A 57,671-nucleotide genomic window follows, 5' to 3' on the forward strand; every position below is an offset into this window, starting at 1 on the left:
TGCCGGGTCAATATTACCTGAACGAGTACCCATTGTTACCCCTGCAAGTGGTGTAAAGCCCATGGATGTATCAATGGATTTTCCGCCTTGAATCGCAGCAATACTTGCCCCGTTCCCAAGGTGACAAGAGATGAGTCTTAATTGGTCCAATGGACGGCCTAACATCTCAGCAGCACGTTGTGAAACATATTTATGACTTGTTCCATGAAATCCATATTTACGAATACCGTATTTTTGATAGTACTCATATGGAAGGCTATATAAAAATGAGCTTTCCGGCATCGTTTGATGGAATGCTGTATCAAAAACAGCAATGGCCGGCACATTCGGAAGAGCCTGTTTAAATGCTTTAATACCAGTAATATTCGCCGGATTATGCAATGGTGCAAGATCAGATAATTCTTCGATTTCCTTAAGGACTTCTTCCGTGATTAAAACGGAATCATTAAACTTCTCTCCGCCATGTACGACCCTGTGCCCTACTCCTTCAATTTCATCTAAAGAGTGGATAATTCCTAATGTTGTTAATTTATCCAAAAGCATTTTAACAGCCACTTCATGATCTGGTATATCAAGAGTTTCCTTAAGTTTTTCACCATTTGCTGTAATGTTAAAAATAGAATCCTTTAAGCCTATTCTCTCGATCAGCCCTTTTGTGATGACTTCCTCACTTGGCATTTCAAATAATTGAAATTTTAATGAGGAACTTCCTGCATTGATTGCAATAATTTTCGCCACTTCTAAACGCTCCTTTTATATAACACAATAATTTCAGAATCCTTTTAATTTGTACAGTTTTAGTTTGTACAAACCATCTTATGAATATTTCCCCAATTGTTCATTTAATCACTATGTATTTAGTTTTTCAAGACGAAAAATCACTGGCAGCGATTACATCATAAAATAATAAAATTCTGAAAAAGGATGATAAATAAAAAAAGGGGGCATCCGACTGGATGTCATCCTTTATTTTCCTGAAACCATTTTTCAATTTGTAAGAGGATTTTGTCCATCTCATTCCGGTTTGACAAACTTGGTAAGTTAACCAATAATGCCTGTTTTGGTGGCTGAACCTTTTCACCTTTTTTCTGCAGTACAAGTATGCTCTTTGCGGAATTTTTATTTTTAAACATATTAATGGGGAATTGCAGCAGACCTTGAATCACAACATGTTCTTTTAAGTATTCATGCAGCTTTCCCGCTTGGTCACTTTCAAAAAGTCCATTTGGAATAATGAAAAATAAGTAGCCCCCTGGCTTTGTGTATCTAACGCCCTGTTCAATAAATAAATGATGGGAGTAAGCGTGTCCTGTATCTGCGTTTAATTCAAATTCACTAGCTCTGACGTCATTTGGGTAATAGCCAACCGGCAAATCGGCAATAACAGCATCTACTTGTTCAATAAATAAAGGTTCCAAACTGTCTTGATTAAAAAATTGAATGGGCTGTTCTTGTAAATTGGCATTAATATAGGCAAGCTTTATTAATAAGTCATCAATATCAATTCCAATTGCCTCGATGTTTCGTTGTTGCAGATGATTTAATACCGTTAATAATAAATTTCCTGTTCCGACAGCAGGGTCAAGCAAGTGGAATGATGGTTCTTTAACAAATCTTTCAACCAGGTAGGAAAGCAACATGCCAACCGAATCAGGGGTCATTTGATGATTAGGCTGAATATTTTCTTTCATTCCTTTAAGAATCACAAGTTGAAACGCCTTTCGGATATCCTCTTTTGTGAACCTTTCAAGTTGGAGACTTTCATATTGTTTTTTGAGCCTTTTCACGGTTAATTCGCTTAGTTCTTCTTGTAGAATAGACCCATGGAATATATTTTCTCCGGTTTCGGCTAAAGCCTCTAAGTAAGAATACCCTACCTCTTCCTGCAAAGAAAGAGCGGTTTCATTAAATATGGTAAATAACTGTTCAATTGGAGTAATCGTCATTACTTCTCCTCCATATGTATGATTTTTTATTCATGAAGTAAACACAGCAAAGGCCCCGCCATGGACGAGGCCTTTAGAAATGATCTTATTTTGCATTTCTGGCAGCTTCAATTGCTGCTTCGTAGTTAGGGTGATTAGTTGCTTCACTCACATACTCAGCATACGTAACTGTATCGCTGGAATCCACTACAAACACAGCACGGGCTAGTAATCTTAGTTCTTTAATAGCAACGCCATAAGCCTCACCAAATGAAAGATCACGGTGGTCTGATAATGTTTGAACATTTTCAATACCAGCTGCGGCACACCAACGCTTTTGCGCAAACGGCAAATCCACACTTACAGTAAGTACTTTAACATTGTCTAGCTTGCTTGCCTCTTCGTTAAATCTACGAGTTTCGGCATCACAAACTCCCGTATCAAGAGAAGGAACGGAAGCAATTAAGCGTACCTGCCCCTTTGTATGATCTAACGTTACCTCTGATAAATCATTTGCAAGGACTGTGAAATTAGGAGCCTTATCTCCAACCTTTACCTCATTCCCAAGTAAAGTCACAGGACCTCCCTTAAACGTAACACTTGCCATTCTAACATCCTCCTTTGTCGGTATTATCAAAGTCGGCACAGATTCCATCAAATGAACCGGATAACTTTGAATATGTACAGTGTAAATATATCCTGTCAGAATTAGTTTTGCAATTATTAAGCCCTGTACAATGCTCATTCTTTTCGTTAATTCCCCCCATAAAGAAAACTCGCCTTATGGCGAGCCTGAGGCCTATATAAGCTCTTTGTGCAAAATATGGTTATTCTTTCACATCGATATTTAAATCATCCTTGGACTTATGGGAATCAGAACCATTTTGTTGTTTAGCTTCATCTCTTCTGGAGAACATTTGCTGAATTTTATCTACAGCCTGTGGTGCAAGCTCCAAAATTTTCTCATATAAATGGGTGCTTTCATCCAGGTGAAGCATCTTAACTCCTTGTGAGTTGACAATTAAGAAGGCAATTGGAGTAATGGAAACCCCGGCACCGCTACCACCGCCAAACGGCAGTTTCGATTCGCCCTGATTTTGACCTTGGCCCTGTCCTTGTCCATGGCTTTGGCTCTGTGACTCTCCCATTTTAAACTCACTGCCACCTGCAGCAAATCCAAATCCCACCTTTGAAACTGTCAAGATAACACTTCCATCGGGGGTTTCAACAGGATCTCCAATGATTGTATTGACATCAATCATTTCCTTTAAACTTTCCATTGCAGTTGTCATTAATCCTTGAATTGGGTGATCAGACATAGCAGAATCCTCCTCTATGAAATGGATTTGATTTTTTCATTTGATAAATTTGCATTGTTCTTGGAGCGCTTTTTTTCGCCTCTCCAAAATTTAATTAGTTTTAATCCTGCTAAAATAGCATGCCCGATTCGAAATTGAAACATACATTTTAACTGAGTCTGAATCACCGCTGCTTGAAAATGCGGTGTAATAGATAATTGTGGCATCACAGTTAGATTTAAAAATTTACTGAGAAGCCCGACAATACCTCCTTTTGCTGCCCATAATGCTCCAACTGCAATCCCTGTGTGAGCAGCATCCCCCACTCCAATGAACGTTTCCCATTCTAGCTGTTTAATCATAACTTTCTTAAGAAGTTTTTTAATAATTAAATTTAAATTAAAAATGCGATCAAGCAACTCATGAGTTCGTTGCCAATAACCCGTAACTTCCTTATTTGAAATTTGCTGTACCTTTTCATCGTCCTTATTCAAATTGGAATCACTTTTGACAACGATACTGGGGGAATCATCATCAATTTTTATTAATGGTATGTTCTTTTTGTACTTAATTAACCCAAACCAAATGCGAAATTCAATCGTTAAATTGTCGTTATCATTATAATGCTGGTAATGAATGAGTACCGTTAATTTAGTAAGGACCATCACTAAAACTAGTAAGACAAATGCAAGCAGGGTAATAAGCAGCCAAACCAACTCGTTCACAACCTTTCAACGTGCTAGTATTTCCCCAACAAAAAAAAAATAAACCTATCAACAATGTTGATAGGCGAAAAATTATCGTTCGATATGAACCACAGTTGTATCAGTAAACAAATCATGCAGCCCTTGCTTTTTAGGTAAGAATGCCACGATCAAATACCCTAAGATGATGGTGGCAGAAATGAATCTGCCAATCCATTCCCGAAAAATAATGGTTCCCCAAGATAATGTATCTTGGTTGACTCCAATAACTTTTAAACCAAAGACCATTTTTCCAAGGGTTTGTCGGAAGAACTTAGTCATTAAAACAAAATACAAATAAAAAATTACGGCTGATACGATGGTAACTGGTGCAAATAGGCTGTGTTCCGATAAAGACAGACCTAGTCCTCTAAAGATTGGATTCATCACAATTCTTTCCATACTGCCCACCACGACCAGATCTAACAGATACGCCCAAAAACGCATCCAAAAGCCAGCATAGTGTACAGGTAGTTTAGCATCGACACCGTTATGAACAGGAATCTCTTCCTGTTCCACATCATTCTTCAACAATGGTTCGTTGACATAATCTTGGTAATCATTCGAATTCAATGAGAAACACCTCTATTCAGCATAAAGATACATGAGGCGCGGAGAATTGGGCTTCGATAAAATTTTCATCAATCCTGCGGTTTCCGCTTGATCTCCCAACCACTGTTTTGCCTGATTTTTGAATAGAGATCCCAAGCCAAGATTATCTGTATACCGAATCACTTTTGCACCCTTTAATTTTTCATTTTTTTTCATTTCATTTATAACATCATCCAAATATCCAAAACCATCAATCAGTTTTAATTCAAGTGCCTGCCTACCATCATATATTCTTCCATCAGCAATTTTTTTCACATCAGCGGTAGACATATGGCGCCCATCGGAAATTACTTTGACAAATCCCTCATACGAATTATCAATCATTCGTTGCAGAATTTGCCTTTCTTCATCCGTCATCTCACGCGTCGGACTCATAATATCTTTATATTTGCCACTTTTGATCGTAACAAAATTGACTCCATACTTATCTGCCAATCCTTTATAATTAATCCCTTCCATAATGACCCCAAGACTCCCAGTTAACGTTTCCGGGCTGGCATAAATCTTCTTGGCGGCTGTCGAAATATAATAGCCTCCTGATGCGGCCATCGAACCCATAGAAATATAAACCGGCTTTTTCGTATCCTTTTGAATCTTAGCTAATTTAGCATGGATCTCTGCACTTTCTACTACACCTCCGCCAGGGGAATTGACTCTAATAATGATCCCCTTTATCGTGTCATCTTCTTTAATATGATTCAGCTTTTTTAGAAAATCCTGATGATTGTAGCCTGTAGCCTGTAAAAGGGATCCCGCCGAATCTCCAGTATCCTGAATCACTCCATCCACATCAAGAAGAGCAATTTTCTTAAAATCATTTCCTTCTTTGACGACCTCTTCTGTAAAAGAATCATCATCCATAAAACGGCTGAAATTTGTTTCTACTCCTTTATAGGCCGATGCTGATAAAACATTGATCAACACCGAAGCAACAAATAATACTGATGCAATCCCTAAAGCAGCCCATCTTTTTCCACTCATATGTATTCCCCCCAATAAACTTTGTCAGAAAGTCATGCTCCCTCCTATCATATTCTTTCAAAAAAATGCTAAACTAATTTGAGACTATGTTCATTTTATCAAGTTTTATTTACTTATGGTAATAATTGATATATTTTACATAAAATATCAGGAGGACCGATGAATGAGCGAGAGAAAAAACATTTTTTATTATCACAAGCGTAACGAAGAGGTTCTTGCCAAAGCAGCGCCGCTTTTTGAGGCAACAGAGAGATTTGGGTTTACGATCGTCGATGACTACAAAAATGCCAATATTATCGCAAGCATTGGTGATGATGGTACGTTCCTTCAAGCTGTACGTGCAACCGGCTTTCGTGAAGATTGTCTCTATATGGGCATATCAACAAAAGATAATTTAAATATGTACTGTGATTTCAGAATCGGTGAAACCTCTAGAATGATTGATGCTATGCTTACAGATCAATTGAAGGTACGACGTTATCCGTTGCTTGAAGTTTTTGTAAGTGGGCAAGGAACATATAATTGTTTAAACGAATTTAGCATCCGTTCCTCGATTATTAAAACACTGGTTATTGATGTTTTCCTTGATCAATTGCATTTTGAAACTTTCCGTGGAGATGGTTTAATTGTAGCAACGCCAACCGGTAGTACCGCCTATAACAAATCAGTTAATGGTGCCATTGTCGACCCACTGATTTCTTGTATGCAAGTAAGTGAAGTTGCCTCCATTAATAATAATCGCTATCGTACACTCGGGTCCTCTTTTATTGTTGGAAAAGAAAGAGCGTTAACGTTAAAAATCTTAACAGAAGAAAATGATTATCCAACAATGGGAATGGATAATGAGGCATTAAGCATCCGCCATGTTGATAAAATCCAAATTAAAATAAGCGATAAAAAATTAAAGACACTGAAATTAAAGGACAACTCCTTCTGGGAAAAGGTTAAGCGAACGTTTCTATAAAAAAGGGCTGGCGAGAATGCCTCGTCAGCCTTGAATTGATTTTTCCTTTATTCTTTTGCTAGAGAGTAAATTTGTTTTGGATAAAGAATAAATCGTTAATGCAGTCCAGATAAAAATAAATGATAAAAGCTGCACTTTTGAAAAATGCTCTTTATACATAAATATTCCTAATATTAAGGTTAAGGTTGGTGCAATGTATTGGAGAAACCCTAACAATGATAGAGGAATCTTTTGTGCTCCCTTTGCAAAATATAGAAGAGGCACTGCTGTTGCAACTCCGGCCCCGATTAATAAAAGATTAGTTCCGGCACTGGCAGTTAAAAATGAGCTATTCCCTTTGAACAATAGAATGATCAAATAAATGGCAGCAATGGGTGTCACCGTTAGCGTTTCTAATGTAAGCCCTACTGAAGAATCGACATTAATCATTTTCTTGGCTAAACCGTAAAGTCCAAAGGAAAGAGCCAAAATAATCGCCACCCAAGGGAATTGTCCATGGGAGAAGGTAATAATGAGTACACCTGTAGCAGCTAAACCAAAGGAAATATATTGATAGAAGGATAACTTCTCCTTTAAAACAATCATGCCCAATAAAATGCTGACCAGCGGATTAATATAATAGCCCAAACTTGTTTCGATCATATGACCGTTATTGACAGCCCAAATATAGGTGTACCAATTGATACTGATCAGGAAGGACGCACTAATAAGTGCATACATCTGTTTTTTATTTTGTGCAAAGCCTTTCCATGTCTTTATAAACAGTCCCCATTTTTTGGTGAACAACAGAATGATAAGCATGAAAATAAAGGACCATAAGACTCGATTCGCGAGAATTTCCTTTGCGTTTACCCCATGTAGAAGCTTCCAATAAATAGGCAGAAGCCCCCATAGAAAATAAGAAAATCCAGCGTAAATAACCCCCTGTTTTGTATTACTATTCATTATATTTCTATCCCCTATTCTTTCTAGTATCGAAATAATATTATAACGTGATTTTCGAAAAATAGGGTAATTATTTTAAAAATAAAACAGGCAATCAATTTTTCAATCGATTGCCTGTTTGTCCTATTATGACTTTTTTATCGATTCAAATTCTTTTTGTCTCAGTTCTATTCTGCGGATTTTACCTGATGTGGTTTTTGGCAGTTCCTCAACATATTCGATCTTTCTTGGATATTTGTATGGGGCAGTTAGTTCTTTTACATGCTCCTGTAATGTTTTCGTTATTTCCGCCGTATCACTTGGAGATACTCCCTCTCTTAAAACAACAAATGCCTTTACTATATATCCGCGAATTTCATCAGGGCTTGCTACTACCGCGCATTCTTTTACAAATGGGTGTTTCACCAAAGCATCTTCGACTTCAAAAGGCCCAATTGTATAACCGGAACTGATAATAATATCATCACCGCGCCCTTCAAACCAGAAATAGCCATCTTCATCCATTTTAGCTTTATCTCCCGTTACATAATAATCGCCGCGGAATTGCATAGCTGTTCTTTCCGGGTCTTTATAATAATTTTTGAATAATGCCGGTGTCTCGACATGAACCGCAATATCTCCTACCTCGCCAACAGCACATACCTGACCCATATCATTAATAATTTCGACTCGATTGCCAGGTGTTGGTTTCCCCATTGATCCCGGTTTTAATTCCATTCCTTTCGTAACTCCTACTAACAATGTGTTCTCTGTTTGTCCATAGCCATCACGAACATCTATTTGAAAATGTTTTCTAAATGTATCGATAACTTCACGATTTAATGGTTCTCCTGCCGACACCGCACTATGAAGTTTTGGCAAATGGTATTCCTCCAAATTGTTAACTTTTGCCATTAATCGATACTCTGTCGGTGTGCAGCATAGCACATTGACCTGGTATTTCTCTAGGAGGGACAAATATTTTTGCGGATCGAATTTTCCATTATAGACCAAACCTGTTGCACCAGAGCCAAGCACTGATAAAAATGGGCTCCAAATCCATTTTTGCCAGCCAGGGGCTGCCGTGGCCCAAACTGTATCTCTCTCCTCAATACAAAGCCACTTTGCAGCAGCAGTGCGCAGATGAGCAAAAGCCCAGCCATGTGTATGGACTACACCTTTTGGATTCCCTGTTGTCCCGGAAGTATAGGATAAAAAGGCCATATCATCACGAAGTGTGTCAGCAAGTGTCAGATTTTCTGAAGCGCTCTGCATTTCAGCATCCAACTGAACCCAACCTTCCTTTTCAGCTCCGACGACAAATTTCACTAATGGTTGCGTTTCCTTTAAATTCGTGAATTGCCCCGTAAATGGATGATAACTGACAACTGCTTTCACATCACCATGAGAGATTCTGTACTGCAGATCTTTTTCCCGTAACATTTCCGAACTTGGAATGACTACCATGCCTGCTTTTAAAGCTGCTAAATAGACGACGTAGGCTTCAATTAAACGCGGAATAATGACAAGAACGACATCACCTTTAGATAGACCATTTTGTGCAAAGACATTGCCAGCTTTGTTCACTTGCTTTAACAGCTCTTCGTATGTAATTTCCTCTGTGTCGCCAGACTCATTTTCCCATTTTAATGCCACTTTCCCCTGAACTTTAGCAAATTTCTCTACCTCGGAAACTAAATTATAATGTTCCGGTGCAATCAAATCTTCCCGTTTCATCCTAATCCCCCTCATTAAAAAATTTTCATCCCATGATTATTATACAAAATTATTTAAAAATTTTAAATTATTATTCAAGTGAAAATTTATTCCTATACAAAAAGAGAGTGGGAAGATCCCACTCTCTGTAGCCATCGTATTGATTTTTAATTATCGAGCGAACCCGCCTAATTGTGATTCAGCCATTGATACTAGGCGCTTAGTGATTTCTCCACCAACAGATCCGTTAGCGCGAGAAGTAGTATCAGCACCAAGATTTACACCAAATTCTTGAGCAATTTCATACTTCATTTGGTTAAGAGCTTCTTGAACTCCTGGTACTAAAAGTTGATTAGAGTTGTTGTTTCTAGCCATCTATACTCACCTCCTTGTGAGTATAGATTGTGTAGAACCAGCAAACTTCATTCTATTTAAAAATTGGTAATTATTCACATAAAATTCAAAAATAACAATTAAAATAATTCTTGAAATTCTTCAATTTTCTCTTTATATGGTTTGATGAAGACCGTTTCTGTTTCCTGAACTGCTTCTCGAATCAACGGTTCGAAATCATAATAGCTTTCATACTGATTTACTTTTTCCCGTTTTGGTTTTGTTTTAGGTGAAGCTGGTACAAACACTGTACAACAATCTTCAAATGGGCGATTTGAAATTTCTAAGGTATCTATTTCACTCGCGATTTTAATAATATCGGTTTTGTCCATCGAAATCAAGGGGCGCAAAATGGGTGTGTTAGTTACTTCATTAATGGCAAACATACTTTCAAGAGTTTGGCTGGCAACCTGCCCCAAACTTTCCCCGGTAATAATGGCTAGCCCTTCATTAATATTTCTGATTTCATCCGTGATTCTTAGCATCATTCTTCTAGTAGAAGTCATCGTATAATTTTCCGGTACTTGTTCACGTATTGCTTGCTGCACATCAGTGAAAGGCACAATATGCAGCTTAATGGAACTTCCATAAATTTCTGCCAGCTTTCCTGCAAGGTCAATAACTTTCTCTTTTGACCGTTCACTTGTAAATGGTGGACTGAAAAAGTGGACTGCCTCTATTTCCAATCCGCGCTTCATAGATAGGTATCCAGCAACAGGACTATCAATACCACCAGAAAGCATCAGCATTGCTTTTCCACTTGATCCAAGTGGTAAGCCTCCTGCTCCTTTAATCGTCTCACAAGATAAATAGACAGCTTCTTTTCTAACTTCAGCCCGAAGATTAATATCTGGATTTCTGACATCCACCTTTAATCCAGGAATATTAAATAATAAATGTCCGCCAATAGCATGATTGAGCTCATTTGTATCTAATTCAAAGGTTTTATCTGATCTCTTGGCCGTCACTTTAAAGGTTTTCCCCTCCTCGAAGAGAGCTTTAACAAGATCAAGTGAAGCCTGTTTAATGACATCCATATCTTTTTTTATCTTTACTGCCGGACTGAACGATTGAATACCAAAAATATGTTTTAATTTCTCAATGATTTCTATCCCATTTTCACCGTTTAAAATTACATACATCCGATCATGGCTTGCCTCAATTTTAATATTCGTATAGTTTCTTAAAGCAATGCGAACGCTTTTTCTAAGCTTTTCCACAAATTTACCACGATTTCTTCCTTTAGTTGAAATCTCTCCATATCGGATTAAAATACGATCATAATTCATGATTTCATTACCTCTCCTAATTGTTTTACCGTTCTCTCAATTTCTTTGATGACAGTTTTTGCTTCTTCTTCCGTATTGTCATAGGATAGGCTGAGTCTTATCGCACTTTCCGCTAACGATTCCGGAACACCCATTGCCAAAAGTGTGTTGCTCGGAGATTTCTTTTTAGAAGAGCAAGCACTTGTCGTCGAGACAAAGATTTCTTTTTGCTCAAGGGCATGGATAAACACTTCAGACTTAATTCCCTGGAGTGAAAAATTTAATATATGGGGTGCTGAGTTTTCTTGAGGAGTATTCATAATGATACCCTCGATCTTCTCTAACTCCGTTCTCAACAGCTGTTTCATGGCTTCGAGTCTCTTTAATCCCGTTTCTCTTTTCTGTAGGGTTAGGCGCAGCGCTTTGGCTAACGCAACCGCCCCGGCAACATTTTCCGTGCCACTGCGGATTTTCCTTTCTTGATTCCCTCCTGAAAATAACGGAGTAAGGTGAACTCCGTCTCGGATAAACAGGGCACCTGTACCTTTTAGTCCATGAAATTTATGTCCGGAAATCGAGTAAAAATCAATCCTGCTGTCATACAAATCAAGGTGCACCTTGCCCACTCCTTGGACCGCATCCACATGAAATAAAATCGACGGGTGCATTTTTAACATCTCACCGATTTCTTTAATCGGTTGGACGGACCCAACTTCATTATTAACCTGCATAATTGACACTAATATCGTATCTTTGCGAATAGCTTTCTCTATATCCTTAACGGAAACCCTGCCATCCTTATCGACGGGGATCAAGGTAATGTCAAATCCTTCTTGCTCCAGTTGTTCCATCGATTCTCGAACGGCCGGATGTTCAATGCTAGATGTGATTAAATGCTTGCCTTTATTACGACTTCTTCTGGCAGCTCCTTTTATAGCGATATTATTGCCTTCTGTCCCGCCAGAAGTAAAATAAATTTCGGTTGATTTTACTCCCAATAGTTGAGACACTTGCTCCCTTGCCTGAGATAACAGCTTTTCGGCCTTACCGCCAAAACTGTGCAACGATGACGGGTTGCCAAAGTAATCATAGGAAACGGTTAGATAGGAGTCCAATACCTCTTTATATGGTTTTGTTGTTGCACTATTATCAAAATAAATCATAGGATCACCTTTCTAGAGTTAAACCTCTTTGCCGAAATAAATCTTACCACAAAGAGCGGATTTTAAAAAGAAATGAAAAAAACCGACATTCATCGGTTTTCCACTAATCGAGTATTGACGTTTTAATTTTTTTGAGAGCTTCGGGGTCAATTCCCTCTAAGGTTGCTGCTGCCTGTTCTAGGGCCTCTTGATAATCATATCGTCTAAATGCCTGTTCTGCTTCCAAAAGACCTTTCGCAACAGATGGATATTGTGTGCGATAACGGTTTCCATATTGAATGGCTTTTTCGGCCAAGGTAACATTTTCAATCAGCTCAATGGTGGCATTTACCAGTTTTTCAACGGTTAACTCTGCAATTTCCAAATACTGATTTAATGCCGAAATATTGAGTGGCTTTTCTTCGAGCTGGAGCCAAACATTCTGAATGCTGTCATTTGTATCTTCAACTAAATAACTATAGTCACCTGGTAATCCCGGAACATTGCTTTTAGTGACAAGACGAACAGTTTCTTTCATCTTCTGCGCTAATTCACGCACCTTTTCCCGCGCTTCTAGTTCATCTTTCCGCAATGTCTGCAGCTTAAGCGCAAAGGAGTGCTGCCCATCCCTGATCACATCTAGTTGCTCTTTAATTCCAATCAGCTCTTCACTGATTAAAGATTGAGCTGTATTATTTAGTTTTATTTTTTCATTTAGGATATCATAGCGTTTTTCAATCGTTGCTAGCTCCGTTTGCAAGCTTCTTAGTTCTTCCAAGTCATGATCCGACAAATGATAGGTTGACTGTATATCGTGCACCTCAGCTGCCAAATGTTTATTTTCTTCTTCGGCATCTGATAGAAGATTCCCAGTCAGATTTCCATTTTTAATGATAAAATGCTTGGCATGAACTTCCTTTTCCAATAAATCAAACAATACATCAATTCTCTGTTTAACCTCAGTAATGCCTTCTTCTGCTTCCTTGATGTCTAATTTTTCTATCAAGGCTATATTTTCCGCAACCTTTTCCTCTAGGTTTTTCGTTTCCTTTTCAACGTTAACATGCTCTAAATAGTAATTCTGCTCGTTCATTTCTCGGAAACCCGCCAGCACCTCTGAAATCTGATTAGGCAACAACGACTGGCATTCAATTAAAAACTGAGGAATCACACTCATGTTATACTTAATGTCACCTAATTTACTGTGAATGCTTAGAACCACTTCTCGGGCTTCAAGATAATTGCCCTGTTCCGTTTTTTCCTCATAATCCTGGAATTTTTGAGTGACTTCGTCAAGGGCTTTCTCCAGACCCTTTTCAGCGTTTCCGAAGCTGTGACGGTGAGCCAGCAATGTTTTCTTAGATTCCCGATAAATTTCCTTTAACTCATCGATCTCAAGACGGTTTTTCTCTTCACTGCCAACCAGTTCATGAAGTTCTTCTAATATAGTATTAATTTGGTTTTCTATTCCCTGTAACTGTTCAGATATCTGATTTTGGACTTCCTTCGCCTTTTTAAAGCGATACTTGTCAATGTACTCCTCAGCATCAAACAGCATATCTTCTAAGCTTGGGAGCTTCACAGCAACTACATCATCCCACTGGTTTCGCCAATGCTCGAAAAGTTCCTCAGTTTGCCCGGTCATGTTTAACTGTTTCACTTTCGACATTTCATCGGGAATTGGCCGACTATTTAAATCAATTTTCCAAGACTCTAATCGATCCATTTCCCTAAAATACTTCTTCTTTATAAAAAATCCAAATACAAATAAGGCCAGTAAGAGGATAAAAACCCCAATGACATATTGCATGTTAAAGCCCCCTATTCCCAACAATCATCTATATAATATTTCGAATGGTTCAATTCATTGCCTTTATGATAACATGTAAACGACATTTTTTGACTAGTAATTTCAATTTTTTTGTAAAAGAAAATCAAAAAACCGCGACTTAGTAAAAAAAATGAAGAATAGTTCAATTTTAACTAAAAAAAGGGAATAATCATAATAAAAAGCACTAAACGGTAGAGGAAATTTTTTCCTCATCGTAAGTGCCTGTAGATTATTATATTTTGAAAAATTTTATTTGTATAATACTTCCTTTTTAAAATCAACCTGTCCGCAAAGATTTTTTTCAACCCACTGGTACAGATCCTTCAAATATTTTTGCTCGAAAAATTTCTCGTTTGGAAAAACATATAAAACCTCTCGGAGGTAATGTGTATTTATAAATGGCATCATTAATAGTCCTTTTAATTGGATAATTAAATAAGGAATAGAATGTGGAAGAAACTCATTCCATTCAAAGCCGCGTTCAAAGACCTGCTGAAGATAATACTTTTCCTTTACAGAATATGTCGCCATAATTTCCCTGACCATTTGAGAATCCATCGACATTTCACGATACACAAAGCTGGCCAGTTGACTGTTTTCACAATGAAAATGATGCAAATCAGCAATAATTTTTTTTAAACAAGTCTTGGCCCCTTTTTCAATGGATTGAAAGCCATTTTCAATTTTTTGAATATATTGCTCAAAAAAATACGTATAGCAAAATTCAAGCAACCCTGCTTTATTATCAAAATAGTAGGAAATAGTGGCGCTATTGACCTTGGCTGCCTTGGCAATATCCCTGATAGAAGTCCCATTATATCCTTTTGAATTAAATAAGAGAATAGCCGCCTTTACAATCTCTTCCTTTGAATTTCGCTTCATCAGTTCTCCCCCTTTAGAACGCCAAATTTCCCATTACAAAAGTATTCTTTGCCAGACTGGCGGATTCCTTTATGAAAATATCGACAAAGTCTGCTTATTTTCTTTGATTTCTGATAAAATAGAAGAAAGTTATTAAAGAAAAAAGGTGAAATAGAATGTTTAACGTCGAAACATACAAGGGCGATCGTGAAGAAAACTATCAATTAGTCATTAAGCAACTGCACGCCCTGCTCCTTGGCGAAAAGAATCAGATTGCGAATTTAAGTAATGCTTCCGCCCTTTTAAATCAATTCTTAGATCGGATTAACTGGGTCGGTTTTTATTTAATGGAAGAAAATGAATTAGTTTTGGGGCCGTTTCAGGGACTTCCAGCCTGTGTACGAATCCCGTTAGGCAGAGGAGTTTGCGGGACTGCAGCTTTGAAGCGTGAAACATTCCGTGTTGAAGATGTTCACCAATTTCCTGGTCACATCGCCTGTGACGCCGCTTCACGCTCAGAAATTGTCATTCCTTTAGTGAAAGAAGGACAATTATTAGGGGTCTTAGATATCGATTCGCCTGAAACTAACCGTTTTGACGAACTGGATCAAGAAAAATTGGAAGAATTAGTTGCAGCATTGGTGCAGTATTTATAAGAGAAGGAATGTTTGATGTCTTTCATCTATAGGATGAAGGACATTTTTTGTATTGTTATTTAGCTGTGTGTCTTTCATGAGCCGGTTGAAGAACAATTTATCTCTATTTTTGCTTTGATTTGTCTTTCATATGCTGGTTAAAAGACAATTTATCTCTATTCATGCTGTGATTTGTCTTTCATAAGCCGGTTGAAAAACAATTTATCTCTATTTTTGCTTTGATTTGTCTTTCATAAGTCGGTTGAAAGACAATTTATCTCTATTCATGGCGTGATTTGTCTTTCATAAGCCGGTTGAAGAACAATTCATCTCTATTTTTGCTGTGATTTGTCTTTCACGAGCCGGTTGAAAAACATTTCATCTCTATCCTTACTCTAATTTGTCTTTCACGAGCCGGTTGAAAGCCATTTTTCCCAGCTTCTTGCTCTAATTTGTCTCTCATACACCGTTACTTCTTTTTTGGGTACATAGAACCCCTCCATTTTCCCTTTTCCCTCGTGTAGCCGCTTTTTCATGAATGTAGCACCCTCTTACGTAACAAACTCAACAAAAAACCCCCAAACCAATAAAGGTAAGGGGGTTTCTTTTAAAATTAACGAGAGTAGAACTCAACGATAAGAGTTTCGTTAATTTCAGCTGGCAATTCTGAACGCTCTGGTAAGCGAGTGAAAGTACCTTCTAATTTGTCAGCATCGAAAGTTAAATAATCAGGAACGAAGTTATTTACTTCGATTGCTTCTTTGATGACATCAAGGTTGCGTGATTTTTCACGAAGGCTGATTGTTTGGCCAGGAGCTACACGATATGATGGAATATCCACGCGAGAACCATTAACTAAAATGTGGCCATGGTTTACTAATTGGCGAGCTGCACGACGAGTGCGAGCAAGGCCTAAACGGTAAACAAGGTTATCAAGGCGAGTTTCAAGAAGAATCATGAAGTTTTCACCATGAACGCCGCTCATTTTACCTGCTTTTACGAATAGATTACGGAATTGACGCTCAGTAACACCGTACATATGACGAAGTTTTTGCTTTTCTTGTAATTGCAATCCGTATTCAGAAAGCTTTTTGCGTTGGTTTGGACCATGTTGTCCAGGAGCGTAAGGACGCTTTTCTAATTCTTTACCAGTGCCGCTTAGAGAAATTCCAAGACGACGAGAAATTTTCCAGGTTGATCCTGTATAACGAGCCATGAGTGACTCCTCCTTGTGTGTTTTTATTTGGGTAAAATAAAAACCGTTATGAAATAACAATAATAGTCATTTTGTTTTCATGCACCATCGCCCTAGCAGCAGAGGGTTACTCGATGCACCATCAAAAGATTCCTTCTTTCGAGGAACAAAATGAGCCTAGTAAGGATTTTCATATAGGCTGCAATATTTTACACAAAGAGTATTATATAATTTTCATCCTGCAAAAGTCAAGTATATTTCTTATTAAATGGGTTATATACCGATTTCTTATCAACTATATAAATTATTCAAAAATAACTTACCAAAACACTCCAATTTTATCTATAATTAGGGTATGATGTATATATTTGGAATTAAAGATAGAGAAAAATAGGTGGAGATAAATGGGTGTGTTACAAAATCAATTAGAGAGATATAAAAAATTATTCCATATATCAGAGAAACTTCATTCAACCATGAATGCGGATCTCTTGCTGGGTGAATTATTTGTCATCCTCAAAGAGGTTTATCCAAACTACTCCTATATTTTATTGTTATCGCATGATACACATTGTCACAATGACTTACCGATTATCGAAATTGATTATGATAGTGACAATTTCGCCGTAGTTACTGCTTATACCACTGGGATTAATCAGTTTGAATATTCCTCGGATGAGCAGCATGCCATTCTATATGCCCCGTTAAAGGGAAGACAAGGGATTTACGGGGTTTTGCAAATCATTGTTCCTGATTCCATCACATTCCCGGATGAAGAGATTGAGTTTATTACGTTATTTACCAATTGTGCAGGATCCGCCTTGGAAAACGCACGGCTTTACCAGCAGAACCATCAAGTGATTTCAAATTTAAAACTTCTTAATGATACTTCCCAACGCCTAAACTCAAACTCTCGCCTTGCGGAAAAAATGTCTTATGTTTCAGATCAAATTAAAGCATCATTCGAAGCGGAGGAAGTTGGTTTTTTCCTTGTTTCAGATGATCAAACGACGGTAAAGATACTCCCTGGAACCACTCGTTACTTTTTTTCAAAGCAGGCTCGAATTTATCTGGATTATATAAAGAAAAAATTTCTCTTAGATCCAGAACCACTTTTTATCGGAGATGTTAATTTACATAAAATCGTTGATTTTAAAAATTTCCATTCTGTAATGGCGATACCGGTTTTTCAGAACGAAATTTTAAGGGGTTTTTCCATCGTTATGCATCATAAACCCTATTTCTTTTCTTTTGAAGCCTTTAAGCTGTTACAGTCACTTATCCAGCATTCATCTTTGGCTCTCACCAACACGTTGCTTCGCGAAGAATTAAGTAGACTAGTCATAACTGACCATCTTACAAAACTGCATTCTCGTAAATTTTTAGATGAAAAGATTCAACAATCAATGAAAGAAGACGATGAAGGGACCTTTATCTTGGTCGACCTTGACAATTTTAAAAAAGTCAATGATTCTTTCGGGCATCAAATTGGTGATGAAGTCTTAGTCCAGGTAGCAATATTAATAAAATCTGGGATTAGAAAAAATGATATTGGCGCGCGCTGGGGCGGAGAAGAGCTGGCCATTTATCTTCCAGGTGTTTCATTGGAGAAAGGAGTGTCCATTGCAGAGAGATTAGTCGTGATGGTAAACGAAACTTCTACTCCCCATGTCACCGTTTCCTGCGGTGTCTCTTATTGGCATCAGGATTATCCCGACACTTATCAGGCACTATTTAAACGTGCCGATGAAGCCCTTTATTTCGCAAAGGAAACTGGTAAAAACAAAGTTGTTACTCAGGCAGATTATAATAAAGAAGCAGGCTGAGGTACCCATTAATTTGGGTGCCTTTATGGTGTTAAGAGACATATAATATAGTAGATTAAGAAAACGTTTCCAATTAGGAGGAGAAACTTTGGAGGATAAAAAAAACCGATTTGAAACGGAAGTCATTCATGCCGGCTATCAAGATGGTCAGCATCAAGCGAGCCTTGTGCCACCCTTGTATCAAACATCTACTTTCACATTTACAAGTGCTGAAATAGGTGAAAAAAGATTTGCCGGACAAGAAGATGGTTTTATTTATTCAAGATTAGGTAATCCAACTATAAAAATGCTTGAAGATCGAATAGCCGTTTTGGAAAAAGCAGAAGCTGGTTTGGCCTTTGCATCTGGAATGGCCGCCGTTAGCGCTGTAATAATCTCATTAACCAAAACAGGAGATCATATTTTATGCTCCCAAGGTGTTTATGGGTGTACTTTCGGACTGTTACAATTATTAAAGGAAAAATATGAGATTGACCATGATTTTTCCAGCATGGATTCTTTAGCCTCATTAGAAAGAGAAATAAGGCCAAATACGGCTTGTATTTATATCGAAACTCCCATTAATCCTACCATGAAGTTAGTTGACCTCGAAATGGTCGCATCTATCGCTAAGAAAAAAGGAATTCCAGTAGTTGTTGATAACACTTTCTGCTCCCCCTACCTACAAACCCCCATTACCTTAGGCTGCGATATTGTTATTCATAGTGCAACAAAATATATTTGCGGACATGGTGATGTCATTGCTGGACTTGTTGTTGGAAAGAAAGAATGGATTCAGAAGGTTTCAAGGACCACACAGAAGGATATTGGGGGAATCATTTCGCCATTTGATGCCTGGCTGTTGCTTCGGGGAATAAAAACATTGGCTGTTCGAATGGATCGTCATACCGAAAACGCTTATAAGTTATTTGAATTCCTTAGATGCCATCCTAAGGTCGAATCAATCTATTATCCAGGTGACAAGGAGCATAAAGATTATCCCATTATGAAAAAACAAATGAAACAGCCGGGCGGCTTGATTGCATTTTCTCTTAAAGGTTCTAAACAAACAGCACAGCAGTTTATGAATCATTTGAAAATCATTAAAATTGCCGTTAGTCTTGGAGACACGGAAACCTTAATCCAACACCCGGCAACTATGACCCATGCGGTTGTGCCCGAACAAGAAAGGCTGAAAATGGGCATAGGCTCTAATTTACTCAGGCTATCCGTTGGTCTTGAAGCTTGGGAGGATCTAAAAGAAGATCTGGAGCAAGCTTTAGAAAGGATATAAAAAAACTCGCCGCGGCGAGTTTTTTTTCAAAAGATTAATATTTAATGAGGGTATACTTCTTTTTCCCTCTTCTAATAATCGTGAACTGCCCCTCGATTTTGTCTGCATCACCCAATACATAATTGGAATCAGTCACTTTTTCACCGTTGATGCTGATGGCGCCGTTGGTGATATCTTCGCGGGCTTGGCGCTTGGAAGGAGAAATTTTCGCTGAAACAATCAGGTCTACTAAATTACCGTCAAAGTCAGCATTTACGTCAAATGATGGTACGTCTTTAAAGCCCTGCTTGATTTCTCCAGCACTCAAGCTTTTCACATCACCGCTGAACAATGCTGCAGAAATTTTAATCGCTTGTTCCAATGCAGCTTCACCGTGGATTAGACGGGTCATTTCTTCCGCTAATACCTTTTGGGCTTTACGAAGATGAGGCTCTTCCTCCACAGCTTTTTCCAGTTGTTCAATTTCTTCATGAGACAAAAATGTGAAGATTTTTAAGTATTTTACAACATCCGCATCTGCTGTGTTAATCCAGAATTGGTAGAATTCATATGGTGTTGTTTTTTCAGGATCCAACCATACAGCACCGCTTTCGGTTTTTCCGAATTTAGTGCCATCTGCTTTTGTAACAAGCGGGATGGTTAATCCAAATGCTTTAGAGTTTTCCGGATGAATTTTACGGATCAATTCCAATCCTGACGTGATATTTCCCCACTGATCGCTGCCGCCAATTTGCAATTTGCACTTGTGATTTTCGAATAAATGAAGGAAATCCATCGCCTGTAAAATCGTATAAGTGAATTCAGTAAACGAAATACCCGTATCAAGGCGAGAGGCAATGGTATCCTTTGCCAGCATATAATTTACCCCAATATGCTTCCCAATATCACGTAAAAAAGTAACAACGTCCATCGAACCGGCCCAATCATAGTTATTCACCATAATGGCACCATTTTCTCCTTCAAATTCAAAAATCGATTGAAGCTGTTTTTTAATTCCCTCAACATTTTGTTGAACGGTATCTAATGTTAAGAGCTTTCTTTCCTCACTTTTACCACTTGGATCTCCAATTAATCCTGTTGCACCGCCAACTAAAACAATTGGTCGATGGCCCTGCTGCTGAAATCTTCTTAGAGTTAAAAACGGCAGCAAATGACCGATGTGCATACTGTCTGCTGTTGGATCAACCCCACAGTAAAGTGAGATATGATCTGTATTGAGGACATCTATTAGTCCTTCTTCATCGGTTTGTTGATAGATGATGCCACGCCACGCCAAATCTTGTAATAAATCCACTATATTCCCTCCAGTCAAAATAAAAACGCCCCTTGCAAATATGCAGGGACGTAAAAATACGCGGTACCACCCGGCTTGAGGAATAACTCCTCCACCTTGGAACAAATAACGGTTCTAATCCGTTCTCCGTTACTTTACCTTCACGGAGACAGCTCGAGGATGTAATTCATTCTTCTATATGTGGCAGCTTTCACCAGCCGCTGCCTCTCTTCACACAGGGATAGAAGAACTACAATTGATTCCCTTCACAGCTTTTATTATTTAAATTAAAGCATTTTTACCATACATTTCGACTGATGTCAAACGAAAACTAGAAATTTCAGAAAAATGCAAGAGGTTGTCAATATTTTCATCTCTATTATGATATAATGTTAAGTTGAGGTGATGCATTCAAATGAAAGAAAAATTAAAGGGCTGGCTGGAAAAAACAAAATCGATCATACAATTTATTACACATAGAAAAACCATTAAAGGCGCCAGCATTACCTATCAGGTTCTATGGAATCTGTTTTTGATTGTCTTGACAGTCGTAATACTGGGAGGAGCTTTTGCTACAGGTGTCGGTGCCGGCTATTTTGCCTCACTTGTAAAAGATGAACCTGTCCGCTCCTATGAAAACATGAAGAAGGATATCTATAATTACACGGAAACATCGCAATTATACTTTGCTAATGACGTCTATCTTGGAAAGCTTAGGACCGATCTCGAACGTGAAGAAGTAGAGATAGATCAAATTTCTGATAACCTGATCAATGCGGTTATTGCTACAGAGGATGAATACTTTTACCAACACAAGGGAGTCGTGCCAAAAGCTGTTTTTCGTGCTCTCTTTCAGGAAGTAACAAATTCGTCGATTCAATCAGGCGGGAGTACACTTACCCAACAGTTAATCAAAAACCAAATTCTCACCAATGAAGTTTCCTTTCAAAGAAAAGCAAATGAAATATTACTTGCCCTTCGTTTAGAAAAATTCTTCAGCAAAAAGGAAATTCTTGAAGCCTATTTAAATGTTGCGACTTTTGGGAGAAATTCTTCCGGTAAAAATATCGCCGGTGTCCAGGCTGCAGCCAAAGGAATTTTTGGAAAAAATGCAAAAGACCTGTCTCTGCCGCAAGCTGCCTTTATTGCTGGATTACCGCAAAGTCCATTTGGTTACACACCATTTACGAACCAAGGTACGGTGAAAACCAACCTAGAGCCGGGGCTTACACGAATGAAAACAGTTTTAAAAAGAATGTTTGATGGCGGTTATATCAATAAACAACAATATCAAGAAGCATTAGCATACGACATTACAAAGGACTTTATTCCAGCAGGCACCAATCCACATGATAACTATCCATGGCTAACGGATGAAATTGAAAAACGCTCCATCGAGGTACTAACAACCGTTTTGGCTAAACAAGACGGATATGAAGAAAAAGATTTAAAAAATGATGATAACCTTTTTTATAAATATAAAACACTGGCAAGTCATGCCTTACGACAAAATGGGTATGAAATTCATACAACCATCAATAAAGATATTTATGACGCCATGCAAGTGGTAAAGGATAATTATAAATATTATGGTCCGGATAAGGCCCAGGCAAAACCAGATCCTGAAACAGGCCAGCAAGTAACTGTGATGGAGCCGGTTGAGGTTGGAGCTATGCTGATTGAAAACAAAACTGGCGCCATAATCAGCTTTGTAGGTGGAAGAGATTATAATAAGCAGCAAGTCAATCACGCGACTAATGCCATAAGACAAAACGGGTCTACCATGAAACCGCTGCTTGTCTATGGACCGGCTATTGAGTTGGGACAAGCTTCACCGGGAACACCTCTACCTGACGTAGAATTGCGGCTCAATCCTGCCAGCAGCTCACCGTGGCCGCGCAACTATGATTTACGGTACAGCGGAATTGTGGCGGCAAGATATGCACTAGCTAAATCGTATAACGTTCCAGCTGTTAAGCTTTATTCAGAAATTGTCAATCAAGACCCGGCAAAGTATCTTGAAAAAATGGGATTCACATCACTTCGAAAAGACGACCATACCAATCTTGCAACCGCAATTGGTTCCTTGAAAAACGGGGTGACCATTGAAGAAAACACAAATGCCTTCAGTACTTTTGCCAATAATGGAAAATTTATTGATGCTTATTTAATCGACCAAATTGTGGATAAAGACGGAAAGGTCATCTACAAGCACGAGGTGAAACCAGTTGATGTCTTTACACCACAAACGGCTTATTTAACCCTTGATATGATGCGTGATGTTATTAAAATGGGAACAGCAGCAGGAATTAAAAGCAAACTAAGTTTCAGTTCTGATTGGGCTGGCAAAACAGGTACAGGTAATGAGTACATTGATTCCTGGTTTGTTGCCACTAACCCGAATGTCACCTTTGGCATTTGGACTGGTTATGATACACCTAAATCTTTAAGGACTTCTGGTTTGTCGTATAGTCAAAGAACGAATTATTTATGGGCAGAATTAATGAATGCGGCTTATAAAATTAAGCCAGACTTGGTTGCCCCTAAAGAAGCGTTCCCAATGCCTGAAGGGATCGTGAAGCGATCTTATTGTGCAATTTCAGGTCTCTTGCCTTCAAGTCTTTGTTCTAGGGCCGGATTAGTTGAAAGTGACTATTTCAACGTTAATCATGTTCCGACTAAAGTGGATGACAGCTTGATTGAAAGCAAATATGTAACTATAAATGGCAAAAAATATATGGCTTTAAGCTCTACGCCAAAAGAATTTGCCCAATCAGGAGTTATTTTAAATCCTGACTTTATCACGAGAATGGTTGGGAGAAACTTCAGAAACATCAATCAACTGATTCCTGACAGGGGACGTTGGGGAAATGTTCTTGTCCCTGACGCTAAAATGGTGGACAATGGCAAAAACCCTAATTCTGTCACCCTCTCAATATCAGGAAATACCCTTTCCTGGACATCATCCGGTGATAATGATGTCATTGGCTATCGCCTCTATAAGGGCCAATCTAAGATTGCCAGCATAAAGAGTGGCTCAAAATTATCGTATAATGCCGGAAGTGGCAGCTATTACGTAAAGGCTGTCGATATTGCTGGTAAAGAATCATCACCCTCTAATGTAGTGGAATTGCCGTAAAAAACAGCACCGAGTTTAAATTCTCGGTGCTGTTTTTCTATATTGATTAGTCTTCCATGGTTGAAAGATCGCCTGTTGGCAAATTAAGTTCCCATGCTTTCAATACACGTCTCATTATTTTACCGCTTCTCGTTTTTGGCAGCTTGTCACGGAAATCAATTTCTCTTGGAGCTGCATGTGCAGCAAGGCCTTTTTTCACGAACTGTCTAATATCTTCTTTGAGATCTTCCGTAGGTTGATAGCCGTCTCTTAATGCGATAAAAGCTTTAATGATTTCGCCACGAACCGGATCCGGTTTTCCAATAACACCGGCTTCTGCCACTGCAGGATGCTCAACAAGCTTACTCTCAACTTCAAACGGACCCACACGCTCACCAGACGTCATGATTACATCGTCCACACGTCCTTGGAACCAGAAATATCCGTCCTCATCCATATAGGCTGAATCGCCGGACACATACCAACCGCCATTTGGCATAAAATATGATTCGTATTTTTGCGGATTATTCCAAATTGTATGCATCATGGATGGCCAGCCTTTTTTAATAGCCAGATTTCCCATGCGGTATGGCGGAAGTTCATTTCCTTGATCATCCACGATGGCTGCTTGAACACCTGGAATCGGTTTACCCATTGATCCTGGTTTAATTTCCATGCAAGGATAGTTGCTGATTAACTGAGCACCCGTTTCTGTCATCCACCAGTTATCATGAATTCGTTTATTAAATACTTTTGCCCCCCATTTTACAACCTCAGGATTCAAAGGTTCACCAACACTTAGTACATGGCGAAGACTGCTCAAATCAAATTTCTTCACCAGCTCATCACCGGCACCCATTAACATCCTAAAGGCTGTTGGTGCACTGTACCACACGGTTACCCCAAAGTCTTCAATCATTTTGTACCACGATTCAGGACTAAAACGTCCACCTATAATAACATTAGAGGTTCCTGTCAACCAAGGTCCAAAAATTCCATAGGAAGTCCCAGTTACCCAACCTGGGTCAGCCGTACACCAATAAACATCATCCTCTTTTAAATCAAGGACCCATTTAGCTGTTTGATAATGCTGAATCATCGCATTATGTACATGCAATACACCTTTTGGCTTACCAGTAGATCCGGAGGTATAGTGGAGGATTAAGCCATCTGTTCTTTCCACCCACTCAATCTTTAGATTTTTGCTTGCCTCGCTCAATTTCGCTAAGAAATCCACATATGGCCCCTGCTCTTCCACATTTTTTCCGACAAGAAAAATGTGCTTCAGTGCAGGTAATTCGTTCACTGGCACCCGTTCTAACAATTCAGGAGTTGTTACCAGTACTTTTGCTTCACTATCTTCTAATCGATCTCTTACAGCCCCTTCCATGAAGGCTTCAAATAATGGGCCAACTATCGCCCCAAGTTTAATCGCACCTAAAACAGTAAAGTAAAGTTCTGGGGATCGCGGCATAAAAATAAAGACACGGTCGCCTTTTTCAACATCACCGTAATTTTTTAGAACATTGCCAGCCTTGTTGGACAGTTCTTTCATTTCTTTAAAGGTATACTTTTCATCCCGTACTGCATCACGATAGTAAAGCGCCACTTTGTTCTTTCGGAATGTATTGACATGACGGTCAATAGCCTCATAGGCCAAATTGACAAGACCGGTTTCGCTCCAGGAAAATTGGTTTTCTGTTTCTTTCCAGTCAAAATTCTTATAGGTTTCATCATAATTATGTAAATTATGATCGCCCTGCACTACTGGTAACGCTTCCACTCTCATTCATTCTCCCCCTTAAAAGAAATAGATTTTGAGATAATTATAGTACAAATTATCACTATTCACAATTTTTTAAAAATATTTTTTTATAAATACCCTGTTTTTACCATGTGTAAATGGTTATTTTAACGTAAAATATGACAGAAAATTTCGTGAAAACACTTTCAAATCTCCAATTTCATGTATAATAGAATGGAAACACTATAGATTTTTCCAGGCGGTGACCAAATGGAACATAAAAAAACCTATAATGCAAAAGAATTAAAAACTCCTCATGGTAAATTAATTATTGAAGGTCCTATTTCATCCGATAAACTTGCAAGCTATGACTTTCATGAAGATCTCGTAGCTTTTCGTCAGCCTGCACAGCAGCATCAAGCACTAATCGGAATTGCTGATCTAGAAGAAGGAAGAATCATAATCGCACGCCATCAAAATACTATAGTCGGCTATGTAACTTTTTTATATCCAGATCCTTTGGAACGATGGTCAGAAGGAAAAATAGATAATTTAATAGAGTTAGGTGCAATTGAAGTCATTCCTCAATTTAGAGGTTTTGCTGTCGGCAAAAATCTCCTTATTGTATCGATGATGGATGATGCCATGGAAGACTATATCATTATTACAACTGAGTATTATTGGCATTGGGATTTAAAAAGAACCAATTTAAATGTTTGGGAATATCGCAAGGTTATGGAAAAGATGATGAATGCAGGTGGCTTGGAATGGTATGCAACCGATGATCCGGAGATTTGTTCTCATCCCGCCAACTGTTTAATGGCGAAAATTGGCAAACGGATTGATACCGAGTCCATCCATAAATTTGATCGGTTAAGATTTATGAATCGTTTTATGTACTAAAAGAATCTGGGAGGAATCCTCATGATCGTAGAAGAAATAATGAAAACGGATGTTGCCACCCTTTTTTCAACGGATACGATAAAAGATGCTTTAACATTAATGGAAACAAGAAAAATAAGACATATTCCCATCGTTGACAGTGAAAATCAGCTTGTGGGGCTCGTTACGGTTGCCAATATTAAAGAGGCAACACCGTCCATCTTTCATACAAATGAACATCCCGAAGATTTAAAAAAGCCGTTGGAACTCATCATGAAAAAGGACATCATTACCGGACATCCTTTGGACTTTGTTGAAGAAGTTGCAGGCTTGTTTTATGAACATAAGATTAGCTGTCTTCCCATTGTAAATGGCAACAAATTGGCAGGAATTGTGACAGAAACAGATTTATTACGAACGATGGTTGAATTAATGGGTGTTCATCAGCCAGGATCCCAAATTGAAATTAGGGTTCCGGATATAACCGGAGTTCTATCCGATATATCAGGCATCATTCATAAGCGTCATGCTAATATTCTTAGTGTACTAGTTTACCCGGACAAACAGGATGATCAATTTAAAATTCTAGTAATCAGGGTCCAATTGATGAACCCTACCGGACTCATTCAAGAGCTAAGAAGTTCCGGCTATCATGTTTTATGGCCTAATCTACCGGGGATTTCACTATGAAAGACCGCTGCTCCTTTGTCTATTCGGAAGAACTGCTGAATTATAAATTCAGCAGCCATCATCCTTTTAATCAGTTCCGGCTTAAGTTAACGGTAGACTTGTTACATAAAATGAATGCATTAGATTCTACACAAATCATCCCTCCTAGAATGGCATCAGAAGAAGAATTAAAACTCATCCATGATCCTAACTATATTGAAGCTGTAAAAAAAGCAGGCCATGGGCTGCTTCAGGAAGAAATAGCTGAAAACTATGGTTTGGGTACGGAAGATACACCCATTTTCGCCAATATGCACGAGGCCAGTTCGTTATTAGTAGGTGGCACCTTAACAGCTGTAGATGAAGTAATGTCCGGAAAATCCTTACATGCGGTTCATCTTGGTGGAGGACTACATCATGGTTTTCGTGGCAAGGCATCCGGATTTTGCATCTATAACGATAGCTCAGTAGCGATTAAATATTTACAAGAAAAGTATAATGCTAGAGTTTTATATGTTGATACCGATGCCCACCACGGAGATGGCGTTCAATGGTCATTTTATGATGATCCCAATGTATGCACTCTTTCTATTCATGAAACAGGAAGATATTTATTTCCGGGTACAGGAAACATCAATGAACGTGGTCAAGGTTCTGGATACGGATATTCATTTAATATCCCTGTTGATGCTTTTACCGAAGATGAATCTTGGCTGCAGACGTATTCCACTGCTTTCAGAGAGATAGCGGAATTTTTCAAACCGGATGTTATTCTGACTCAAAATGGCGCAGATTCACATTATTTCGATCCATTAACCCATTTATCAGCAACCATGAAAATTTACCGGGAAATACCTCGGCTTGCCCATGAAATGGCCCATCAATACTGCGGTGGTAAATGGATTGCCGTTGGCGGAGGAGGCTATGATATTTGGCGAGTTGTTCCAAGAGCCTGGTCCTTAATCTGGCTGGAAATGACCGAAAATGCAACTGGTTTCGGTTTCTTACCACCTGAATGGACGGAAGAATGGCAAAAAATAGCTCCCGTTAAATTGCCTACACAATGGGACGATCCAGATAATCTGTACCCGCCGATTCCAAGAAAGCCTGAAATTACCGAAAAGAATTTTATAACCCTTGAAAAAGCGCTTTACCCCATTCGCAGCAGCAAAAAAAGTGAAAAGACCATGTAAAAAGGTTAGCCAAACGGCTAACCTTCTATTATTCCTTAGTTGATTTTCGGTGTTCAATTCGATGCGGCAATACAACGATGTTATCACTGACTTTTTCTTTATTCATTAACTTGGTCAATAATCTCATTGCTACTGCGCCAATATCATAAAGAGGCTGCACAACGGTAGTCAGCTGCGGGCGAACCATCAGTGACAATCTGGTATTGTCCGATGTAATAATTTCAAAGTCTTCAGGGATTTTATAACCCTTATCTTCTGCACCATGAACGACACCAAGTGCCGTTTCATCAGCACCCACGAAGATTGCTGTAGGCCTTACTGAAATCTCCAGCATCCTGTCAAATGCTTCTAGACCAGAATCGTACGTATAATCCCCTTCAATCACCAAGTCTTCATTGTAAGGAATAGTAGCTTCGCTTAGTGCGCGTTTATAACCATTCAATTTTTTCTCGGAAATATCGGGTTCATGAAGTGGTCCCATAACAAATGCAATGTTTTTATGACCTCTGTCAATAAAATCTTTAACTGAATCATAAGCAGCTTGTTCATAATCAATATTTACAGACGGAATGGTTTCAGATTGTTCAATAGAACCTGCAAGAACAATTGGAACAGGTGATTTTTTGAATTCATCAACATGGTCAAGAGTAATGTTTCCACCCATAAATACAATTCCATCTACCTGCTTACCTAGCATGGTGTTAAGTAAATGCAATTCTTTTTCCTTACTTTGGTCGGAATTGCTCAAAATAATATTATATTTGTACATAGTGGCGATATCTTCAATACCACGTGCCAGTTCGGCAAAGAAAATATTGGAGATATCCGGAATAATCACTCCGACAGTTGTCGTTTTTTTACTTGCAAGACCTCTTGCTACAGCATTTGGGCGGTACCCTAATCTTTCAATAACCTCAAGCACTTTTTTGCGTGTTACCGGTTTTACATTTGGATTTCCATTAACTACCCTAGATACGGTTGCCATTGAAACATTGGCTTCACGGGCAACATCATAAATTGTTATATTATTCACTTGCATCACTCTCCTAAAGCGTACCTTGTTTACTTTATTTTATAGCATATGAATGAAATCTACTCATACTTTCATTGTGAGATAGTATACAATCTTCATTATCTATTTAATGATACGATAAGATGTAGAAAGCCGCAATTGCATTTTCAACATTTTTCGCATAATTTGAAAAAACCTTCTGCATAATGAAGCAGAAGGTTTTTCAAGCGTTTTATCCCTCTATTCGATTAAACGCGGACAAAGTTAGACGAAAGTAATTCATTGTAGAATTGATCAAATTGATTTAAATCCATTTGCTGTTGGCTATCGGATAACGCGACTGCCGGATCCGGATGAACCTCAGCCATTACGCCGTCAGCACCAATTGCAATGGCAGCCTTTGCCGTCGGAAGCAATAGATCTCTTCTTCCTGTTGAGTGAGTGACATCCACCATGACTGGTAAATGAGTTTCTTGTTTCAAAATTGGAACCGCAGAAATATCTAATGTATTTCTAGTTGCACGTTCATAGGTTCTAATTCCCCGCTCACAAAGAATGATTTGTCCGTTTCCTTGCGCCATAATATATTCAGCAGCATTGATAAATTCCTCGATTGTTGCTGAAAGACCTCTTTTTAACAATACTGGTTTATTTACTGCACCTGCTGCTTTTAACAATTCGAAGTTTTGCATATTTCTTGCACCAATTTGAATCACATCAATATAATCAAGTGCCATTTCAATATCTGCTGGATTGACGATTTCACTGATTACAGCCATGTCATACTCTTGGGCAACCCGTTTTAAGATTTTTAATCCCTCAACACCCAGTCCCTGGAAATCATATGGAGAGGTTCTTGGCTTGTAAGCACCGCCACGCAATAACTTCAAACCTTTTTCTTTCATAGACTTTGCCACGGCAGCCACTTGCTCGTATGATTCAACGGAACACGGACCGAAAACAAAATGAGGCTTGCCGTCTCCAATGTTTTCACCTTTTAATGTGACAATGGTGTCTTCCTTCTTTTTCTTACGGGAAACTAGTAATGCCTTTTTATGGTCATCTTTTTGTAAATCTAATCCTGCTTTAAAGATTTCCTTGAAAATATGATCAATAGTCGCACTATCAAATGGTCCATCATTATTTTCTTTAATTTTATCTAACATCATTCTTTCGCGGACTGGATCGAAACGGTATACCCCCTGGTTTTCCTTAACCCGTCCAATCTCTTGGACGAGTTGAGCTCTCTCATTTATTAATCTCAACAATTCCAAGTTCAGTTCATCCACGCGTGTTCTTAATTGCTCTAATTCATTATTGCCCATCATTCGTCCCCGTCCTCTCTTTTGCAAATCAGACAATACCGTAATTGGTATAGAAACTGGTTCACAAGACACAAAATTAAAATTTTTTAAAACTTTTTAATAATTAGGGATTATTATAACGGATAAAAAATACTTTGTCACCTCTTTTTTCTTTAACAATTCGACGCTTTTAAGCATTAAAGAATATGTAAGGTGTATTTATTTAATGTATTCATCTCATAGACAAGATGTGAAATATAAATGATTAAATTTCTCCCACCGCTGCAGTTAAGGATTTATTGGTGATTTTCCAATGGGAAGCATTCCACGATGGCTGTCCTTTAGTGAAAAGAATCGCCTGAGGTGATTCATGCTTAATTTGGAAATTTTCAGCAATCTCGTTAGAAAGTGGTTTTGAGTCCTGAACAGCTAAATAATAGGTTGGCAGCTCTGGATGTTCCTTAGAAAACTTTTCATATTCCTGATAAGCAGCATGGCTGATTGGACAAGTAAGACTGTGCTTCAACAAATAAAACGTATCTTCTTTTGTCAATAATTCCTCAAATTGCTCAACAGATTCAATTTTTTTAAGCATGATTTATAACCTCCATATGAAAGATGCGGTGAAGTCATTTTAACACTTCACCGCATCGTAAACAAATAAACAGACCTATAGTTTTACTTTACTCTCTTCTTCCTCCAGAGCCCTTTGAGTTTCTGCCAATTTTTTACGCAGCTCTTCACTATTTAGCGTGGATTTACCTGATGTCTTTGACGGAGTAGAAATATTTTGAGGAGATTCTAAAGATATATAGGCTGTATCAGAATCTTCTTCGCCCTGTTTCTCTTTTCCCTTATTAAATAATCCTGTTGATTGCTTGGCAATTCCCTGTGAGAGGGATATCGTTTTTTCCCGCAATGGCTCAGTTTTTTCTAAAAGGTTTCCTGCCTGGCCTGTTAGTGTATTTCGCAGTTCTTTTCCTGCCTTAGGAGCAAGAAGCAGTGCTGTTGCTGCGCCAACTACCCCACCGACAATGGCACCAAGCAGAAAATGATTAGAAGAATCATCCCTTCTGCTTTGATTCGTTTCACGTCCTTCATACTCTTTTTTAGACATCATGTCTACCTCCTTTAATTAGTGTGAACGCATCCTCTGCTGCTGTGGAACGTTATTTTCTGTCTTTTCTTGTTTTCTGGACTGCCACATTTCCTTTATTTCAAAAAATACATTGCTCCATTGAACAATTTGCGAGATTTTTTCTTTATTGTCCTCGACTTCTTTATCAATGGTGTTGGTTATATTTTGTAAAGAGCCGTTAAATTTTTTCACTGAGGCTCCTACATCCTGTACCGCTTCAATTACGCTATTGATCCGTTCTGATTTATCTTGGATATCTTCAGCAAGAGCGTTAGTTTTTTTCAACAAGGCTGTGGTTTCCGTGGTAACACCCTCAACTTGTTTTTCTAGCCCTTTTAACGTATCTGATACGCTGTTAAGGGTTAATTTAAGTGATTTCAGCGTTGCCGATAAGAAAATGACAAGAATCAAAAATGCGATGGCAATTAAGGCAACGCTCAGGTATAAAATAATCTGCATTTGTAAAAACCTCCATCTGGTCTATCATTATGTATTACCTTTCTAATTGAGATCTAAACCTCGATAATTATCTTATACTACTTCCTTTTATTTGTCGTTATTTCCTGCCGAAAAATAAAAATTTTCATTGTTTAGAGTAATGTTTCACGGCTTTTAAGCTGCTCTCCCTGGAGACCTCTTTTATCGGAATTCTCTTCGCATATTAAAAAGATGCCAACAAATGCTGACATCTTCTTTTTTAGATATTTAATTGCTTTTCGTAGGATTCTTGGAATTTTTGGATATCGCCAGCTCCCATGAACAGGATCACGCTGTTTTCATGACTTCTCAAAATAGAGGTGTCTTCTTCGGAAAGAATTTCGGAACCTGGAATCTTTTCTTGCAAATCCTGAATAGACAATTTACCGTGTTTTTCACGTGCAGAGCCAAAAATTTCACACAAATAGGTTTTGTCAGCAAGACGCAAGCTTTCAGCAAAGTCGTCTAAAAATGCTTGAGTCCGTGAAAAGGTATGCGGCTGAAATACAGCGATGATTTCGCGATCCGGGTACTTTTGTTTAGCCGCATCAACGGTTGCTCTGATTTCCGTTGGATGATGCGCATAATCATCAATTAAAATTTGGCTGCCCATTGTCTTTTCAGAAAATCTGCGTTTTACCCCTCCAAAGGATGTCAGTCTTTCTTTCACAATTTCAACATCAATATCCTCATAATGACATAAACCAATCACGGCAAGGGCATTTAAAACGCTATGATCTCCGAACGTTGGAATGGTAAATGAATCATAGAACGTATTCCGGATAAACACATCAAAACTAGTGCCAGTTGTTGTTTTGACGATATTGGCAGCCTGATAATCATTTTCTTCACCAAAGCCATAAAATAGAACAGGAACTTTAGCCTGAATTTTTTGAAGCTGTTCATCATCTCCGAAAGCAAAAATCCCCTTTTTAACCTGCAGAGCTAATTCCTGAAAAGCCGAGAATACATCATCTATATTTGCGAAATAATCTGGATGGTCAAAATCAATATTGGTCATGATGGCGTAATCAGGGAAATAAGACAGAAAATGCCTTCTATATTCACATGCTTCAAAGACAAAATATTCGGCCCCTTCTTCACCTTTGCCGGTCCCATCTCCAATTAAAAACGAAGTAGGCTTAGCCCCTGCGATGACATGAGAAAGCAAACCTGTCGTCGAGGTTTTACCATGTGCTCCAGCGATGGCTACACTTGTAAAGTTTTGCATAAAATCGCCTAAAAAGCGATGGTAACGTACAATCGGAAGTCCGAGCTCCATTGCTTCTTGTATTTCCTCATGCGTATCTGGAAAAGCATTTCCCGCAATAATGGTCATCCCCGGTTGAATATTCTCCTTTTGAAAAGGAAGAATCTTAATTCCGGACTGTTCAAGAGCAAGCTGTGTAAAAAAACGTTTTTCCACATCGGAGCCTTGTACTTGAAATTTCATATCGTGAAGAACTTGTGCCAGTGCACTCATTCCCGACCCCTTTATACCTACAAAATGGTAAATAGTCATTGAAGAACCTCCAAGCAACGTCTATCTGTAAAACAGTATATGACATCTGACTTTATTTGCTTACATGAAAAATAGATGCTTCATAACATCTAGTTAAGTTAAATTCACATTTTATTATTATATCACTGTTCATTCTTAAAAACTATTTTTAGAATTTTCATGCACCATTTTATTAATTAAATTTTAAAACAATGCCAAGATTAATTGTGAATCGGCACCTGAATCGCCTCTAAATCCGCCTCCGTCAAAAGAACTTCTCGCGGTTTACTTCCGTTTGCACCGGTAATGTACCCGTTTTGTTCAAGTAGATCCATTAGCCTTGCCGCCCGATTATAGCCAATTTTAAAGCGGCGCTGCAAGCTTGAAGTAGATGCTAATCCTTGTGAAAGGATAAATTCACAGGCATCATAAAATAATTCATCTTCCGATTCGGCGACAACTTCCTTTTTTAAGAGCTCCTCCTGCTCAAACAGGTATTCTGGTTCCCGTTCTGCTTTCACATGAGCAACGACCACATCGATTTCTTCATCCGACACGAAGGTGCCCTGTAAGCGAACTGGTTTGGAGGCTCCATTTTCTAAAAAGAGCATATCACCTCGGCCAAGTAATTTTTCCGCCCCACTAATATCGATGACAGTTCGAGAATCGACTTGAGAGGAAACGGAAAAAGCCACCCGGGTAGGGATATTTGCTTTTATTAATCCCGTAATGACATCTACTGATGGCCTTTGTGTTGCCACAATCAAATGAATTCCACATGCCCTTGCTTTTTGCGCAATTCGGCAAATGGCCTCTTCTACGTCTGCAGGAGACATCATCATTAAGTCTGCTAATTCATCAATAATGATTACAATAAAAGGTAGCTTGTCGGAATACTGTTTATGCTCCATTGCTAATTCATTAAAACGGTTAATATCACGGACGCCAGTATGGGCAAATAACTCATAACGCCGTTCCATTTCTTCAACTGCCCATTTTAGCGCTGCCGTAGCAGCCTTGACATCCGTTATAACAGGGCTAACTAAATGAGGAATACGGTTATAAGGAGCAAGCTCGACCATTTTTGGATCAATTAACAGAAGTTTTAAATCATCCGGACTTGCCTTATATAACAGACTGACCAATATTGAGTTAATACATACACTTTTACCAGAACCGGTCGCACCGGCAATCAGTCCATGCGGCATCTTCTTTAAATCCGTTACAATCGGATTTCCAGCAATATCAAGACCTAAAATGGCTGTTAATGGAGAACTAGATTCCTTAAAAATGCGGCTATTAATAATTTCGCTGATTTGAACTGGGCGCGATTTTTTATTTGGCACCTCAATACCAATCGTGTGCTTACCTGGAATCGGTGCTTCAATTCGGATATCTTTTGCCGCTAAGCTCAACTTGATATCATCTGTTAAATTAGTTACTTTATTAACCTTTACCCCTGGCTCAGGTTGTACCTCAAAACGGGTTACGGAAGGTCCTTGAGTGACATTTACAACGCTGGCACCAACATTAAAATTAATTAATGTTTGGTTTAACAGCTCCTCCTGGTACAAGAGCCATTCTGTGTCCTGCAATTCTGAAACAGGTGGATTTAAAAGGCTTGGTTCTGGAAACTTATAATAACCTTCACTGAACACCGGTGAAACAATGTCTACTTCCTGTTTATTAAAGGTGTGGTGCAAGCCTGCTAGATGCTGAGAAACAGCTGTCAATTGTTTCACTGGGTGTTTCACCTGTTGTTCTATGGATTGATGCATCTTTTGTACAACTGGTTGTTCTATGGATTGTTGCACCTTTTGTTCATCTGGCTGTTTTATGGATTGTTGCACCTTTTGTTCAACTGGTTGTTCTATGGATTGTGGTGCCTTTTGTTCAGCTGATTGTTCTATGGATTGTGGTGCCTTTTGTTCAGCTGATTGTTCTATCGTTTGTACTGCTGAATGACGCTCGGTTCTTTCCCGTCTTCGGAACTCCCATTTTTCACGGTCTTGTTTTAGCATCATTACATTAAACGGAAGATGTGCTCGCTGTCTTCTCGGCGGAGATTGTTGTTCCTCCGGCTGTCCATTGTTTTCTTGAACATAGTCTTCCTTACTTGCTTCCGTTTCCTCCTCAACTTCCTCAGAAACAATTGGAACTGATTTTTGCTCGGAGATTACTTCTGCCTGCGGCTGTGCTTTTTCCTGGGCAGGTACTTCTACATTTATTTCTTGTACGGGAACTGTCTGTTCAGATTGAGAAGTTTCCATTTGAGTCATTTCAGTTTGATTCATCGTCTGGTCTGCTTCAGCAAGCTGAAGTGGTTTTTCTTCTATTCCCTTAATAAAATGACTTAATTCATGTTCAATAACAGCATTTGTTTTTTTAGGCCGTTGAAATCCAAAGACTGGGGATGGTATTTCGGTTGGATGAAATGGGCCACGGAATCTTGATGTCTCGTTTTTTGGTTTTGGCAGCTCTTTCTTTTCAGAGGTTTTGGCAGCTGATGTTACTTGGTGGCTTGTTTCATGCTCCCTATTTTTTCTAGGTATTCGATTTTCTGGTTTCCTTCTATTGTGTTCCAAAAGGGAATCACCTGAGGAAGACTTCGGATATTGATAAGCTATTTTTACATCAACATCCTTCACATTCTCGGTTTGAATCGTGAATGGGGCATTCACTGTTCGCTCGCTATGTAAAAGAAATTCGCTAATTTCATCATCTTCTTCTCTTTTCAACTTTTGAAATAAGTTTTGGATCCAGCTCAAAACTATCACTCTTTCCTTGTACTTCTATCACTCTATTTTAGCAGTATTTATTCGTTTTTCGACATAAATCTTTGCAATCAGTCAAAAATATATTAAAAAATGGGTCTAAAATGGGAATCTTTCATGTAAAAAGACCACTTTTCCAAGTGATCTTTCCTTATTTATTCTTTCCTAATATAAAAATTGGTTCCAACTCACCATTTTCATACAAAAATGACAAAGCTGTAATCGGCACTCGCCCACTGGCAAAAAAACTCATTGCCATTTGTGCTAATATATCGTATCCCTTTTCATTTTGAATATCTGCCACTATTAACACATCTTGGTGCGGTACCGCCAGTACCATGGTCCCGTTTATTTGTTTCTCCATTTCACTCAGAAACCCTTTATTTAAAATCCTACTGGCATCATAGCCATCATTCGTGTTGAGAAAATAAAAGCTATTTCCGGCAACCTGATCTTTTTTTACTGACGTGGATAGAGACCTTACATTGAATAAGGCAATTTCCTTGATTCTTTGTGCTTCCCATCCTTCTTTTTCCATAATCCGCGAATCAATCAGCCGATACGTTTTTCCCATATCATAGGCGTAATAAATGTTTGTTTCGGCTGTATGTTCTTCTATTAAAAACGGGATTCCCTCCTCCGCTTCCTTTGGAAAGGATGTGGAGCGAATGACCGGAAAAATTCGTTTTTCGTGATGTGACAGCTGAATTTGACTTTCCATTGCCTTTAGGCCTTCTTCAATATAGTAAACAACCTCATCAATAGCTTTATCTTTTTCATTCTGCCATTTAGCAATGATTCCTGGCAACGATACGGTGATTCCTTTTCTGGTTACCGCACTTTCCACCCGCAGCTGATCTTTTTCACGATCATAGGTGATCACTCTGTCTGTTCCGCCCAGACGGGATTCCAGCTCCCTTTTCATTTTAAGGCTATCCATTTTCACATTGTTCCCTCCAAACCTACGCCTATTTTACAGCAAAAAAACCCCCTTCTCCAAAAGGGAGATGGAGGTTTTTTTGCTGTTTTATTTTAATCCGGTAATAAACGTTTCGATTTCCTCTTGAGTCTTTTGATCTTTGCTAACGAATCGGCCAAGTTCTTTGCCGTTTTCGAAAGCAATAAAGCTTGGAATGCCAAATACGTCAAGTTGCTGGCATAAATCAATATATTGATCACGATCAATATGAATAAACGTATAGTCCTGATATTTAGCTTCAATTTCCGGCATAAATGGTTCGATAAATCGGCAGTCACGGCACCAATCAGCGGAAAACATAAAAATGGTCTTTCCGTTTTCTCGCAACTGCTCGAATTGCTCCATTGATTCTAAATGTTTCATCTTTCAACGCCCCCATTACAATACTGACTTTTGATGGTCTCATTTAAATCATAACAGTCATAGGAATGTACAGTCCATTAAAATACCTCGAGTCTATTATTCCATATCACTTATTTTGATATTCCCATTGTCCAACCAACAACTTCATGACATGGGTAAACATCTCTGAGCGATTTATCATTCCATTTGTAAAAATGCCCACGGCACCTTCAAGTTTTCGAACATTTTTCTTATTGGCGTAATTCTCCATGACGGGTCCAAGCTCTTCTCCTGCCCGCAATCGAATGGCAATTTCCTCCGGAAGTGAGAATCTAGCCCCGCCTGCAATAATCGGTTCTCCATGTCGAGTCACCAATGCTCCCCAGTTACAGATCATCAACCCATTAGGAGTTTCTTGAACTCCACCTTCAAGACCAATTCCAAGATCACCTTGCCCCGACTCTAATGCACCTTTAGCGCGATTGATAGCCCCTTGGATCGTTTCCTCATCGGAAAACGGCTGGTCGTTTACACCTGAAGGGATATCCAATGCCAGCACTTCGGCATCTTGAAAACTATTTTTTACGGCAGAAATTTTTGCCGGATTTTTTGAACCTATAATTATTTTCATGTTGCCTTCCCTCTTTTCATACAGTCCAAAGGAGGCATTCGTCATGCCTCCCTGATTGTTAGCTATTAGCTTTAATTGTTTCTACAGTTGTTTTATCACACGCTTTAACCAACTTAATGACCAATTCCTTCGCTGCTGCATAATCATCAACATGAACGATTGATGCATGTGTATGGATATAACGTGAACATACGCCAATAACCGCACTTGGAACGCCATGATTGGAAAGATGAACACGTCCGGCATCTGTGCCTCCCTGGGACACAAAATACTGGTAGGGAATGTTATGAGTTTCAGCCATATCAAGAACAAATTCCCGCATTCCCCGGTGAGTGACCATTGATCGATCAAGGATACGAAGCAAAGTTCCCTTTCCAAGCTGTCCAAATTCTTTCTTATCACCGCTCATATCGTTTGCCGGACTGGCATCAAGCGCAAAAAAGATATCTGGGTTAATCATGTTTGCCGCTGTTTGTGCCCCTCTTAGTCCTACTTCTTCCTGAACGGTTGCCCCTGAAAATAAGGTATTTGGCAATGTTTCGTCTTTAAGCTCCTGAAGCAATTCAATGGCTAATCCACAGCCATATCGGTTATCCCACGCTTTTGCGAGAATTTTCTTCTCGTTGGCCATAGGGGTAAACGGGCAGATTGGGAGGATGGCCTGCCCCGGCTTAATTCCAATTCGTTCGGCATCGGCACGATCGTCTGCACCGATGTCAATGAGCATATTTTTAATGTCCATTGGCTTATTTTTATTAGACTCATCCAGTAAATGTGGAGGAATGGAACCAATAACGCCTATAATTGGTCCATTCGGAGTCATAATTTGCACCCTCTGTGCTAGGAGAACCTGGCTCCACCATCCGCCTAGTGGTTGGAAGCGCAGCATACCGTTGTCGGTAATGGCCGTTACCATAAAGCCGACTTCATCCATATGTCCCGCCACCATGACGACAGGTTCTTTTTCACTGCCTCTTTTTACTCCAAAAACACTTCCCAATTTATCCTGAATGATTTCATCCGAGTATAAGGACAATTGTTCCTTCATAAACTTTCGAACTAAATGTTCATTACCCGGTGCACCAGGAAGTTCTGTCAGCGTTTGAAACAGTTTAAGTGTTTGTTCGTTCATTGTCCTGCTCCTTTTGGTTTTTTCATTAATATTTATGTATATTCACCTTTATTTTACAGAATAATGTTCACTCTTTCCATTTTTATAAATTATTATCTTCTGTGAGAAAAATAAGTTATACTAAAAGCGGGAGTAATGATGTAATTTTTTCCAATTATCATAGGGTCTGGGGGTTTATGAAATGAAATGGAAATCGTTTTTAATAGGGGCCGCTATAGGTGCATTGGGCGGCTATGCGGCTACGCAAATAGTGAGTCAAAAGACAAAGGTCTCACCAGAAAAAGTACTAGAACAGGTCAAGAAACAATTTAAGCAAAACGGATCCATCAGCGGCTCATGGATCCATATGGTGGCAGAACCTTTTGAAAAACAACATATTCAGTACCAGGTATATAAAGGTGGTATTTCTAAGAATCAAGATGGAGTAAATGAACAGTTTGAATTTGTCGCAGATGCTTTAACTGGAACTCTCTTAGAAGTAAATAAAATAACAGAGGACACGCAAGCCTCCTAATCAAAAGCCGCATCTTTTGCAGATGCGGCTTTACATTATCTGTTTCTTTTTAGACTTTCAACAATCTGCCCATCGGCACCCCATTTTACAGCCCGGTAAAAGGCGTCATGGTAAAAGGTAAACCAGGCATTTTTCTCCATAGCGTACTGCTGCCATTTTTCCTTTGCATAAATGGAATCCATCGGATAATCATCATATGCCATGACCCACAACACGTTCTGGTGGGCGTGAGTCGCCATCAAATCGGCCATGTGAATGGCCATTTCACCGCCATCCTCGATCATTAGAATCGAGTGTCCATTACTGTGCCCGCCGGTATGGACCATAGTAATCGGCCCCATTGTCCATTTTTCTTCAAATGGTTCCACCTGGTTAGCTATTGCCTCCCAATTTTCTTTCCAATATGTATTTTTTGACCGAATATTAGGAGACCTCATTTCATCCCATTCCACTTTAGAAGTGATAATTTTGGCATTAGGAAACACTGACACATACTCCCCATCAACCAATTTTGTTAATCCACAGGCATGATCAAAATGCATATGTGTCATGAAAATATAATCAATTTCCTCGGGACTTAGTCCTAAACTTTCTAAAGATGCTTCCAAATTAGATTCTTTTGTAACCCCAAAGTTCCTTAACTGTTTTTCGGTCAATTTGCCTTTTCCAAGCCCAGATTCGACTAGACAGTTCTTCCCATCAACCTGTATAAAGATTGGATCAGTAGGAAGTTCAATCTGATTCTTCTCATTTGCCGGATATTTTTTAGACCATAATGGTTTAGGAACAACCCCAAACATGGCACCGCCATCTAAATTCGTCATACCCCCATCAAGCCAGGTTAATTGCACCTTCCCAATCGATAATGATTCCATCTTACATGCCCCCTTTTTTCTAGTAAGATAAGTGTAACACTATCGGATAATATTGGAAAAGGTAAGATGGAAGCATAATGTATATTAACACCTTGTGATTGGAGCGGAAATAAACAACACCCTGCAATAGAGCATGGAAATAAAAAAAAGACAGCTCTATTTAGAACTGTCATCTTGAACATTTTGATATTTAACTTCACAGCGGTATATCCGATTGCCCATTTCTGAAAATTTCTGTTCATATTCCGTCATAATATTGCCTTCATAGTCACTATTATGCAAATCAAGGCTAATAAACTTTAACAATAGACCATACTCCGAAAAACTCATCAGCGATGATTCAAACAGCCCCTGATTATCCGTTTTAAAATGAATCTCGCCCCCATCCACCATAACATCTTCATATAGCTTTAAGAAATCTCTATAAGTTAATCTTCTTTTGGCATGACGTTTCTTCGGCCAAGGATCAGAAAAATTCAAATAAACACGTTCCACATCATTTTTAGCAAAATATTTACCAAGATCAGCAGCATTTACATTTAATAACTTTAAATTAGGCAGCTCAGCTTCCACCAGACGTTCAAGTGCCACAACAATGACACTATTAAACAATTCAATGCCTATATAATTGATATCCGGATTAGCCTTTGCCATTCCAATTAAAAATTGACCTTTTCCAGTTCCAACTTCAATATGAAGCGGATTTTGATTGTTAAAAACTTCCTGCCATTTTCCTTTATTCATTTCCGGATTTGGGACAATATATTGAGGATGCTGTTCAATCATTTCTTTTGCCCAAGGTTTATTTCTAAGTCTCATGTTGACACTCCTAACACATATTTCGTTCAAACCATATCATGAAAGCTTTTTCTGATGCAAGTGAATAAACAAAAAAAGAATCCACACCCTAAAGGTGAATTCCTTTTTTAAACTTAAGTTGAAAGGGTGTAGCATTATGCCGTTAAGTCATGCCGATCAAGTAACATTACTAAGAGATATCTTAAATAATCACCAAACGGATTGCTGTGGATCAGTGGCTGAATGCGAACAGTTGGAACGATTGGTAAAATCACTTATGGTCAATACACAAATTGATCAAAATGTTAAAAGCATCCTGCAAGAAGTGTATCAATACAGCCAGAATGGCGCGCAAACTGCTGATCTAGATCAACATATTCTGGCTAACCAAGAGAACCTGTCACAATGGGTAAATGATATTGGACAATTTTCCTGATTAAATGAGTTTATTTAAAAAATCAATCCAGTAATTCATTTCTTCAAGGCGGTTTTTATTCTTATACCATTGAATGGAAGACAGAGTTTGAAGGGTTACATACCACTTCATTCTAAGCTTTAAATGGTCTGTCAGCTCTTCACCATACATGCTAAGCCATTCCTGCCAATTTTCCTCGGGAATGTACCAATAAAGAAGCATACCCAAATCGATTGCCGGGTCGGCAATCATCGCGCCATCCCAATCAATTAAATACAACTGGTTGTCTTCTGTAAGCAGCCAGTTGTTATGATTTACATCTCCGTGACAAACAACCTTTTCATCACAATAAACATTTTTAACTTCTTGCGTTAAAAAACTTAATGATTTTGATACTTCAGGCAGTTGAAGTACTTCTTCATCAAGGTCTTTGATGATTGAGTAAAAGATCATTTCCGGATTTAATGGTGATTTTTCCAGTCTGCTTAGCATGCCAAGCATTGGTTCAGAACAGTGGATTTTTTTTAATAATTTTGCCACCAGATTCTGTTCCATATCAGCAGGCTTCAGTTCGCGCCCTTCAAGCCATTGCTGAGCTGTTATGACATCACCGTTTTCCAATCTCTTCGTCCAAACAAGCTTGGGGACAATGCCCTCTGCCGATAGTACCGCCAAAAATGGCGAAGAGTTCCGTTTTAAAAAGAGCCTTTGATCTTCAAACTCTGCATAAAACGCTTCGCCAGTAGCGCCTCCAGCAGGAGTAATTTCCCACTCTTGCCCTAATATATGTTCCAAAGTTGTTCACCTTCAATTATGCCGTTCTTTGGTTTTCCAACCACCAAGATAAAATCTACAATCCAGAGGAATAAAATTAATTTACCCATAAAAAAAAGCTATTGAAACCATTTCATACAATAGCCATATTACTAAATTTTATCCCCAATCGGCATTTTTCGTCAAGTAATCTCAGGCAAGTATTTTTTTAACAAAACATTTAAAGAAATAGCTTCAAGCTTAACTTCCCCATCCTTGACCATCACATTGGATGTAATTCCCACCATTTCGTGGTTAGCCACTAGGCTCCAATCCCCCTCTGGAATCGATACATATTGGGCTGATTGCGAAGGATTAATCAATAAAATAACCTCGTAATCATCCATTTTATATATACATCCAATTAACGGAGATGATACCGGCAACGTATGAAAACGCTGCCGAATTTCTTCAGCTGTCTTTAGCCGAAAACAGGACAGATTTTTTCGAATTTGAATAAGACCTTTTACGTATTCAACATTCTCTTTATAATGCATTTTTCGCTCCCAATCAAGCCGATTAATCTCATCGGAAGAACGGTAACTATTTCCATCTCCTTGCTTCGTTCGAAAGAACTCTTGACCGCTGTGAAGAAAAGGAATTCCCTGCGACAAAATGACCAAGCCAGTAAGGAGCCGGTGATAGCTCATCCGTGTTGTTTCGCTGGTTTGTGGAAAACTCACGATTAATTTATCCCAAAGAGTATGATTATCATGGCATTCTACATAATTAACGGATTGGTACGGCTCAGCAAATAAACCGGTATCCTTGTTTTTTAATCCAATGCTGCCTGTTACCGCCTCTATTGCTGCCTCCAGTAATTTTGCATTTCCCAAGCCATACCCTTTGTCCGTCAATTCAAAGGTATTTCCTTTCATATGGTCACGAAACCGATCATTGAAATGTCCAATTCGTGGCAATACAGACTGGTTAGCGATGATAGCTTTTTTTTCAAATGGCAACGGGGTATTTAAATCCCATCCTTCTCCAATAATGACCATTTCCTTATTGAAACTGTCACAAACCTGGCGCACTTCATTCATCGTTTCAACATCCAAGATTCCCATCAGATCAAAGCGGAAACCATCAATATGATACTCTTCAATCCAATACCGAATGGAATCGGTGATTAATTTTCGGACCATTCTTCTTTCCGATGCCAAGTCATTTCCTACACCAGTACCATTGGAAGGAAGACCTAGCTCATTATGGCGAAAGTAATAACCTGGCACTACTTTTTCAAAGGAAGATTCTTCACGGATAAATACATGATTATAGACTACGTCCATTATGATTCGGAGTCCAGCTTGATGAATTCGCTCAATTAACTGTTTTAATTCAGTGATGCGTGAATATGGGTCTGAGGGATTTGTGGAATAACTGCCTTCAGGAGCATTAAAATGGAGAGGATTATATCCCCAATTGTACTCCTGCTTGCCGTTCACCTCATCTACACCAGCAAAATCATGAAATGGGAGAAACTGAAGATGTGTAATCCCCAAGTCCTTTACATAAGATAAACCAGTCAACTCTCCATCGGAGCCTTTTGTATTTAATTCCCCCGCCCCTAGGTAAGTACCTTTTTGGGTTACACCACTATCTGGGTGAATAGTAAAGTCGCGGATATGTGTTTCATAAATAATCGCATCGACAGGACTTAATAAAGGTGGGAGCTCCAATTTAGGCTTTCTTGTTTTATTCAGATCTACAATTACTCCTAGCTCTCCATTAGCTGTGACAGCTGTGGCATAAGGATCAACGGCCTCACGCCATTCCTGATTTATTTGGATTAGAAAGCTATATTGATAACACTCTAAATCACCGTTGACTGATATCTGCCAAATACCTGTATCAGTCCGTTTCATTTTGACAATTTCCGAATATTGAGTATTAGGCGGACGCAGTTTTAATTTGACCTGTATGGCCGTCGGTGCCCAGAGCTTAAAACTGGTTCTTTCATGATTATAAACAATTCCTAAATCATCACCATCATAATAAAAGGTTTGATCGAAGGCCTCCGTTCGGATCACTGCTCCTATTTGTAGATCTGTTTTATTACCATGGTCATCCATGATCCAATATTGTTTTCCAAAACCAATATCGATGGGCAAGTGACAAATATATTTATAAAAATGTTCAATAATTAGGTTCTGCTTAATTGGAAGAAGAGTTTTAACCGAATCCTCTAAAATCGTGAAAGAAGATGAAACACCCTGGTGATAAGAAAGAGGTAGAAGAATGGTAACGATGTTCATCTCATCCAAATAGGCAAAGAACTTTCTTTCAATGGAGTTCATTTGTGTCACTCTCTTTCACATCAACTTCCTCCGCATTTCTCCTCCGTGTTAATACTTGGAGGGAATGTTTTTGCACGTGAATATATAATGGTGTTGATCCAATTTGCTCGCCATCTCCATGAGCACTCAGCGTATGTGAGGATTCAATGGAGATTTTTTTCCCTTTAAATGTTTTTACTTCATTGAAAAATATATGTTTTCCCCAGTATACACTGATAAATACAAGTAATAATTTAAATCTCGATAATTGATGAACAACCGTTATATCAAGTAATCCGTCTTGCGGATCAGCGGCAGGTGCAATCTTCATGCCACCACCATAAAAGGGTTGATTTGAAACGGTTACAAACCATGTTTGTTCAAATATATGCCTTTGCCCATCAATTAATAAATGAGTCGTTGAAGTTTTATACGTAAATAGTTCTTTGAGCAGGAAATACACATAAACTAGACGACCAAGAGCCAGCTTGTTTAATAGGGCTTTCATCCGTGATTGATTCACCTTAAGCGCAACCAGCGCGTCAAAGCCTGCCCCCATATTGTTGATAAAAAAATGTTCCGTATTGTCTTCATGGTCGATCTTACCACAATCTACCAAATAAGGCTCTTGTTTTATTAAACGAAGCAGCACCTTTAAAGCTTCAAGTGGCTCTGACGGAATCAAGTAACCTCTGGAAAAATCATTACCGGAACCGCCAGGAATAAAACCTAGAGTGATATGTTTATGCTTTATTACTCCATTCATGACTTCATGCATGGTTCCGTCACCGCCAACGGTGATCATAACCTTTTCATGATCATTGTTTTTAGCAATACCATTCGCAATTTTTTTAGCGTGTCCCGGGTATTCTGTAAAAAAGGCTAGAAAGTTTATCTTCTCAGAAGTTAAATGTTCTTCAAGCCTTTTCCAGATCATAGCACAGCGGCCATTTTTGGCTTTTGGATTAACAATAAAGTAGATTTGTTTCATTAGATCAACCCTTATGTTTGTAATGAATATGTCCTAACGGCTTCATATTTTGGTGTTTTTTGCAAGTGGGTCTGATATAAAACTACCTCATTTGCTAAAAAAGACAAGGGTTCTGGCTGCAGCTGATTCCATAACTCTAATTGGCTCTGTTGGAATACTGTCTCCCCTACCCACTTTCGGGCCAAGGTAATGTGTGGTCGGAAGGGTCTTGACTCCAGTTGGAAACCGACTTCCTTACAAGCAGAAAATACCTGGCCTCTTAATAATTGTAATTCTTCATTTTCCATCGTATCAGCCCAAAAAACTCTAGGGCTTTTTATATCTCCAAAAATACCAAGCTTATTGATTTTCAATGGAAAAGCTTTAGTATCTTTTAACGCCGCTTTTACCAACAGATCGGCATTTGCCAATTTACTCTCAGGAGCACCGCCCAAAAAAGCAAGGGTTATATGAAGGTCCTCATGGTGAACCCACCTGCTGAAGGGTAAACTCCCCTTTAATGCCAATATATGGCCCTTCATCATGTTTTTTGTTTCATTCGGAAGCTTTACAGCAAAAAAATAGTGCGAACGTTGTTCCATCATGGTTCATCCTTTTCATCTATTTTAGTCTATTTTTACACCATTGTACCTATTTGGAGCAAAAGATAACCGATATTTTTTACAACTATAGAAAAATTATTTATCATAGAAGATATAGTGATAAAGGAAAGGATGCCTTTTATGAAAGTCGTCAACAATATTGCTGATTTAATCGGAGATACACCACTAGTAAAATTACAATCGCTTTGTTCCAAGAATGGTGCTGCGGTTTATGTAAAGCTTGAACATTATAATCCCAGCAAAAGTGTGAAGGACCGGGCTGCCTATAATATGATTATGGAGGCGGAAAAAGCCGGTACATTAACCGCTGGAGCTACCATTATTGAACCGACAAGTGGAAATACTGGGATTGGCCTCGCAATGAATGCGGCGGCACGTGGCTATAAGTCTATTATTATTATGCCCGATACAATGACACAGGAACGTATAAATATATTGAAGGCTTACGGCGCGCAAGTTGTTCTCACTCCTGGAGATGAAAAAATGCCGGGAGCAATCAAAAAAGCACAGGAATTGGCCAAAGAAATTCCAAACAGTTTTATTCCGATGCAATTCGAAAATCCAGCAAATCCAGATGCCCATCGCACGACCACAGCCCGTGAAATAATAGAGGCGATGAACGAAATTGGTAAGCCTCTTTCAGCGTTTGTTGGAGCTGCCGGGACTGGTGGCACTATTACCGGTACAGGAGAAGCTTTAAAAGAACACTATCAAAACTTAACTGTTCATGTTGTTGAGCCTAAAGGATCACCGGTTTTATCGGGAGGTAAACCAGGGAAACATAAGTTAGTAGGAACAAGCCCAGGGTTTATACCGGCAACCTTAAACCAACAAGTATATGATGAAATTTTTCAAGTCTCTGACGAAGATGCGTATGATATATCGCGGAGGCTTGCGAAAGAAGAAGGGATTTTGGTTGGTCCTTCATCCGGGGCAGCCTGCTATGCGGCAATAGAGGTGGCAAAACGATTGTCACCCGATGACGTTGTCGTTTGCATTGCCAGCGACTCAGGGGAAAGGTATCTTTCAACCGATTTGTTTCAGCCTGAGTAGAAAAAGAAGTGGAGTGTCCCACTTCTTTTTTTTTAGGCTATGTTAAAGAATACTGTTGAATTTAAACCCTGTTGATAGGAGCGGAAGGCACGAAGACTCCTCGAAAATGCTAACGCATTTCCTTCGTGCGTGGGCGAATTCTAGGGAGATAATCAATGTCCTGTGGGAGTACGGTTCTGGAGAGACCCCGCAGGCGCAAGCGCCGAGGAGGCTCGCCGAAACGCCCACGAACCGTAAGTGCCTGGAGCGGAAATCAACATACTAGTTTAATAGATCCTTTTTTTAAAATATTTTTTGTCTAAAAATTCCAATAATTAATCATAATCCAGGTACCAACACCCATACCCTATAGTAAGTGGATAACACGGAGGTGACATTCCAAATCAAATTCGACAATTATTTTAAATTTATATTTATTGGTAGAAATTTTCTGAAATTATGGGTACAATAAGGTTAGATGTATGACATCTAGGTTTTCACTCCAACCCATGTAAAGGAGATGTCTGTGGGGAAAAGAAAACTACATATTCCTGAAGATGATTCTTCAATAGGCTGTCGGTATACAGGGTTTTGCCATAGGTTTGAAAAAAGGATAGGGAGTGGTTCTTTGAAGCCTTCAACTAACCGGATGTTAAACCGCATCAAATGTATCTACATGTTTATTCGCGATAACGGTACTGTCACTACGCAGGAACTTGTAGAGGAATTTGGTATCACTCCTCGCACGATACAACGTGATTTAAATGTTTTAGCCTATAATGATTTAGTTTTAAGCCCAAGCCGTGGAAAATGGACAACGACTCAAAAGAAGGTGAAGTTGTCGTCTTAACTTTGAAAATACAACTTATATATGAATTCTAATAGCACGCTAAATAAATGCGTGCTATTTATTTTGTTTTAGGCTGTGTTAAAGAACAGTGTTGATTTTTTACACTCTGTTGATTGGAGCGGAAGGTGCGAAGACTCCTCGAAAATGCTAACGCATTTCCTTCGTGCGTGGGCGAATTCTAGGGAGATAATCAATGTCCTGTGGGAGTACGGTTCTGGAGAGACCCCGCAGGCGCAAGCGCCGAAGAGGCTCGCCGAAACGCCCACGAACCGCTTGCACCTGGAGCGGAAATCAACAGACAAGTTTAACAGAGCCTTGTTTTAAAAAACTAGATACTATTTTTACAGAATATTATTACTATTATTTTTAAAATATTTACCATAGAGGAACTCATATTTTTCGCTTTCCAAATTGACAACCTTTATAAATATGCTATATTAATAGAACAAATACTTTATCGCTTAAAAGCGTTTAAGCGAAAAAGAAAGGGGCATATCATGAAAAAGAATCAGCAAAATTTACAAAAGGGTTTATTGCCCCGTCACGTTCAATTTATTGCCCTTGCAGGCATGATTGGAACTGGAATTTTCAAAGGAAGCTCTGACACATTACATATTGCCGGCCCTAGTGTCATTTTTACTTATTTAATTGGCGGTCTTATCCTGTTTATTGTTATGGCTGCTTTAGGTGAAATGGCTTTGGCACACCCCAATCACAATGTTCAGCATTTAATCCATAAAGCCTTTGGGGATCGTGTTTCCTTTATAGTGGGTTGGCTCTATTGGATCAACTGGATTCTTGTCACGGTTGTTGAGCTATTAGCCGCTGGAAGTTTTCTGCAATTTTGGCTGCCGGATACTCCATTATGGCTGCTTAGCTTCATTTGTGCCATTGTCATTGTAGGGATCAATTTATTCCAGGTCAAATACTATGGAGAACTGGAATTTTGGTTCGCAGGCATCAAAATCCTTGCTTTGATTGCTTTTATATTATTAGGATTTTCCCTATTATTTGGAATCATACCAAGCGGTTTGCATCATCCCATTTCAAACTATACCAATCACGGTGGGTTTTTCCCTAATGGAATCAGCGGTATGTTCAGTGCCTTTTTGGTGGTAATGTTTTCATACGGTGGTGCCGAACTAATCGGGGTCGCGGTTACGGAAACGAAAGAAAGTGAACGTGTCCTGCCTTCTATCATAAAAGGGGCGGTTTGGCGGGTCATCATTTTTTACATTCTGCCGATTTTAATTATTTGTGGAATCATGCCATGGGATAAGGTTACTGGCGCAGATAGCCCGTTTGTACAGGTCTTTGGCGCGACAGGTTTGCCAGGTGCCGCTCATATCATGAATTTTGTTCTATTAACTGCAGTACTCTCTGCGGCTAATTCAGGAATCTACGCAACTTCGAGGACATTATTTTCGATGGCCCAAAGCGGTATTGCTCCAAAATGGTTAGAGAAAACATCCAAGAATGGAACTCCTATTACCGGAATCATGATGACAAGCATCTGTATTGCTGCAGGAGTATATTTAGCTTACTTAACCCCAGGACAAGTGATCGGTTACCTTATGACGATTCCTGGATTCACAGTAATGTTACTCTGGATTGGCATATGTGCTGCACAATTAAAGCTCCGCCCGTTATATCAAGATCAACCTCATTTTAAGGTCAAATGGTTTCCTTTTACCACCATTTTTGCGGTTGTTTCATTAGGGGCTATTTTTATCGGATTCTTGCTTAATCCTAATAACGTGATTGGATCAATTGTTTCTATTTCAACGTTACTTATTCTTGTTGTGTTATCTTTTTTCTATGGCAAAAAGCGAATCCATACAACCAATCTTTCCCTTAACCAAAACAAGGAGTCAGCTATTTAATAGGCTGACTCCTTGTTTTCTATCTAATTTTTATGGTCAAGCTCTACTAATGCTATGCGTTTCTCGGTATTAGTTGGCTGGGAATCCTGTTCTGTTTCAACAAAGCGTCTTAACGCAGTTAGTTTGTTTTCCCAAAATAGCTCGAAAAACTGAAGCCAATCTTTTACCTCAAATAATGGAATTGGTTCAAGTATAAACCTAGTCTCCCGACCGACCTTCCTTTCATGTACCAGCCCGGCATCAGCTAGTACTTTTAAATGCTTGGATACGGCGGTTCGACTCATGGGGAAGTGTTTCGTAATGGCGGTTATTGGCAGTTCCTGATCACTTAACAGCTTTAGCATCCTTCTGCGGTTTGGATCAGAAATGGCCTGAAACACATCATGCTTTGCAGATGATGCAGCTGCCATTTATTTACACCTCAACATATCCCTGCAATTTTCTCACAAGGCCAGCCCATCCTTGGTTCATGTTGCTGCGAATAACGGTATGTGGTGCACCAAACTCGGTCACTTGGTTTGCATCCCAGCCGGAATGAATCACTGTAAATTCAGTTTTACCATCTAAGTCCTTTAATTCAAATGTAAGAGTCCAATCCTTGCCCCATTTAAAAGCCAAGCGGTTTGGCGGGTCTACCTCCGTAACTTTACAAGGGGACATACCGAACTGACCGGCATTTAAATGGAACTCATGTCCTTCCACTGGCTGCATATCATTTGGCATAAACCAGGCAGCTAGCCCCTCAGAGGTCGCTACTGCATCCCATACTTTTGTAATTGGTGCATTGTAAATTTCCGTGTACTTAATATCTTGTAAGGTTTCATTTGCCATGTTTGCTTTCCCCCTGAACGGTTATTATAGAACTATTTTGTTTCACTTTTAAAATATATAACACCTTTTGGTTTCACGTCAATTGTTATTTATTGAGTTTTATGTTCTTAAAGGATCCTATCGATTTTCGATTGACGACCCTCGACATGATTATGTAAGATTTCAGCAAAAAATAAAGGCACTCTACATAATGTAAAGTCACCTAAATGATTCCCTTATTATTGAGGGTTATACAGAATCGCTTGGGCAATCCCCCACTAAATGTATGGGGGAGACATATACTGCTTATTAAATCCCTGTTAGACGATATTTTTTCCATAAAAAATTTCGTCCATTTCTAATTTAATTCTTTCGGTAATTTCAATATGCTCCTCAGGTGAAAGTTTGTCTTTCGTATAGCCAAATAAATAGTTATTCAAATCAAATTCCCTTAACTTGCATTTTGTATGAAAAATATGCTCCTGATATACATTGACATCGATCATGTCAAATAACTCGCTAACATCTTCTGGGATATAGTTTTGAATGGAACTAATCTCGTGATCAATAAATAATTTATAGCCATCCTTATCCCGAGTAAACCCGCGGACACGATAATCAATGATCATGACGTCCGTTTCGAACGCACGGATTAAATAATGAAGCGCCTTAAGCGGAGAAATTTCACCACAAGTCGAAACATCGATATCCGCCCTAAACGTACTGATTCCCTCATCTGGATGGTATTCAGGATATGTATGAACCGTAATATGGCTTTTATCTAACTGCATGACAACGGATTCCGGCAACGGTCCCGGAGATTCCTCGAAAACCTCAGAGGTTCCATGTTGAACCGGTGCCTCTGATACTAGAAGCGTGACACTTGCCCCCGCCGGCTCGAAATCTTGGCTGGCAATATTTAACACATGCGCTCCGATAATATCTGATACATTCTTCAAGATTTTTGTTAACCTTTCAGCACTATATTGATCGTCAATATACTGTAAATAAGCCTCCCTTTCTTCTTTCGTTCTTGTATAACATATATCGTACATATTGAAACTTAATGATTTTGTCAGGTTGTTAAAGCCGTGCAACTCAATCGCTTTCTCGTGTGTTAATTTCATAAACATATCCCCTTATAAAACTTTTTTATTAAGTTACCCAGATATAGTTGCTTCAATAATTACCATTTATTTACAACGTTATTTCATCCCCATTGATAAACATTAAGGATGAGGTGACATTATGAAAAAACAGGTAAGTCTATTACTGATTTTTTTAATTATATTGCCGGTTTTCGCTCAGGCAAAACCAATCGAAGAAACCATCAGGGTTGCATTTATCAGGGATGGGTATCTTTGGTTAAAAATGAATGGAGAGGAGAAAAAAATAACCCATGTTGGCTCAAAATATACCTATCAACCACAGTGGTCTCATGACGGCAAATGGGTTGCCTACCAGGTTGAATCTAAAAAGGAAGTTTCAGGGGAGAGCGAAAATCCAACGGAACTCTGGGTATACAATGTGGAAACGAAAAAACATAAACGAATTGCTATTGAGGGATATAATCCCCAATGGTCTCCTGTTGAAAACCTTCTTGCGTTTAAAATCGGCGGGGTATTAAATATTTCCAATCTCGACCGATTTTACAATATTGCACTTGGTGTAGGAGATTTCGGGTGGTACCCAGATGGACGTTCTTTTATTGCGGCTTCAGGAGCATCCTTAAGGCCGGATGGCTGGACAAATCCAGTTCTTTTTAAAATAGGGTTAGAAAGGAATTTGGACGCATCCACCAGTTTAACCAAAAATGTGACCAAACTTTTTACAATCCCCAGTGAGTTAAAAAAGGGCAATGTTAGTTTGTTGGCGATTGATGCTACAAGGTTCCTGTTCTCTCCTGACGGAAAATGGATCTCCTTTATTGTCAGTCCAACAGCATCTTGGTCGATGGATAGTGATTTTGTCTGTATCATTTCGTCTGACGGTCAACATTTCGAGGTGATTGATGAAACAAACGGTGAAGGAGTAGCTAAATGGGCACCTCATCTAAATCGCCTAGGATATATTGCAGGCGGCGGAAGGATTGTGTTTGGTTTTAAAAATAAGAACATGAAGGTGACGGAACTCCCTGCCTTTACTTCTATAAATTTGACTCCGAAATATTTTGCAGAGTTGGGATTCACTTGGAAGGCTGACCATTCACTAATAGTTTCTAGGGTAAAGGAAACGGAATGGTCGAACGACCCTAAAAAGCGACCTGATCCTTCACTATTTTTGATTAAGATAGGAAATCAACAGCAAGCAAAAATAACTAATCCACCCAGGGACTTTGGTGATTACAATCCAAGCTATCTATCCTCGATTAACAAAATTACTTGGCTGAGAATTAAAGATGTGGCCGAAATAAAGAGAGATTTGTGGATTGCTGATACCGACGGAAAAAATGCAAAATTGTGGATTAAAAATATTCGAGAGTATAACTTTTTTGAAGATAGTAGCAATAAAAAAAGTCCTTGAGCTGAAAACTCTAGGACTTTTCCTTTTTAATTATTTTTCCTTGTTCTCCAACAATAACTCCATTTCTTCATCTGTTAACTCCCGATACTCCCCAAGTTCAAGTGTTTCGTCCAATTGAAGCGGGCCCATGGAAATCCGTTGCAAATAAACAACGCGCTTTCCGACAGCCTGAAACATCCGCTTTACTTGGTGAAATTTTCCCTCCGTGATGGTGAGTTCGATGTCGGAGCGAATCCCTGATTTAAGGATTTTTAATTCACCTGGCTTTGTTTCGTACCCATCATCAAGTACTACTCCCCTTGCAAAGGCAGTCACATCGTCCTCGGTGACTTCCCCGTCGATGACTGCAAAGTAGGTTTTGGGAACATGTTTTTTTGGCGAGAGTAAGCGATGAGCCAATTGACCGTCATTGGTAATCAACAGCAGGCCTTCTGTATCCTTGTCCAGTCTACCGACAGGGAACGGCTCATACACTTGATCTTCTAGTTCTAACAAATCAATGACCGTTTCACCAGCATAATCTTCCGTTGCAGAAAGCACACCTGGAGGCTTGTTCATCATTAGGTATATGAACTCTTTATATTCAATTACTTCACCGTTTAAGGTGACAGTTTGTGTATTGGGATCAACGTGCTGTTTGGCATCTTTTACCATTTTATCATCTACCTTAACAGCACCGCTTTTTAAAAGCTGCTTGACTTCTTTCCTGCTGCCGTACCCCAAATTGGCCAGCAATTTATCAATTCTCAACAGACTTCTTCCTTCCCGGAATTTTTAATTTTACCATGATCCGGTCGACTTTATCGCCAAATAAACGGCGGATCAGACTTGATTTTAAGCCAAAATAGAAATAAATTCCTGCCCCTGCCATAGCACTGACTAAAATAATGACCACTGCTTGCATTTTGGAAGCTGGAGATAAAAATAATAATAAACCTTTATACGTAAGCTCCGTTCCAATCCACATTAATCCTGCAAAAATAGCAATAAGTAGACTTCTTCGCCAGACAAACCGAAATTGATACCGGGAGTAGATTTTAATGACGATGATGTTGATAATAATAGCCGCCGAATAACCTAGTGTCGTAGCTAGGACAGCTCCTCTGGTTTCCATCAATTTGATCAAAGGAATATTTAAAGCTAATTTTATTAATAACCCAATCAGCAAACTTAATACTGTAAATCGCTGCTCATTAATCCCTTGAAGAATTGCCGCCGTAACAGAATACAAGGAAAAAAGAATGGCTACAGGAGCATATGCCCGTAAAACCTCCGTACCGATTGCATCGTGCTGATAAAATACAGTATAAACCGGCTCAGCAAGTAAAGACAGACCAATCGAAGCAGGTAAGGTAAGAAATAATAAAACCTGGAACGTCTGATTCAACTGATTAGTTAAGTTATCTCTATGGCCCTCCACAAACGATTTTGTGATACTCGGAACTAATGTTAATGAAAAGGCAGTTGCCAAGGATACTGGGATAATCACAATTTTGTGCGATTCAAAATTTAAAATAGAAAAAAACGACTCCGCTACTTTGGATTTGATCCCGATTTCTGCCATAGCTCTACTGAAGGTAAATTGGTCAATTGCCTGGAACAATGGGTTAGCAATCCCTACTAAAACAAACGGAAATGCATAAATAAAAATTTCTTTATATATTTCTTTCAACGACACATCCATCGTGCCTTTATCATGTTGCAACAGTTCGTCTAAATGCGGTTTCCGCTTATACCAGTACCAGAACAGTACGAGGAGTCCGCCAATGGCACCGATAAATGCAGCAAATGTTGCAACGCTGACTGCTGTTACCATTTTCCTATGAAACATATGCAGAACCACATAGGCCCCTAATAGAACAAATACGATCCTTACAATTTGTTCCACTACTTGTGACAAAGCGGACGGGCCCATTGATTGGTGTCCTTGAAAATATCCCCTAATCAAACTCATAAAAGGGACAACAATTAAGGCAAAGCTGACAGCTCGCATAACAGTCGTAACATCACTTAGATTGGCCTTTTCACCGTCAATACTCATTTCTGCTAAAGTCGGTGCAGCCAGATACATGATTAGAAAGGCAACAAAACCGGTTGCCAGCATAATCGCCAATCCGGATTTAAACAGCTTCCGTCCGACCGCATATTCCTCCAGTGCATTATATTTGGAGATAAATTTTGAGACCGCAAGCGGAACACCGGCTGTCGCAATACTGATAAAAATGGTATAAGGAACATAAGAAAATTGATATAAAACGGTCCCTTCCCGACCAACTATTTGAAAGAATGGAATAACGTAAATTAATCCGAGCACTTTGGAAAGAATCGTTCCAAAGGTTAAAATAAACGTCCCACGTAATAGCTTAGATTGCATAGAATCCCTTCCTACTCATCTGTGCACAAAAACATAAATGTGCACGTAATAAAAAATTCGACCTTTTTTGCACACTATTAGTAGTTTACAACTCTTTGTTCCCTGATGCCACTAACAACTTGATGATTTTTATTAAAATCTCGTGGCAATCGTTTTAATTCTGTGAGTTTTGTTTATAATGAAGTGAATCTACTTAAAGTTGGTGTAATTATGGAATTTGATGTAATTGTTATTGGCGGCGGTCCATCAGGATTAATGGCTGCTATTGCCGCTGGTGAAAAAGGCGCAACTGTCTTATTAATCGATAAAGGGGACAAGCTTGGCAGAAAGCTGGCCATTTCCGGGGGTGGCCGTTGTAACGTGACGAACCGGCTCCCTATCGAAGATATTATCAAGCATATCCCAGGCAATGGAAAATTTTTATACAGTGCATTTTCAATTTTTAATAATGAAGACATCATTCGCTTTTTTGAAAAGTTAGGTATTGCTCTTAAGGAAGAGGACCATGGCCGAATGTTCCCCGTATCCGATCAAGCACAGTCTGTTGTAGATGCGCTGTTAATTCAATTGGAAAAACTTCAGGTTAAAGTGTTTAAAAATTGTGCAGTCGGCGATATCCAATATGACGACGGACACGTTTCCTCTGTTACATTACGTGATGGGCAAACCATAAAGGCAAAATCCATTGTGATTGCCGTTGGAGGAAAATCAGTCCCACACACCGGTTCGACTGGTGATGGCTATGCATGGGCTGAAAAAGCAGGACATACGGTTACCGAGCTGTTTCCAACGGAGGTGCCGGTTACTTCAAACGAACCATTTATAAAAAACAAAACTTTACAAGGTTTATCGTTGCGCGACATTGAATTAAGTGTCCTAAACCCAAAGGGAAAACCCATCATTTCTCATCGAATGGATATGATTTTCACTCATTTCGGTCTCAGCGGTCCGGCCGTTCTTCGGTGCAGCCAGTTTGTTGTAAAGGCAAAGAAAAAATGGAATCTCCCAGAAGTAATGATGAGCCTAGATGTTGTCCCAGACAAAACGGAGGTACTGGTTTTTCAAGAAATTGTGAAACTCGTAAAGGCAGAGCCTAAGAAAAGTCTGAAAAACACGTTAAAAGGTCTTTTACCGGAACGATATCTGCTATTTCTACTGG

At 39.0% G+C, this 57,671-nt stretch carries 55 protein-coding genes and 1 other annotated feature (2 of these 56 cut by a window edge); of the genes, 15 read left to right on the forward strand and 40 right to left on the reverse strand.

All coding sequences use genetic code 11. The features are described from left to right. From ACI3K6_RS17950 to sppA, 7 genes are all read right to left on the reverse strand, one after another. Window positions 1-738, reverse strand: partial view of an acetate kinase gene (locus ACI3K6_RS17950; RefSeq protein WP_435555915.1) — the 5' portion only. Its footprint begins 453 nt before the window's first position; only the first 738 of its 1,191 coding nucleotides appear in the window; its start codon is at window positions 736-738; the stop codon falls past the left edge of the window. Window positions 739-959: 221 nt separating this feature from the next. Beyond that, entirely contained in the window at window positions 960-1,946 is a 987-nt protein-coding gene (locus ACI3K6_RS17955; protein ID WP_435555916.1) for a class I SAM-dependent methyltransferase, read from the reverse strand. A gap of 85 nt (window positions 1,947-2,031) precedes the next feature. After that, complete coding sequence (gene tpx, locus ACI3K6_RS17960) at window positions 2,032-2,532, reverse strand: thiol peroxidase (protein ID WP_435555988.1); 501 nt, start codon at window positions 2,530-2,532, stop codon at window positions 2,032-2,034. A gap of 220 nt (window positions 2,533-2,752) precedes the next feature. Next, the gene (ytfJ, locus tag ACI3K6_RS17965) at window positions 2,753-3,244 is read right to left on the reverse strand and encodes a GerW family sporulation protein (protein WP_435555917.1); all 492 of its coding nucleotides are present in this window, start codon (window positions 3,242-3,244) and stop codon (window positions 2,753-2,755) included. A 14-nt stretch (window positions 3,245-3,258) separates the two neighbouring features. Next, on the reverse strand, window positions 3,259-3,939 hold the full coding sequence (locus tag ACI3K6_RS17970; RefSeq protein ID WP_435555918.1) for a DUF2953 domain-containing protein: 681 nt from the start codon (window positions 3,937-3,939) through the stop codon (window positions 3,259-3,261). An 81-nt stretch (window positions 3,940-4,020) separates the two neighbouring features. Beyond that, complete coding sequence (locus ACI3K6_RS17975) at window positions 4,021-4,539, reverse strand: RDD family protein (protein ID WP_435555919.1); 519 nt, start codon at window positions 4,537-4,539, stop codon at window positions 4,021-4,023. A 12-nt stretch (window positions 4,540-4,551) separates the two neighbouring features. After that, window positions 4,552-5,559: a signal peptide peptidase SppA gene (sppA, locus tag ACI3K6_RS17980; RefSeq protein ID WP_435555920.1), complete on the reverse strand. Its 1,008-nt coding sequence runs from the start codon at window positions 5,557-5,559 to the stop codon at window positions 4,552-4,554. A 163-nt stretch (window positions 5,560-5,722) separates the two neighbouring features. On the opposite strand from sppA, the gene ACI3K6_RS17985 reads away from it, so the two are divergent. Continuing rightward, complete coding sequence (locus ACI3K6_RS17985) at window positions 5,723-6,523, forward strand: NAD kinase (RefSeq protein WP_435555921.1); 801 nt, start codon at window positions 5,723-5,725, stop codon at window positions 6,521-6,523. Between the two features lie 24 nt (window positions 6,524-6,547). Here ACI3K6_RS17985 and rarD read toward each other — a convergent pair whose 3' ends face one another. The 7 genes from rarD to refZ all read right to left on the reverse strand — a co-directional run bounded on the left by rarD (window position 6,548) and on the right by refZ (window position 14,679). Beyond that, window positions 6,548-7,468 carry an EamA family transporter RarD gene (rarD, locus tag ACI3K6_RS17990; RefSeq protein ID WP_435555922.1) on the reverse strand — a complete coding sequence of 307 codons (921 nt, stop codon included), beginning with the start codon at window positions 7,466-7,468 and terminating at the stop codon, window positions 6,548-6,550. Between the two features lie 126 nt (window positions 7,469-7,594). Then, window positions 7,595-9,184, reverse strand: coding sequence for an acyl-CoA synthetase MbcS (gene mbcS, locus ACI3K6_RS17995; RefSeq protein WP_435555923.1), 1,590 nt, complete (start codon window positions 9,182-9,184; stop codon window positions 7,595-7,597). A gap of 150 nt (window positions 9,185-9,334) precedes the next feature. Continuing rightward, on the reverse strand, window positions 9,335-9,538 hold the full coding sequence (locus tag ACI3K6_RS18000) for an alpha/beta-type small acid-soluble spore protein (RefSeq protein WP_335477486.1): 204 nt from the start codon (window positions 9,536-9,538) through the stop codon (window positions 9,335-9,337). Between the two features lie 98 nt (window positions 9,539-9,636). Continuing rightward, window positions 9,637-10,845, reverse strand: a complete 1,209-nt coding sequence (gene thiI, locus ACI3K6_RS18005) for a tRNA uracil 4-sulfurtransferase ThiI (protein ID WP_335477487.1) — start codon at window positions 10,843-10,845, stop codon at window positions 9,637-9,639. Continuing rightward, window positions 10,842-11,987, reverse strand: coding sequence for a cysteine desulfurase family protein (locus ACI3K6_RS18010; protein ID WP_335477488.1), 1,146 nt, complete (start codon window positions 11,985-11,987; stop codon window positions 10,842-10,844). Before ACI3K6_RS18010 ends, thiI begins: the two co-directional genes overlap by 4 nt. A 103-nt stretch (window positions 11,988-12,090) precedes the next feature. Continuing rightward, window positions 12,091-13,776 (reverse strand): septation ring formation regulator EzrA, encoded by a 1,686-nt coding sequence (ezrA, locus tag ACI3K6_RS18015; RefSeq protein ID WP_435555924.1) that lies wholly within the window; start codon window positions 13,774-13,776, stop codon window positions 12,091-12,093. 270 nt (window positions 13,777-14,046) lie between these two features. Then, window positions 14,047-14,679 (reverse strand): forespore capture DNA-binding protein RefZ, encoded by a 633-nt coding sequence (gene refZ / locus ACI3K6_RS18020; RefSeq protein ID WP_335477490.1) that lies wholly within the window; start codon window positions 14,677-14,679, stop codon window positions 14,047-14,049. A 155-nt stretch (window positions 14,680-14,834) separates the two neighbouring features. Here refZ and ACI3K6_RS18025 point away from each other — a divergent pair, with 155 nt between their 5' ends. Then, complete coding sequence (locus ACI3K6_RS18025) at window positions 14,835-15,314, forward strand: GAF domain-containing protein (RefSeq protein ID WP_335477491.1); 480 nt, start codon at window positions 14,835-14,837, stop codon at window positions 15,312-15,314. A 386-nt stretch (window positions 15,315-15,700) separates the two neighbouring features. On the opposite strand, the gene ACI3K6_RS18030 is transcribed toward ACI3K6_RS18025, so the two are convergent. Together ACI3K6_RS18030 and rpsD are read right to left on the reverse strand one after the other, a co-directional pair. Further along, entirely contained in the window at window positions 15,701-15,829 is a 129-nt protein-coding gene (locus ACI3K6_RS18030) for a hypothetical protein (protein WP_335477492.1), read from the reverse strand. A gap of 77 nt (window positions 15,830-15,906) precedes the next feature. Beyond that, window positions 15,907-16,509 carry a 30S ribosomal protein S4 gene (rpsD, locus tag ACI3K6_RS18035; protein WP_335477493.1) on the reverse strand — a complete coding sequence of 201 codons (603 nt, stop codon included), beginning with the start codon at window positions 16,507-16,509 and terminating at the stop codon, window positions 15,907-15,909. A gap of 383 nt (window positions 16,510-16,892) precedes the next feature. On the opposite strand from rpsD, the gene ACI3K6_RS18040 reads away from it, so the two are divergent. After that, window positions 16,893-18,314: a sensor domain-containing diguanylate cyclase gene (locus ACI3K6_RS18040; protein WP_435555925.1), complete on the forward strand. Its 1,422-nt coding sequence runs from the start codon at window positions 16,893-16,895 to the stop codon at window positions 18,312-18,314. Between the two features lie 88 nt (window positions 18,315-18,402). Beyond that, window positions 18,403-19,587 carry a methionine gamma-lyase gene (megL, locus tag ACI3K6_RS18045; RefSeq protein WP_335477495.1) on the forward strand — a complete coding sequence of 395 codons (1,185 nt, stop codon included), beginning with the start codon at window positions 18,403-18,405 and terminating at the stop codon, window positions 19,585-19,587. Between the two features lie 34 nt (window positions 19,588-19,621). On the opposite strand, the gene tyrS is transcribed toward megL, so the two are convergent. Then, the gene (gene tyrS, locus ACI3K6_RS18050) at window positions 19,622-20,881 is read right to left on the reverse strand and encodes a tyrosine--tRNA ligase (RefSeq protein WP_435555926.1); all 1,260 of its coding nucleotides are present in this window, start codon (window positions 20,879-20,881) and stop codon (window positions 19,622-19,624) included. A 41-nt stretch (window positions 20,882-20,922) separates the two neighbouring features. After that, window positions 20,923-21,139 (reverse strand) — a binding site (T-box leader). A gap of 136 nt (window positions 21,140-21,275) precedes the next feature. On the opposite strand from tyrS, the gene ACI3K6_RS18055 reads away from it, so the two are divergent. After that, window positions 21,276-23,999 (forward strand): transglycosylase domain-containing protein, encoded by a 2,724-nt coding sequence (locus ACI3K6_RS18055; protein WP_435555927.1) that lies wholly within the window; start codon window positions 21,276-21,278, stop codon window positions 23,997-23,999. A gap of 46 nt (window positions 24,000-24,045) precedes the next feature. Here the strand turns inward: ACI3K6_RS18055 and acsA are convergent, their stop codons facing one another. Further along, window positions 24,046-25,767: an acetate--CoA ligase gene (gene acsA / locus ACI3K6_RS18060; protein ID WP_435555928.1), complete on the reverse strand. Its 1,722-nt coding sequence runs from the start codon at window positions 25,765-25,767 to the stop codon at window positions 24,046-24,048. A 225-nt stretch (window positions 25,768-25,992) separates the two neighbouring features. Between acsA and ACI3K6_RS18065 the strand changes: the two genes are divergently transcribed. From ACI3K6_RS18065 to ACI3K6_RS18075, 3 genes are read left to right on the forward strand one after another with little or no spacing between them, the layout of a single operon-like run. Next, the gene (locus ACI3K6_RS18065; RefSeq protein ID WP_335474483.1) at window positions 25,993-26,625 is read left to right on the forward strand and encodes a GNAT family N-acetyltransferase; all 633 of its coding nucleotides are present in this window, start codon (window positions 25,993-25,995) and stop codon (window positions 26,623-26,625) included. A gap of 21 nt (window positions 26,626-26,646) precedes the next feature. Beyond that, window positions 26,647-27,294, forward strand: coding sequence for an acetoin utilization AcuB family protein (locus ACI3K6_RS18070; RefSeq protein WP_335474481.1), 648 nt, complete (start codon window positions 26,647-26,649; stop codon window positions 27,292-27,294). Further along, window positions 27,291-28,466: an acetoin utilization protein AcuC gene (locus tag ACI3K6_RS18075; RefSeq protein ID WP_335474479.1), complete on the forward strand. Its 1,176-nt coding sequence runs from the start codon at window positions 27,291-27,293 to the stop codon at window positions 28,464-28,466. Before ACI3K6_RS18070 ends, ACI3K6_RS18075 begins: the two co-directional genes overlap by 4 nt. A gap of 28 nt (window positions 28,467-28,494) precedes the next feature. Here the strand turns inward: ACI3K6_RS18075 and ccpA are convergent, their stop codons facing one another. The 11 genes from ccpA to ACI3K6_RS18130 form a co-directional block, all read right to left on the reverse strand. After that, on the reverse strand, window positions 28,495-29,505 hold the full coding sequence (ccpA, locus tag ACI3K6_RS18080) for a catabolite control protein A (protein WP_435555989.1): 1,011 nt from the start codon (window positions 29,503-29,505) through the stop codon (window positions 28,495-28,497). Between the two features lie 221 nt (window positions 29,506-29,726). Continuing rightward, a complete protein-coding gene (locus ACI3K6_RS18085; RefSeq protein WP_335474475.1) occupies window positions 29,727-30,803 on the reverse strand; it encodes a bifunctional 3-deoxy-7-phosphoheptulonate synthase/chorismate mutase in 1,077 nt (358 codons plus the stop codon). Between the two features lie 244 nt (window positions 30,804-31,047). Then, entirely contained in the window at window positions 31,048-31,377 is a 330-nt protein-coding gene (gene ytxJ, locus ACI3K6_RS18090) for a bacillithiol system redox-active protein YtxJ (protein ID WP_435555929.1), read from the reverse strand. 75 nt (window positions 31,378-31,452) lie between these two features. Beyond that, a complete protein-coding gene (locus tag ACI3K6_RS18095; RefSeq protein ID WP_435555930.1) occupies window positions 31,453-31,899 on the reverse strand; it encodes a YtxH domain-containing protein in 447 nt (148 codons plus the stop codon). 18 nt (window positions 31,900-31,917) lie between these two features. Continuing rightward, the gene (locus tag ACI3K6_RS18100) at window positions 31,918-32,379 is read right to left on the reverse strand and encodes a DUF948 domain-containing protein (protein ID WP_335474470.1); all 462 of its coding nucleotides are present in this window, start codon (window positions 32,377-32,379) and stop codon (window positions 31,918-31,920) included. 238 nt (window positions 32,380-32,617) lie between these two features. Further along, a complete protein-coding gene (murC, locus tag ACI3K6_RS18105) occupies window positions 32,618-33,919 on the reverse strand; it encodes a UDP-N-acetylmuramate--L-alanine ligase (protein WP_435555931.1) in 1,302 nt (433 codons plus the stop codon). A 200-nt stretch (window positions 33,920-34,119) separates the two neighbouring features. Then, on the reverse strand, window positions 34,120-36,666 hold the full coding sequence (locus ACI3K6_RS18110; protein WP_435555932.1) for a DNA translocase FtsK: 2,547 nt from the start codon (window positions 36,664-36,666) through the stop codon (window positions 34,120-34,122). 157 nt (window positions 36,667-36,823) lie between these two features. Further along, window positions 36,824-37,612 carry a DUF1444 domain-containing protein gene (locus ACI3K6_RS18115; RefSeq protein WP_335474489.1) on the reverse strand — a complete coding sequence of 263 codons (789 nt, stop codon included), beginning with the start codon at window positions 37,610-37,612 and terminating at the stop codon, window positions 36,824-36,826. Between the two features lie 87 nt (window positions 37,613-37,699). Further along, entirely contained in the window at window positions 37,700-38,014 is a 315-nt protein-coding gene (locus ACI3K6_RS18120) for a thioredoxin family protein (RefSeq protein WP_335474464.1), read from the reverse strand. 106 nt (window positions 38,015-38,120) lie between these two features. Next, window positions 38,121-38,624, reverse strand: a complete 504-nt coding sequence (locus ACI3K6_RS18125) for a DUF84 family protein (RefSeq protein WP_335474462.1) — start codon at window positions 38,622-38,624, stop codon at window positions 38,121-38,123. A gap of 58 nt (window positions 38,625-38,682) precedes the next feature. After that, the gene (locus ACI3K6_RS18130; protein WP_435555933.1) at window positions 38,683-39,756 is read right to left on the reverse strand and encodes a M42 family metallopeptidase; all 1,074 of its coding nucleotides are present in this window, start codon (window positions 39,754-39,756) and stop codon (window positions 38,683-38,685) included. Between the two features lie 181 nt (window positions 39,757-39,937). Here ACI3K6_RS18130 and ACI3K6_RS18135 point away from each other — a divergent pair, with 181 nt between their 5' ends. Further along, window positions 39,938-40,270, forward strand: a complete 333-nt coding sequence (locus ACI3K6_RS18135; RefSeq protein ID WP_435555934.1) for a PepSY domain-containing protein — start codon at window positions 39,938-39,940, stop codon at window positions 40,268-40,270. A 35-nt stretch (window positions 40,271-40,305) separates the two neighbouring features. Here the strand turns inward: ACI3K6_RS18135 and ACI3K6_RS18140 are convergent, their stop codons facing one another. Then, window positions 40,306-41,145: a YtnP family quorum-quenching lactonase gene (locus ACI3K6_RS18140; protein ID WP_435555935.1), complete on the reverse strand. Its 840-nt coding sequence runs from the start codon at window positions 41,143-41,145 to the stop codon at window positions 40,306-40,308. A gap of 156 nt (window positions 41,146-41,301) precedes the next feature. Next, window positions 41,302-41,964, reverse strand: coding sequence for a tRNA (guanosine(46)-N7)-methyltransferase TrmB (gene trmB, locus ACI3K6_RS18145; RefSeq protein ID WP_335474454.1), 663 nt, complete (start codon window positions 41,962-41,964; stop codon window positions 41,302-41,304). Window positions 41,965-42,100: 136 nt separating this feature from the next. Here trmB and ACI3K6_RS18150 point away from each other — a divergent pair, with 136 nt between their 5' ends. Beyond that, window positions 42,101-42,379: a YtzH-like family protein gene (locus ACI3K6_RS18150; protein WP_435555936.1), complete on the forward strand. Its 279-nt coding sequence runs from the start codon at window positions 42,101-42,103 to the stop codon at window positions 42,377-42,379. Here the strand turns inward: ACI3K6_RS18150 and ACI3K6_RS18155 are convergent, their stop codons facing one another. The 4 genes from ACI3K6_RS18155 to thpR form a co-directional block, all read right to left on the reverse strand. After that, a complete protein-coding gene (locus ACI3K6_RS18155) occupies window positions 42,380-43,153 on the reverse strand; it encodes a phosphotransferase family protein (RefSeq protein ID WP_335474450.1) in 774 nt (257 codons plus the stop codon). Window positions 43,154-43,314: 161 nt separating this feature from the next. After that, window positions 43,315-45,468 carry a type I pullulanase gene (pulA, locus tag ACI3K6_RS18160; protein WP_435555937.1) on the reverse strand — a complete coding sequence of 718 codons (2,154 nt, stop codon included), beginning with the start codon at window positions 45,466-45,468 and terminating at the stop codon, window positions 43,315-43,317. After that, a complete protein-coding gene (locus ACI3K6_RS18165; RefSeq protein ID WP_435555938.1) occupies window positions 45,455-46,438 on the reverse strand; it encodes a diacylglycerol/lipid kinase family protein in 984 nt (327 codons plus the stop codon). The genes pulA and ACI3K6_RS18165 overlap by 14 nt, the downstream gene beginning before the upstream one ends. 11 nt (window positions 46,439-46,449) lie before the next feature. Next, the gene (thpR, locus tag ACI3K6_RS18170) at window positions 46,450-47,019 is read right to left on the reverse strand and encodes an RNA 2',3'-cyclic phosphodiesterase (protein WP_435555939.1); all 570 of its coding nucleotides are present in this window, start codon (window positions 47,017-47,019) and stop codon (window positions 46,450-46,452) included. A gap of 141 nt (window positions 47,020-47,160) precedes the next feature. Between thpR and cysK the strand changes: the two genes are divergently transcribed. From cysK to ACI3K6_RS18185, 3 genes are all read left to right on the forward strand, one after another. Continuing rightward, window positions 47,161-48,093 carry a cysteine synthase A gene (gene cysK / locus ACI3K6_RS18175; RefSeq protein ID WP_435555940.1) on the forward strand — a complete coding sequence of 311 codons (933 nt, stop codon included), beginning with the start codon at window positions 47,161-47,163 and terminating at the stop codon, window positions 48,091-48,093. A gap of 607 nt (window positions 48,094-48,700) precedes the next feature. Then, window positions 48,701-48,922 (forward strand): DeoR family transcriptional regulator, encoded by a 222-nt coding sequence (locus ACI3K6_RS18180; RefSeq protein ID WP_335474438.1) that lies wholly within the window; start codon window positions 48,701-48,703, stop codon window positions 48,920-48,922. 497 nt (window positions 48,923-49,419) lie between these two features. After that, the gene (locus tag ACI3K6_RS18185) at window positions 49,420-50,805 is read left to right on the forward strand and encodes an amino acid permease (RefSeq protein ID WP_435555941.1); all 1,386 of its coding nucleotides are present in this window, start codon (window positions 49,420-49,422) and stop codon (window positions 50,803-50,805) included. A 23-nt stretch (window positions 50,806-50,828) separates the two neighbouring features. Here ACI3K6_RS18185 and ACI3K6_RS18190 read toward each other — a convergent pair whose 3' ends face one another. The 3 genes from ACI3K6_RS18190 to speD form a co-directional block, all read right to left on the reverse strand. Beyond that, window positions 50,829-51,215 (reverse strand): ArsR/SmtB family transcription factor, encoded by a 387-nt coding sequence (locus ACI3K6_RS18190; RefSeq protein WP_435555942.1) that lies wholly within the window; start codon window positions 51,213-51,215, stop codon window positions 50,829-50,831. A gap of 4 nt (window positions 51,216-51,219) precedes the next feature. After that, entirely contained in the window at window positions 51,220-51,636 is a 417-nt protein-coding gene (locus ACI3K6_RS18195; protein ID WP_435555943.1) for an SRPBCC family protein, read from the reverse strand. A 299-nt stretch (window positions 51,637-51,935) separates the two neighbouring features. Further along, a complete protein-coding gene (gene speD, locus ACI3K6_RS18200) occupies window positions 51,936-52,742 on the reverse strand; it encodes an adenosylmethionine decarboxylase (RefSeq protein ID WP_435555944.1) in 807 nt (268 codons plus the stop codon). Window positions 52,743-52,863: 121 nt separating this feature from the next. Between speD and ACI3K6_RS18205 the strand changes: the two genes are divergently transcribed. Beyond that, a complete protein-coding gene (locus ACI3K6_RS18205) occupies window positions 52,864-54,138 on the forward strand; it encodes a TolB family protein (RefSeq protein WP_435555945.1) in 1,275 nt (424 codons plus the stop codon). A 30-nt stretch (window positions 54,139-54,168) separates the two neighbouring features. Here ACI3K6_RS18205 and ACI3K6_RS18210 read toward each other — a convergent pair whose 3' ends face one another. Continuing rightward, window positions 54,169-54,888: a pseudouridine synthase gene (locus ACI3K6_RS18210; protein ID WP_435555946.1), complete on the reverse strand. Its 720-nt coding sequence runs from the start codon at window positions 54,886-54,888 to the stop codon at window positions 54,169-54,171. After that, the gene (locus tag ACI3K6_RS18215; RefSeq protein ID WP_435555947.1) at window positions 54,878-56,512 is read right to left on the reverse strand and encodes a putative polysaccharide biosynthesis protein; all 1,635 of its coding nucleotides are present in this window, start codon (window positions 56,510-56,512) and stop codon (window positions 54,878-54,880) included. Before ACI3K6_RS18215 ends, ACI3K6_RS18210 begins: the two co-directional genes overlap by 11 nt. 210 nt (window positions 56,513-56,722) lie before the next feature. Between ACI3K6_RS18215 and ACI3K6_RS18220 the strand changes: the two genes are divergently transcribed. After that, a protein-coding gene (locus tag ACI3K6_RS18220) for a BaiN/RdsA family NAD(P)/FAD-dependent oxidoreductase (RefSeq protein ID WP_435555948.1) crosses the window boundary here: on the forward strand, window positions 56,723-57,671 show its 5' portion. 326 nt of this gene lie beyond the right edge of the window; 949 of the gene's 1,275 nt are visible here — the first part of the coding sequence; the start codon lies at window positions 56,723-56,725; its stop codon lies off the right edge, out of view.

The sequence above is a fragment of the Neobacillus solisequens genome (genome assembly GCF_051233465.1).
GTDB lineage: Bacteria > Bacillota > Bacilli > Bacillales > Cytobacillaceae > Neobacillus.

Coding starts and splice junctions, on each gene's coding strand:
- ACI3K6_RS17955 (WP_435555916.1), bottom strand. CDS start 1,946: ATGACGATTACTCCAATTGAACAGTTATTTACCATATTTAATGAAACC.
- tpx (WP_435555988.1), bottom strand. CDS start 2,532: ATGGCAAGTGTTACGTTTAAGGGAGGTCCTGTGACTTTACTTGGGAAT.
- ytfJ (WP_435555917.1), bottom strand. CDS start 3,244: ATGTCTGATCACCCAATTCAAGGATTAATGACAACTGCAATGGAAAGT.
- sppA (WP_435555920.1), bottom strand. CDS start 5,559: ATGAGTGGAAAAAGATGGGCTGCTTTAGGGATTGCATCAGTATTATTT.
- ACI3K6_RS17985 (WP_435555921.1), top strand. CDS start 5,723: ATGAGCGAGAGAAAAAACATTTTTTATTATCACAAGCGTAACGAAGAG.
- rarD (WP_435555922.1), bottom strand. CDS start 7,468: ATGAATAGTAATACAAAACAGGGGGTTATTTACGCTGGATTTTCTTAT.
- mbcS (WP_435555923.1), bottom strand. CDS start 9,184: ATGAAACGGGAAGATTTGATTGCACCGGAACATTATAATTTAGTTTCC.
- ACI3K6_RS18000 (WP_335477486.1), bottom strand. CDS start 9,538: ATGGCTAGAAACAACAACTCTAATCAACTTTTAGTACCAGGAGTTCAA.
- thiI (WP_335477487.1), bottom strand. CDS start 10,845: ATGAATTATGATCGTATTTTAATCCGATATGGAGAGATTTCAACTAAA.
- ACI3K6_RS18010 (WP_335477488.1), bottom strand. CDS start 11,987: ATGATTTATTTTGATAATAGTGCAACAACAAAACCATATAAAGAGGTA.
- ezrA (WP_435555924.1), bottom strand. CDS start 13,776: ATGCAATATGTCATTGGGGTTTTTATCCTCTTACTGGCCTTATTTGTA.
- refZ (WP_335477490.1), bottom strand. CDS start 14,679: ATGAAGCGAAATTCAAAGGAAGAGATTGTAAAGGCGGCTATTCTCTTA.
- ACI3K6_RS18025 (WP_335477491.1), top strand. CDS start 14,835: ATGTTTAACGTCGAAACATACAAGGGCGATCGTGAAGAAAACTATCAA.
- ACI3K6_RS18030 (WP_335477492.1), bottom strand. CDS start 15,829: ATGAAAAAGCGGCTACACGAGGGAAAAGGGAAAATGGAGGGGTTCTAT.
- rpsD (WP_335477493.1), bottom strand. CDS start 16,509: ATGGCTCGTTATACAGGATCAACCTGGAAAATTTCTCGTCGTCTTGGA.
- ACI3K6_RS18040 (WP_435555925.1), top strand. CDS start 16,893: ATGGGTGTGTTACAAAATCAATTAGAGAGATATAAAAAATTATTCCAT.
- ACI3K6_RS18055 (WP_435555927.1), top strand. CDS start 21,276: ATGAAAGAAAAATTAAAGGGCTGGCTGGAAAAAACAAAATCGATCATA.
- acsA (WP_435555928.1), bottom strand. CDS start 25,767: ATGAGAGTGGAAGCGTTACCAGTAGTGCAGGGCGATCATAATTTACAT.
- ACI3K6_RS18065 (WP_335474483.1), top strand. CDS start 25,993: ATGGAACATAAAAAAACCTATAATGCAAAAGAATTAAAAACTCCTCAT.
- ACI3K6_RS18070 (WP_335474481.1), top strand. CDS start 26,647: ATGATCGTAGAAGAAATAATGAAAACGGATGTTGCCACCCTTTTTTCA.
- ACI3K6_RS18075 (WP_335474479.1), top strand. CDS start 27,291: ATGAAAGACCGCTGCTCCTTTGTCTATTCGGAAGAACTGCTGAATTAT.
- ccpA (WP_435555989.1), bottom strand. CDS start 29,505: ATGCAAGTGAATAATATAACAATTTATGATGTTGCCCGTGAAGCCAAT.
- ACI3K6_RS18085 (WP_335474475.1), bottom strand. CDS start 30,803: ATGGGCAATAATGAATTAGAGCAATTAAGAACACGCGTGGATGAACTG.
- ytxJ (WP_435555929.1), bottom strand. CDS start 31,377: ATGCTTAAAAAAATTGAATCTGTTGAGCAATTTGAGGAATTATTGACA.
- ACI3K6_RS18095 (WP_435555930.1), bottom strand. CDS start 31,899: ATGTCTAAAAAAGAGTATGAAGGACGTGAAACGAATCAAAGCAGAAGG.
- ACI3K6_RS18100 (WP_335474470.1), bottom strand. CDS start 32,379: ATGCAGATTATTTTATACCTGAGCGTTGCCTTAATTGCCATCGCATTT.
- murC (WP_435555931.1), bottom strand. CDS start 33,919: ATGACTATTTACCATTTTGTAGGTATAAAGGGGTCGGGAATGAGTGCA.
- ACI3K6_RS18115 (WP_335474489.1), bottom strand. CDS start 37,612: ATGGATAGCCTTAAAATGAAAAGGGAGCTGGAATCCCGTCTGGGCGGA.
- ACI3K6_RS18120 (WP_335474464.1), bottom strand. CDS start 38,014: ATGAAACATTTAGAATCAATGGAGCAATTCGAGCAGTTGCGAGAAAAC.
- ACI3K6_RS18125 (WP_335474462.1), bottom strand. CDS start 38,624: ATGAAAATAATTATAGGTTCAAAAAATCCGGCAAAAATTTCTGCCGTA.
- ACI3K6_RS18130 (WP_435555933.1), bottom strand. CDS start 39,756: ATGAACGAACAAACACTTAAACTGTTTCAAACGCTGACAGAACTTCCT.
- ACI3K6_RS18135 (WP_435555934.1), top strand. CDS start 39,938: ATGAAATGGAAATCGTTTTTAATAGGGGCCGCTATAGGTGCATTGGGC.
- ACI3K6_RS18140 (WP_435555935.1), bottom strand. CDS start 41,145: ATGGAATCATTATCGATTGGGAAGGTGCAATTAACCTGGCTTGATGGG.
- trmB (WP_335474454.1), bottom strand. CDS start 41,964: ATGAGACTTAGAAATAAACCTTGGGCAAAAGAAATGATTGAACAGCAT.
- ACI3K6_RS18150 (WP_435555936.1), top strand. CDS start 42,101: ATGCCGTTAAGTCATGCCGATCAAGTAACATTACTAAGAGATATCTTA.
- pulA (WP_435555937.1), bottom strand. CDS start 45,468: ATGAACTCCATTGAAAGAAAGTTCTTTGCCTATTTGGATGAGATGAAC.
- ACI3K6_RS18165 (WP_435555938.1), bottom strand. CDS start 46,438: ATGAAACAAATCTACTTTATTGTTAATCCAAAAGCCAAAAATGGCCGC.
- thpR (WP_435555939.1), bottom strand. CDS start 47,019: ATGGAACAACGTTCGCACTATTTTTTTGCTGTAAAGCTTCCGAATGAA.
- cysK (WP_435555940.1), top strand. CDS start 47,161: ATGAAAGTCGTCAACAATATTGCTGATTTAATCGGAGATACACCACTA.
- ACI3K6_RS18185 (WP_435555941.1), top strand. CDS start 49,420: ATGAAAAAGAATCAGCAAAATTTACAAAAGGGTTTATTGCCCCGTCAC.
- ACI3K6_RS18190 (WP_435555942.1), bottom strand. CDS start 51,215: ATGGCAGCTGCATCATCTGCAAAGCATGATGTGTTTCAGGCCATTTCT.
- ACI3K6_RS18195 (WP_435555943.1), bottom strand. CDS start 51,636: ATGGCAAATGAAACCTTACAAGATATTAAGTACACGGAAATTTACAAT.
- speD (WP_435555944.1), bottom strand. CDS start 52,742: ATGAAATTAACACACGAGAAAGCGATTGAGTTGCACGGCTTTAACAAC.
- ACI3K6_RS18205 (WP_435555945.1), top strand. CDS start 52,864: ATGAAAAAACAGGTAAGTCTATTACTGATTTTTTTAATTATATTGCCG.
- ACI3K6_RS18215 (WP_435555947.1), bottom strand. CDS start 56,512: ATGCAATCTAAGCTATTACGTGGGACGTTTATTTTAACCTTTGGAACG.